Source organism: Pseudomonas sp. KK4 (genome assembly GCF_001984065.1).
In the GTDB taxonomy this organism is placed as follows: Bacteria; Pseudomonadota; Gammaproteobacteria; order Pseudomonadales; family Pseudomonadaceae; genus Aquipseudomonas.
Genome location: NZ_LYVP01000017.1, coordinates 1 through 56,679 on the forward strand (window position 1 = coordinate 1; position 56,679 = coordinate 56,679).

53 protein-coding genes (1 of these 53 only partly in view) are annotated in these 56,679 nt (G+C 62.7%); 23 read left to right on the forward strand and 30 right to left on the reverse strand.

Annotated features, from left to right (window positions below):
- Window positions 1-101 precede the first annotated feature (101 nt).
- Window positions 102-1,724 (reverse strand): MFS transporter, encoded by a 1,623-nt coding sequence (locus tag B0W55_RS08755; protein ID WP_077045608.1) that lies wholly within the window; start codon window positions 1,722-1,724, stop codon window positions 102-104.
- Window positions 1,725-1,815: 91 nt separating this feature from the next.
- A complete protein-coding gene (locus B0W55_RS08760) occupies window positions 1,816-3,462 on the reverse strand; it encodes a GMC family oxidoreductase (RefSeq protein WP_077045609.1) in 1,647 nt (548 codons plus the stop codon).
- Window positions 3,463-3,593: 131 nt separating this feature from the next.
- Here B0W55_RS08760 and B0W55_RS08765 point away from each other — a divergent pair, with 131 nt between their 5' ends.
- A complete protein-coding gene (locus B0W55_RS08765; protein WP_077045610.1) occupies window positions 3,594-4,490 on the forward strand; it encodes a LysR family transcriptional regulator in 897 nt (298 codons plus the stop codon).
- A 111-nt stretch (window positions 4,491-4,601) separates the two neighbouring features.
- Here B0W55_RS08765 and B0W55_RS08770 read toward each other — a convergent pair whose 3' ends face one another.
- From B0W55_RS08770 to B0W55_RS08800, 7 genes are read right to left on the reverse strand one after another with little or no spacing between them, the layout of a single operon-like run.
- Window positions 4,602-5,972, reverse strand: coding sequence for an ATP-binding protein (locus tag B0W55_RS08770; RefSeq protein WP_077045611.1), 1,371 nt, complete (start codon window positions 5,970-5,972; stop codon window positions 4,602-4,604).
- Window positions 5,969-6,631: a response regulator gene (locus B0W55_RS08775; protein ID WP_077045612.1), complete on the reverse strand. Its 663-nt coding sequence runs from the start codon at window positions 6,629-6,631 to the stop codon at window positions 5,969-5,971. The genes B0W55_RS08770 and B0W55_RS08775 overlap by 4 nt, the downstream gene beginning before the upstream one ends.
- 11 nt (window positions 6,632-6,642) lie before the next feature.
- Window positions 6,643-7,287, reverse strand: a complete 645-nt coding sequence (locus B0W55_RS08780) for a tetratricopeptide repeat protein (protein WP_077045613.1) — start codon at window positions 7,285-7,287, stop codon at window positions 6,643-6,645.
- On the reverse strand, window positions 7,284-8,093 hold the full coding sequence (locus B0W55_RS08785) for an SDR family oxidoreductase (RefSeq protein WP_077045614.1): 810 nt from the start codon (window positions 8,091-8,093) through the stop codon (window positions 7,284-7,286). The genes B0W55_RS08780 and B0W55_RS08785 overlap by 4 nt, the downstream gene beginning before the upstream one ends.
- Entirely contained in the window at window positions 8,080-8,754 is a 675-nt protein-coding gene (locus B0W55_RS08790; RefSeq protein ID WP_077045615.1) for a TenA family transcriptional regulator, read from the reverse strand. Before B0W55_RS08790 ends, B0W55_RS08785 begins: the two co-directional genes overlap by 14 nt.
- On the reverse strand, window positions 8,751-10,232 hold the full coding sequence (locus B0W55_RS08795; protein ID WP_077045616.1) for an AMP-binding protein: 1,482 nt from the start codon (window positions 10,230-10,232) through the stop codon (window positions 8,751-8,753). Before B0W55_RS08795 ends, B0W55_RS08790 begins: the two co-directional genes overlap by 4 nt.
- On the reverse strand, window positions 10,222-10,899 hold the full coding sequence (locus B0W55_RS08800) for a thermostable hemolysin (protein WP_077045617.1): 678 nt from the start codon (window positions 10,897-10,899) through the stop codon (window positions 10,222-10,224). The genes B0W55_RS08795 and B0W55_RS08800 overlap by 11 nt, the downstream gene beginning before the upstream one ends.
- Before the next feature lie 174 nt (window positions 10,900-11,073).
- Between B0W55_RS08800 and B0W55_RS08805 the strand changes: the two genes are divergently transcribed.
- Window positions 11,074-11,619, forward strand: a complete 546-nt coding sequence (locus B0W55_RS08805) for a cytochrome b (RefSeq protein ID WP_077045618.1) — start codon at window positions 11,074-11,076, stop codon at window positions 11,617-11,619.
- 124 nt (window positions 11,620-11,743) lie between these two features.
- On the opposite strand, the gene B0W55_RS08810 is transcribed toward B0W55_RS08805, so the two are convergent.
- Together B0W55_RS08810 and B0W55_RS08815 are read right to left on the reverse strand one after the other, a co-directional pair.
- Window positions 11,744-12,841, reverse strand: a complete 1,098-nt coding sequence (locus B0W55_RS08810) for a DNA alkylation repair protein (protein ID WP_077045619.1) — start codon at window positions 12,839-12,841, stop codon at window positions 11,744-11,746.
- Window positions 12,842-12,976: 135 nt separating this feature from the next.
- Window positions 12,977-14,785, reverse strand: coding sequence for a monovalent cation:proton antiporter-2 (CPA2) family protein (locus B0W55_RS08815; protein WP_077045620.1), 1,809 nt, complete (start codon window positions 14,783-14,785; stop codon window positions 12,977-12,979).
- 160 nt (window positions 14,786-14,945) lie between these two features.
- On the opposite strand from B0W55_RS08815, the gene B0W55_RS08820 reads away from it, so the two are divergent.
- Window positions 14,946-15,860: a LysR family transcriptional regulator gene (locus B0W55_RS08820; RefSeq protein ID WP_077045621.1), complete on the forward strand. Its 915-nt coding sequence runs from the start codon at window positions 14,946-14,948 to the stop codon at window positions 15,858-15,860.
- Here B0W55_RS08820 and B0W55_RS08825 read toward each other — a convergent pair.
- Together B0W55_RS08825 and B0W55_RS08830 are read right to left on the reverse strand one after the other, a co-directional pair.
- Window positions 15,850-16,626 (reverse strand): substrate-binding domain-containing protein, encoded by a 777-nt coding sequence (locus tag B0W55_RS08825; RefSeq protein ID WP_077045622.1) that lies wholly within the window; start codon window positions 16,624-16,626, stop codon window positions 15,850-15,852. The genes B0W55_RS08820 and B0W55_RS08825 overlap by 11 nt on opposite strands.
- 24 nt (window positions 16,627-16,650) lie before the next feature.
- Window positions 16,651-17,943 (reverse strand): MFS transporter, encoded by a 1,293-nt coding sequence (locus B0W55_RS08830; protein ID WP_077045623.1) that lies wholly within the window; start codon window positions 17,941-17,943, stop codon window positions 16,651-16,653.
- A 392-nt stretch (window positions 17,944-18,335) separates the two neighbouring features.
- Between B0W55_RS08830 and B0W55_RS08835 the strand changes: the two genes are divergently transcribed.
- Entirely contained in the window at window positions 18,336-18,674 is a 339-nt protein-coding gene (locus B0W55_RS08835; protein ID WP_077045624.1) for an FKBP-type peptidyl-prolyl cis-trans isomerase, read from the forward strand.
- A 120-nt stretch (window positions 18,675-18,794) separates the two neighbouring features.
- On the opposite strand, the gene B0W55_RS08840 is transcribed toward B0W55_RS08835, so the two are convergent.
- Window positions 18,795-19,538, reverse strand: coding sequence for an SDR family NAD(P)-dependent oxidoreductase (locus B0W55_RS08840; RefSeq protein ID WP_077045625.1), 744 nt, complete (start codon window positions 19,536-19,538; stop codon window positions 18,795-18,797).
- A gap of 338 nt (window positions 19,539-19,876) precedes the next feature.
- On the opposite strand from B0W55_RS08840, the gene B0W55_RS08845 reads away from it, so the two are divergent.
- Both B0W55_RS08845 and B0W55_RS08850 read left to right on the forward strand, forming a co-directional pair.
- A complete protein-coding gene (locus tag B0W55_RS08845) occupies window positions 19,877-21,097 on the forward strand; it encodes a putative DNA modification/repair radical SAM protein (RefSeq protein WP_077045626.1) in 1,221 nt (406 codons plus the stop codon).
- Window positions 21,094-21,936 carry a TIGR03915 family putative DNA repair protein gene (locus B0W55_RS08850; protein ID WP_077045627.1) on the forward strand — a complete coding sequence of 281 codons (843 nt, stop codon included), beginning with the start codon at window positions 21,094-21,096 and terminating at the stop codon, window positions 21,934-21,936. Before B0W55_RS08845 ends, B0W55_RS08850 begins: the two co-directional genes overlap by 4 nt.
- 54 nt (window positions 21,937-21,990) lie before the next feature.
- On the opposite strand, the gene B0W55_RS08855 is transcribed toward B0W55_RS08850, so the two are convergent.
- The 5 genes from B0W55_RS08855 to B0W55_RS08875 form a co-directional block, all read right to left on the reverse strand.
- Window positions 21,991-23,010 (reverse strand): branched-chain amino acid aminotransferase, encoded by a 1,020-nt coding sequence (locus B0W55_RS08855; protein ID WP_077045628.1) that lies wholly within the window; start codon window positions 23,008-23,010, stop codon window positions 21,991-21,993.
- A 244-nt stretch (window positions 23,011-23,254) separates the two neighbouring features.
- Window positions 23,255-24,637, reverse strand: coding sequence for a dihydrolipoyl dehydrogenase (gene lpdA / locus B0W55_RS08860; RefSeq protein ID WP_077045629.1), 1,383 nt, complete (start codon window positions 24,635-24,637; stop codon window positions 23,255-23,257).
- A gap of 7 nt (window positions 24,638-24,644) precedes the next feature.
- Entirely contained in the window at window positions 24,645-25,934 is a 1,290-nt protein-coding gene (locus B0W55_RS08865; RefSeq protein WP_077045630.1) for a dihydrolipoamide acetyltransferase family protein, read from the reverse strand.
- A complete protein-coding gene (locus B0W55_RS08870; protein WP_077045631.1) occupies window positions 25,935-26,993 on the reverse strand; it encodes an alpha-ketoacid dehydrogenase subunit beta in 1,059 nt (352 codons plus the stop codon).
- Between the two features lies 1 nt (window position 26,994).
- Window positions 26,995-28,230, reverse strand: coding sequence for a 3-methyl-2-oxobutanoate dehydrogenase (2-methylpropanoyl-transferring) subunit alpha (locus tag B0W55_RS08875; RefSeq protein ID WP_077045632.1), 1,236 nt, complete (start codon window positions 28,228-28,230; stop codon window positions 26,995-26,997).
- Window positions 28,231-28,415: 185 nt separating this feature from the next.
- Here B0W55_RS08875 and bkdR point away from each other — a divergent pair, with 185 nt between their 5' ends.
- A complete protein-coding gene (gene bkdR, locus B0W55_RS08880) occupies window positions 28,416-28,904 on the forward strand; it encodes a Bkd operon transcriptional regulator BkdR (protein ID WP_016985245.1) in 489 nt (162 codons plus the stop codon).
- Here the strand turns inward: bkdR and B0W55_RS08885 are convergent.
- Window positions 28,901-29,764: an MBL fold metallo-hydrolase gene (locus B0W55_RS08885; protein ID WP_077045633.1), complete on the reverse strand. Its 864-nt coding sequence runs from the start codon at window positions 29,762-29,764 to the stop codon at window positions 28,901-28,903. The two genes, bkdR and B0W55_RS08885, sit on opposite strands and share 4 nt — an antisense overlap.
- Before the next feature lie 163 nt (window positions 29,765-29,927).
- On the opposite strand from B0W55_RS08885, the gene B0W55_RS08890 reads away from it, so the two are divergent.
- From B0W55_RS08890 to nahK, 3 genes are all read left to right on the forward strand, one after another.
- On the forward strand, window positions 29,928-30,734 hold the full coding sequence (locus tag B0W55_RS08890; protein ID WP_077045634.1) for a sulfite exporter TauE/SafE family protein: 807 nt from the start codon (window positions 29,928-29,930) through the stop codon (window positions 30,732-30,734).
- 165 nt (window positions 30,735-30,899) lie between these two features.
- Window positions 30,900-32,063 carry a nitric oxide-sensing protein NosP gene (gene nosP, locus B0W55_RS08895; protein WP_077045635.1) on the forward strand — a complete coding sequence of 388 codons (1,164 nt, stop codon included), beginning with the start codon at window positions 30,900-30,902 and terminating at the stop codon, window positions 32,061-32,063.
- Entirely contained in the window at window positions 32,032-34,632 is a 2,601-nt protein-coding gene (gene nahK, locus B0W55_RS08900) for a hybrid sensor histidine kinase/response regulator NahK/ErcS' (RefSeq protein ID WP_077045636.1), read from the forward strand. The genes nosP and nahK overlap by 32 nt, the downstream gene beginning before the upstream one ends.
- Window positions 34,633-34,752: 120 nt before the next feature.
- On the opposite strand, the gene B0W55_RS08905 is transcribed toward nahK, so the two are convergent.
- The 6 genes from B0W55_RS08905 to B0W55_RS08930 all read right to left on the reverse strand — a co-directional run bounded on the left by B0W55_RS08905 (window position 34,753) and on the right by B0W55_RS08930 (window position 39,970).
- Window positions 34,753-35,418 carry a response regulator transcription factor gene (locus tag B0W55_RS08905; RefSeq protein WP_077045637.1) on the reverse strand — a complete coding sequence of 222 codons (666 nt, stop codon included), beginning with the start codon at window positions 35,416-35,418 and terminating at the stop codon, window positions 34,753-34,755.
- Window positions 35,419-35,474: 56 nt separating this feature from the next.
- Complete coding sequence (locus tag B0W55_RS08910) at window positions 35,475-36,032, reverse strand: PQQ-dependent catabolism-associated CXXCW motif protein (protein ID WP_077045638.1); 558 nt, start codon at window positions 36,030-36,032, stop codon at window positions 35,475-35,477.
- Between the two features lie 237 nt (window positions 36,033-36,269).
- A complete protein-coding gene (locus tag B0W55_RS08915; RefSeq protein ID WP_077045639.1) occupies window positions 36,270-37,061 on the reverse strand; it encodes an ABC transporter permease in 792 nt (263 codons plus the stop codon).
- Complete coding sequence (locus tag B0W55_RS08920) at window positions 37,058-37,789, reverse strand: ABC transporter ATP-binding protein (RefSeq protein WP_077045640.1); 732 nt, start codon at window positions 37,787-37,789, stop codon at window positions 37,058-37,060. The genes B0W55_RS08915 and B0W55_RS08920 overlap by 4 nt, the downstream gene beginning before the upstream one ends.
- A complete protein-coding gene (locus B0W55_RS08925; protein ID WP_077045641.1) occupies window positions 37,786-38,745 on the reverse strand; it encodes a YVTN family beta-propeller repeat protein in 960 nt (319 codons plus the stop codon). Before B0W55_RS08925 ends, B0W55_RS08920 begins: the two co-directional genes overlap by 4 nt.
- A gap of 40 nt (window positions 38,746-38,785) precedes the next feature.
- Complete coding sequence (locus B0W55_RS08930) at window positions 38,786-39,970, reverse strand: ABC transporter substrate-binding protein (protein WP_077045642.1); 1,185 nt, start codon at window positions 39,968-39,970, stop codon at window positions 38,786-38,788.
- A gap of 303 nt (window positions 39,971-40,273) precedes the next feature.
- Here B0W55_RS08930 and pedF point away from each other — a divergent pair, with 303 nt between their 5' ends.
- The 13 genes from pedF (at window position 40,274) to B0W55_RS08995 (ending at window position 53,748) form a co-directional block, all read left to right on the forward strand.
- Entirely contained in the window at window positions 40,274-40,735 is a 462-nt protein-coding gene (gene pedF, locus B0W55_RS08935; RefSeq protein ID WP_077045643.1) for a cytochrome c-550 PedF, read from the forward strand.
- A gap of 3 nt (window positions 40,736-40,738) precedes the next feature.
- On the forward strand, window positions 40,739-41,617 hold the full coding sequence (locus tag B0W55_RS08940; protein WP_077045644.1) for an ABC transporter substrate-binding protein: 879 nt from the start codon (window positions 40,739-40,741) through the stop codon (window positions 41,615-41,617).
- Window positions 41,614-42,372 (forward strand): quinoprotein dehydrogenase-associated SoxYZ-like carrier, encoded by a 759-nt coding sequence (locus tag B0W55_RS08945; protein WP_077045645.1) that lies wholly within the window; start codon window positions 41,614-41,616, stop codon window positions 42,370-42,372. Before B0W55_RS08940 ends, B0W55_RS08945 begins: the two co-directional genes overlap by 4 nt.
- 16 nt (window positions 42,373-42,388) lie before the next feature.
- On the forward strand, window positions 42,389-43,315 hold the full coding sequence (locus B0W55_RS08950; RefSeq protein ID WP_077045646.1) for a quinoprotein relay system zinc metallohydrolase 1: 927 nt from the start codon (window positions 42,389-42,391) through the stop codon (window positions 43,313-43,315).
- A gap of 181 nt (window positions 43,316-43,496) precedes the next feature.
- Window positions 43,497-45,272 carry a PQQ-dependent methanol/ethanol family dehydrogenase gene (locus B0W55_RS08955; RefSeq protein WP_077045647.1) on the forward strand — a complete coding sequence of 592 codons (1,776 nt, stop codon included), beginning with the start codon at window positions 43,497-43,499 and terminating at the stop codon, window positions 45,270-45,272.
- A 288-nt stretch (window positions 45,273-45,560) separates the two neighbouring features.
- Window positions 45,561-47,081 (forward strand): aldehyde dehydrogenase family protein, encoded by a 1,521-nt coding sequence (locus B0W55_RS08960; protein WP_077045648.1) that lies wholly within the window; start codon window positions 45,561-45,563, stop codon window positions 47,079-47,081.
- A 251-nt stretch (window positions 47,082-47,332) separates the two neighbouring features.
- A complete protein-coding gene (pqqA, locus tag B0W55_RS08965; RefSeq protein WP_003253598.1) occupies window positions 47,333-47,404 on the forward strand; it encodes a pyrroloquinoline quinone precursor peptide PqqA in 72 nt (23 codons plus the stop codon).
- Between the two features lie 55 nt (window positions 47,405-47,459).
- Window positions 47,460-48,374 carry a pyrroloquinoline quinone biosynthesis protein PqqB gene (gene pqqB / locus B0W55_RS08970; protein ID WP_077045649.1) on the forward strand — a complete coding sequence of 305 codons (915 nt, stop codon included), beginning with the start codon at window positions 47,460-47,462 and terminating at the stop codon, window positions 48,372-48,374.
- A 154-nt stretch (window positions 48,375-48,528) separates the two neighbouring features.
- Window positions 48,529-49,281, forward strand: coding sequence for a pyrroloquinoline-quinone synthase PqqC (gene pqqC, locus B0W55_RS08975; RefSeq protein ID WP_077045650.1), 753 nt, complete (start codon window positions 48,529-48,531; stop codon window positions 49,279-49,281).
- Window positions 49,278-49,550 (forward strand): pyrroloquinoline quinone biosynthesis peptide chaperone PqqD, encoded by a 273-nt coding sequence (gene pqqD / locus B0W55_RS08980; protein ID WP_077045651.1) that lies wholly within the window; start codon window positions 49,278-49,280, stop codon window positions 49,548-49,550. The genes pqqC and pqqD overlap by 4 nt, the downstream gene beginning before the upstream one ends.
- Complete coding sequence (pqqE, locus tag B0W55_RS08985; RefSeq protein ID WP_077045652.1) at window positions 49,528-50,670, forward strand: pyrroloquinoline quinone biosynthesis protein PqqE; 1,143 nt, start codon at window positions 49,528-49,530, stop codon at window positions 50,668-50,670. Before pqqD ends, pqqE begins: the two co-directional genes overlap by 23 nt.
- A gap of 203 nt (window positions 50,671-50,873) precedes the next feature.
- Window positions 50,874-52,037, forward strand: coding sequence for an alcohol dehydrogenase-like regulatory protein ErcA (gene ercA / locus B0W55_RS08990; RefSeq protein ID WP_077045653.1), 1,164 nt, complete (start codon window positions 50,874-50,876; stop codon window positions 52,035-52,037).
- Window positions 52,021-53,748, forward strand: coding sequence for a NahK/ErcS family hybrid sensor histidine kinase/response regulator (locus B0W55_RS08995; protein WP_077045654.1), 1,728 nt, complete (start codon window positions 52,021-52,023; stop codon window positions 53,746-53,748). Before ercA ends, B0W55_RS08995 begins: the two co-directional genes overlap by 17 nt.
- Here the strand turns inward: B0W55_RS08995 and B0W55_RS09000 are convergent.
- The 4 genes from B0W55_RS09000 to B0W55_RS09015 form a co-directional block, all read right to left on the reverse strand.
- On the reverse strand, window positions 53,745-54,617 hold the full coding sequence (locus tag B0W55_RS09000; protein WP_077045655.1) for an aldose 1-epimerase: 873 nt from the start codon (window positions 54,615-54,617) through the stop codon (window positions 53,745-53,747). The two genes, B0W55_RS08995 and B0W55_RS09000, sit on opposite strands and share 4 nt — an antisense overlap.
- A gap of 74 nt (window positions 54,618-54,691) precedes the next feature.
- Window positions 54,692-55,972 (reverse strand): TRAP transporter large permease, encoded by a 1,281-nt coding sequence (locus B0W55_RS09005; protein WP_077045656.1) that lies wholly within the window; start codon window positions 55,970-55,972, stop codon window positions 54,692-54,694.
- The gene (locus B0W55_RS09010; RefSeq protein ID WP_077045657.1) at window positions 55,973-56,500 is read right to left on the reverse strand and encodes a TRAP transporter small permease; all 528 of its coding nucleotides are present in this window, start codon (window positions 56,498-56,500) and stop codon (window positions 55,973-55,975) included.
- 78 nt (window positions 56,501-56,578) lie between these two features.
- A protein-coding gene (locus B0W55_RS09015; RefSeq protein WP_077045658.1) for a TRAP transporter substrate-binding protein crosses the window boundary here: on the reverse strand, window positions 56,579-56,679 show its 3' portion. It continues 871 nt past the right edge of the window; 101 of the gene's 972 nt are visible here — the last part of the coding sequence; its start codon lies beyond the right edge, outside the window; its stop codon occupies window positions 56,579-56,581.

Consider the following 56,679-nt stretch of genomic DNA (forward strand, 5'->3'; position numbering starts at 1 on the left):
GGGCTTGCTCGCGAAAGCGGTGTGTCAGTCGCCAATGATGCTGACTGACACGACGTCTTCGCGAGCAAGCCCGCTCCCACAGTGGTCTGCGTTACCTCGCCTCAGTTCTTGTCCAGGTCGACATTGCGCGTCTCACGCAGGCACAGCATCCCCACCACCAGGCTCACCCCAGTCACCAGCACCGGGTACCACAGCCCGTAGAAGATATCCCCGGTGTACACCACCAGCGCGAACGACACGGTAGGCAGGAAGCCGCCGAACCAGCCGTTGCCGATGTGGTAGGGCAGGGACATCGAGGTGTAGCGGATGCGCGTCGGGAACAGTTCGACCATCAGCGCCGCCAGCGGGCCGTAGCACATGGCGGAGATGGCGATCAGCGCAACGATCAGCGCCACGATCATCGGTTTGTTGATTTGCTGCATGTCAGCCTGCTGCGGGTAGCCAGCAAGCGTGACCGCGCCGCGCAGGGCGGCTTCGTCGAAACCGTCGATCTTCACATCGCCCACGCTGACCTGCACGCCGCTGCCGGCCGGTGCCGCTGCGCTGTGGTACGGCAGGCCTTGCTTGACCAGGAAGGTCTTGACCTTGTCGCACGGGCTGTCAAATTTCGCCTTGCCCACCGGGTCGAACTGGAAGGTGCAGGTGGCCGGGTCGGCCAGCACGGTGATCGGGGCCTGGCGGCTGGCCTGGTCGATGGCCGGATTGGCGTAGTGGGCCAGGCTCTTGAAGATCGGGAAGTACAGCGCGGTGGCCAGCAACAGGCCGATCATCAGCACCGGCTTGCGCCCGACCTTGTCCGACAGCCAGCCGAAGAAAATGAAGAACGGCGCACCCAGCGTCACGCTGACGATCAACAGGCCGTTGGCCACGGCCGGGTCCATTTTCAAGAACTGGGTGAGGAAGAACAGCACATAGAACTGCGCTGCGTAGAAGGTCACCGCTTGCCCGGCGTTGATGCTGAACAGGGCGATCAGCACGACTTTCAGGTTTTCCCATTTGCCGAAGGAGTCGCGGATCGGCGATTTGCAGAGCTTGCCTTCCTCTTTCATTTTCACGAAGGCCGGCGACTCGTGCAGGCTCATGCGGATCCAGGTCGAGATGCCCAGCAAAATGATCGAGAACAGGAACGGAATGCGCCAGCCCCAGACTTCGAACTGATCGCCGGTGAAGTAGCGGCAACCGAGCACCACCAGCAGCGACAGCAACAGGCCGAGGGTCGCGGTGGACTGGATCCAGCTGGTGTGGAAGCCGCGCTTGCCCATGGGGGCATGTTCGGCAACATAGGTGGCGGCGCCGCCGTATTCACCGCCCAAAGCCAGGCCCTGGAGCATGCGCAGCACCACGAGGATGATCGGCGCGGCGATGCCGATGCTGGCGTAGGTGGGCAGCAGGCCGACACAGAAGGTCGCCAGGCCCATGAGGACGATGGTGGCCAGGAAGGTGTACTTGCGTCCGATCATGTCCCCCAGGCGACCGAACACCAGCGCGCCGAATGGTCTGACGACAAATCCGGCGGCGAAGGCCATCAGGGCAAAGATGAATGCCGTGGTGTCGTTGACCCCGGCGAAGAACTGTTTGCTGATCACCGCCGCGAGGGCGCCATACAGGAAGAAGTCATACCACTCGAACACCGTGCCAAGTGACGAGGCGAAGATGACTTTCTGGGTGTCCCGGCTGGTGCCCGCGCTGCGCACGGCTTCCAGGGGCTGTACATGTTCTGACATATCGGTATCCCTCACAGTGATTGTTTTTGTTGTTCCACTGTCGGCGCCTGCCTTGTGGGCCGGTGCCGCGTTTGTCCATAAATCAGATGAATCAAGAACTGGTGACCAACTCCATTGCCAGGGTGATGTTCCTTGTGTCTGGGTTGAGGATCAGTTGCGCCGCTTTCTCGGCAATCATCAGCGTAGGCGAACAGGTGTTGCCCGAGGTGATGCGCGGCATGATCGAGGCGTCGGCGATGCGCAGGCCCGGGATGCCGTGCACGCGCAGTTGCGCATCGACCACCGCTTCGGTGTCGTTGCCCATGCGGCAGGTGCCCACTGGATGGAAAATCGTGGTGCCGATCCGCGCGGCGGCTTCGTGCAGTTGTTCTTCGCTTTGCAGGCTGTCGCCGGGCAGGTATTCGACCGGTTTGAACGCCCGCAGGGCCGGGGCGGCGACAATGCGCCGGGTCAGTCGGATGGCGTCGGCGGCGACCCGCAGATCCTCTGGATGGCTCAGGTAATTGGGTTGGATCAACGGCGCATCCCGAAGATCGGCGGAGCCAATTTCCACGCGGCCACGGCTTTGCGGACGCAGGTCGCAGACCGAGGCGGTGAACGCCGGGAAGGCGTGCAGCGGTTCGCCGAAACGCTCCAGGGACAAGGGTTGCACGTGGTACTCAAGATTGGCCGAGGTCTGTTCCGGCCCCGAACGGGCAAAGGCCCCCAGCTGACTCGGTGCCATGGACAGCGGCCCGCTGCGGTCATACAGATACCGCAGGCCCATGCCCATCTTGCCCCACAGGCTGCCGGCGATCTGGTTGAGGGTGCGGGCGTTCTGCAGTTTGTAGATCAGCCGCAGTTGCAGGTGATCCTGCAGGTTGCCACCGACCCCGGGCAGTTCATGGGCAACGCCGATGCCCAGGCGTTGCAGCAGCGGGCGAGGGCCTATCCCTGAGCGCTGCAGGATGCTCGGTGAACCGACGGCGCCGGCGCACAGAATGATTTCCTTGCGGGCCTTGAGGGTTTTCGCCTGATCCTGATGGCGCACGCTGACCGCGTCGGCGCGGCCGTTTTCCAGCAGCACCCGGTCCACCTCGACCCCGGTCAGCACCGTCAGATTGGTGCGATGGCGGATCGGCTTGAGAAACGCCTTGGCCGCGTTCCAGCGGATACCGGCCTTCTGATTGACCTGGAAGTAGCCGCAACCTTCGTTGTCGCCCTGGTTGAAGTCATCGATGCTGGCGATGCCGCTTTGCTCGGCGGCACTGCGAAACGCATCCAGAATCGGCCAGGACAGGCGCTGGCGTTCAACCCGCCAGTCGCCGCTGGCACCGTGAAACTCGGAATCGCCGGCAAAGTGGTTTTCGCTTTTCTTGAACAGCGGCAGCACATCCTGCCAGCGCCAGCCGGGGTTGCCCTCGGCGGCCCAGCGATCGTAATCGCCGGCCTGGCCGCGCATGTAGATCATGCCGTTGATCGAGGAGCAGCCGCCCAGCACCTTGCCCCGGGGATAGCTCAGGGTACGGCCCTGCAGGCCGGGCTGGGCTTGGGTCTTGAAGCACCAGTCGGTGCGCGGGTTGCCGATGCAGAACAGATAGCCGACGGGGATGTGAATCCAGGCATAGTTGTCGCGCCCACCGGCTTCGAGCAGCAGGACCCGGTGTTGCGGGTTGGCCGATAGCCGGTTGGCCAGCAGACAGCCGGCCGGCCCGGCCCCGACCACGATGTAGTCGAATTCATCAAGGGAAGTTGGCATCCCTGACCTCGTGTTGTTGTTCTTATGGTTTGCATCCTAGTTGTTAGCTTTCGTTAAAAGAATGTTAGTTTTTACGCAGCGGCTGTGCGTTTTTAAACAGTGCGTTCAATCGACCGACCCAAGGATGATTCATGTTCGACTGGAATGACCTGCGGTTTTTTCTCGAGCTTCAGCGTAGCGGGCGTTTGCTCACCGCGGCCCGCCGCTTGAACACCACCCACGCCACTGTTGCCCGGCACATCGAGGCCATTGAAAAGAGCCTGGGCACGGCGCTGTTCGTTCAGCATGCCCAGGGTTACGAGCTCACGCCGGCCGGGGAAGCGCTGCTCAAGCATGCCGAAGCCATGGAAAACGTTGCCCTGCTGGCCCAGGAGGAAATCACCCAGTCCACGGCGCCGCTGGGCAAGATCCGCGTCGGGGTCACCGAAGGGCTGGGCATCATGTTTCTGGCCAGTCGCATGAACGGCTTGTTCGAGCGTTATCCGGGGCTGGAGGTGGAACTGGTGGCGGTGCCGCGTTTCGTCAGCATTCTCAACCGCGAGGCGGAAATCAGCATTCACCTGGAGCGCCCGGCCGCCGACATGCTGGTCACCCGCAAGCTCACTGACTATCGCCTGGCGCTCTATGCCAGCCAGGATTATCTGAACAAGGCGCCGCCGCTGCGCACGCGCGAAGACTTGGCGCGGCATGCCTGGATCGGCTATGTCGACGACTTGCTGTTCAGTCAGGAACTGATGTTTCTCAATAGCTTCTGCCGCAACCCGCACGTGGTCTTCCACAGCACCAGCGTCATCGCCCAGCAACAGGCTGCCCGCGCCGGTCTCGGCATCGCCGTGCTGCCATGCTACATGGCCAGCGCCGACCCGATGCTGGTGCCGTTGTTCGCCGAGGAAAGCATCCTGCGCAGCTACTGGATCAGCACCCGCCGTGAGTTGCACAAATCCGTGCGGTTGCGGGTGATGTGGGATTACGTGGTGGAGCTCTGCGAGCGCGAACAGAACCTGCTGCTCGGCACCATCCCCCTGTAGGAGCGAGCTTGCTCGCGATGGTCGTCAACGATAACGCGGGGCGTCTGATAACCCACGGGGTTCTCGGGTGCGTCGCGAGTGAGCTCGCTCCTACAGGGGAGTGCGATGTGTTCACAGGCTTTGCGGAATCGACAGCACGGCGCGCAAGCCACCCTCCGGGCGGTTGACCAGCGTGATGCGGCCGCCCAGTCGAGTGGCAATGGTGTTGACGATGGTCAGGCCCAGCCCTGCGCCCTGGTGATTGCCACGGCTGTAGAAGCGTTCGAACAGGCGAGCGCGATCGGCTTCGTCGATGCCCGGCCCCTGATCCTCGACGCTCAGGTGATAAAACCCTTGGGCCTGGCTCAACTGCACGGTGATAACGCCGCCCTCGGGGGAAAAATTCGCTGCGTTGGTGATCAGGTTGTTCAGGGCGATGTCGATGGCGGCAGCGTCGGTGGTCACTCTGCAGGGCTGCTCGCTGACATCGAATGCCAGCTCCAGGCGCTTGCTCAGCAGCCAGGGTGTGAGCTGTATCAGGCTGTCGCGGACGGCCTGGGTCAGGTCAATGGTGCGCAGCGGTGCAGAGGTGGCCTTGGGTTCGAGGCGGGCCATGGTCAGCAACTGATTGACCAGTCGGCTGGTGCGATCGACGCCGGAAATCAGAAATTCCAGGGACTCGCGTCGCTGCGCCTCGGTCCCGGCCTCCAGCAGGTTTTGCGCATGCACCCGCAACACCGCCAGGGGCGTGCGCATTTCATGGGCCGCGTCGGCAATGAAGCGCCGTTCCCGGCCAAGCACTTCCTGAATCTGCGCGAGCATGCGGTTGAGCGCCGCTTGCATCGGTTCGAGCTCGCTGGGCAGGGGCTTGAGTTGCAAGGGTTCCAGCGAACCGCTGTGCCGTGCCCGCAGGGTTGCCGCCATGTCAGCCAGCGGTTTGAGCCCCCAGCCGATCGCCAGCCAGACCATCGCCGCCAGAATCAGGCTGCCCAGGACGTTGGGCCCCAGGGTGTGGCGTACGATCCGGTCCACCAGGTCCGCGCGGACGTCATCGCGCTCACCGACCCATATCCGCAGGTCGTTCTGCTTGTCCTCCAGCAGGAAGGCACGCCAGTGACGGTCGTTCATGTCCACGACATCGCTGAAACCGGGTGTCGACGGCGGCGCCGTGAAAGAGGGTGCGCTGGCGGTGTGTACCAGCACCTCGCCATGACGGTCCCACACCTGAAAAGCAATCTTGGTCTCGTAAGGGTGACCGTCCACCCGCGGTTCGGCTTCGCCCAAGGCCTTGTTGAACGCCTTGTACAGCTCGGTGTGTTCCTTGCTCGCCAGCGGCATGCGCAGCACGCCCTGCAGCAGCCGCGCGTTCTGCGCCAGTTGGGCGTCATAGACTTCGGCGATTTCGTGGTTGCTGTCATGCAGGTTCAAGGTGCTGATCACCGCAAGGCCAGCGAGCATCAGGCCGATGATCAGCGTCAGGGTGCGACGCCGGATCGAAGTCATCGACGCTCCTCCACCAGATAGCCGACACCGCGGATGGTGCGGATCAGATCGGTGGAAAATTTCTTGCGCAGGTGGTGGATGTGCACTTCCAGGGTGTTGCTTTCGGCTTCTTCGTTCCAGCCGTAGAGCAATTGCATCAGTTGATCGCGGGTCATGACCCGCCCCGGCGGCGAGAGCAGTTCGTGCAGCAGTTGATATTCCTTGGGTGTCAGCGCCACCGGCTGGCCTTGATAGCTGACTTGCTGGGTGCTTGGGTTGATGCTGATGCCACCGTGCTCGATGAGCGCCTGGGCGCGACCGGCGCTGCGTCGCAGCAAGGCTCGCAGGCGCGCCTTGAGTTCGGCCAGGTCGAAGGGTTTGATCAGGTAGTCGTCGGCGCCGGCGTCGAGCCCGGCGATGCGGTCTTCGGTGGCATCGCGGGCGGTCAGGATCAGTACCGGAAGATTCGAGCCGCTGTCGCGCAAGCGGCGCAAGACCTCCAGGCCGTCCATGCGCGGCAGGCCGAGGTCGAGCACCGCCAGATCAAAGGACTCGCTGAGCAGCGAATGCAAGGCACTGCTGCCGTCCTGCACCCAGTCGACGGTGTAGCCCTCGCGGCCCAGGGCCTGATGAATGCCTTCGCCCAGGGCCACGTCATCTTCAATCAGTAGTAAACGCACAGGGACTCCTGTCAGTCGAGTTTCTTGTTGACGTCCACCAGCAAGGTTTCGATCTCTTTGCGCCGTCCGGCGTCCGCCGTTTCCCGGCCGGGGCGGGGGGCGGCTTGCAGGGCTTTTTGCAATGCCGTCCTGGCCTCAGCGTAGCGCTTTTGACGGTAAAGGTGATCGCCCCAGAAGTACAGGGGATCGATGCCATTGGGGTTCAAGCGCAGGGCGACTTCGAGCAGTTGATCGGCCTTGTCCGAGTCGCCGAAGCCGATGGGCCAGCCCGGCACGCGGTCATACAGGGCACCGAGGCTTGTATAGGCCGAGCCTTGCAACGCCTTGGGGTCCAGGGCCAGGGCTTTTTCCAGGTCGGCCTTGGCGTCCTTGACCTTGCTCAGTGCGCCAAGCCCGCCCTGGGCACCGGCCCAACTGCTGGTGACGATGCCGGACCAGATCCAGGCCTCGGCCACCGATTGGCGTTGATGGGTAAAGTTTGTGGCTTCAGTGGCCAGTTTTTCGAAGGCGGCCTCGCGTTGTCCTTCCGGCAGCTCGTACTGGATATGGGCCCAACTCTGCTGGATGCCGTTCAGGCGTTGCTGATCGGCGGCATCCAGCGCCCAGGCGCTCTGGCTCAAGGCGCCCAACAGCAGGCAAGCGACGAGTGTTTTCATGGTTTTGGATTCTCCTGGTCGGGTTTCTGGCTCAGGCGGCGGATCAATGGCAATTGCTTGCGCAAGCCGCGATCCACGACGTTGGGCAGCAGGCTGTTGAGGCGTACGAAAAAGCGTTCCGGCCAGCCCAGGTACAGGTCGCGGCGGTCGCCGGCGATGGCGTGGATCACCGCGGCGGCTACGGTTTGCGGGTCATCGACGTTGGCCTTGAGCGCATCGTTGAGCGCCTGGGCTGCCGGGCTGTTCATGCTGGTGCGGGTGGCGCGCGGGGCAACATAGAGAACGCTGACCCGGGTGTCCGCCAGTTCCCGACGCAGCGCCTCGGAAAAACCGCGCAGGGCAAATTTGGTGGCGCAGTAACTGGCATAGCCCGGATAGCCGATGGAGCCGTAGGTCGAACCGACGTTGACCACCATGGCGCTGGAGGCCTGTTTGAGCAGGGGCAGCAGGATTCTAGTCAGGCAGATTGGTGCGCCGACGTTGACCGCCAGCATGGTGTTGATATCGCTGTCGTCCAGTTGTTCGAGCATCGCGAACTGGTTGACCCCGGCGGCGTTGATCAACAGGTTGATGCCACCGATGCTCTGGGCTTCGGCCAACACTTCGGCGCGCTCGGCGCCCAGCGTCAGGTCTGCGCCGATCCAGCACAGGTTGTTCGGGTATTGCGCCAGCAACGGTTCCAGCGGTTGCCGATGGCGAGCGACCGCCAGTACCCGGGCGCCACTGGCACACAAGGCCGTGGCGATGGCCAGGCCGATGCCGCCGCTGGCACCGGTCAGCACGACGCGAGCTTCAGACAGGCGCATGCAGTTTCTCCCCGTTGCGCGGCAAACCGCGGAACATGTCGGCGTACAGCCGGTACACCACTTTCGAGGCATGGATGACAGACGCCTGGTCGGCGGGGTCTTCGAGCCTGTTCATCAGGCCGCGGAAGGTCTGCATGTGCTCGATGTCCAACGAACCGTGGGAGCTGAGGTAGCTGAAAGCGGTTTCCGGCAGTTGCAGGTGCTCGCGGAGGCTGCCGGCCGCGTGCGTGGCCAGGGCGATGCTGGTGCCTTCGAGCACGTTGACCATGCCGAACAGCCCCACCGGATTGCCCCGCGCGATCAAGTCGTAGAGATAGCTCACCATCAATTCGATGGGAAACGAAGGTTGGCCCTGACGCACGGCGGCTTTGTCGCCACCGCAAGCCTCGATGTCGTTGAGCACCCACTGTTCGTGGCCGTATTCATCCTCGATGTATTCGCACACGGCCTGGCGCAACCACTCCAGACTCGAGGGCAGGCGCGCACCGCAGGCCATCATCAACGGTACGGTATGGCGAACGTGGTAATAGGCCTGGGTCAGAAAGGCGCGGTAGCTTTCCAGGCTGACCTTGCCTGCGAGGGCGTCGGCAATGATCGGCAGATTGAACAGTTCGATCCGTTCCTGCTGGGTGGCTTCTTGCAGTTGGTCAAAAAAACTCATGATGCGGATTCCTCGCGGATGACAGGTTCAGTCAATGACGTGCGGTAGCGCTCGACAATGGCGTCGCGGCGCGGGCGCCCATTGGCGGTCAGCAGGCCGTTGGCGTGTGTGAAGGGTTGCTCCAGCCGGGTCCAGTGATGAACCTTGGCGTAATCGGGCAGGGCGTGGTTGGCCTCGGCCACGGCGGCGGCCAGTTGGGCGTCCGTGCAATCGGCGCGCTGCGGCCAGAGCAGTGCGTGGTTGGTGGGCATGGCTTCGCCGTAGACGAACGCCTGGGCGATAGACCCCCGTTGAGTCAGTTCCGCCTCCACCCATTCGGGGTTCACGTTGCGACCGAAACTGGTGACGAATTGATGCTTCTTGCGCCCCTTGAGGTAGAGGAAACCGTCGGCGTCGAATTCGCCGAGATCGCCGCTGGGCCACCACTGATCGTTGTGGGGCGCGTCTCCCAGATAGCCGAGCAGGGTCGAACCCTTGATCAGCACTTCGCCATCGTCCGCCAGGCGAATCTGCACATGGGGCAGGGGTTGGCCGACACTGCCGGGGCGCGTTGCCTCGGGGCGGTTGAGGCAGACCACAGAGGCGCATTCCGACAGGCCATAACCCTCGTACACCGGGATGCCTGCCTGCTGCGCGCGCTGCAGCAGCGATTGGGCCACCCGCGCGCCACCCACCGCGGCAAAGCGCAGAGACCGCGCATCGAAGGCGCTCTGTTCAGCCGCCGTGACCAGCATCAACAGCAACTGCGGCACCAGGATCAGACTCTGGGGTGCACGGCTGGCCAGGCAGGCCAGCAACTGCGGTACATCCACGCCGCTGGCGCCGTGGATGCCCAGCGCCTTGTGGCCGGGCAGGCTCAGCGTCGCGCCGGCGTACAGCGCGGCATAGCAACCGATGTTCTCCAGCAGAATGGCCAGCGGCAGCAGGGCCAGGTGGTGCCGGGGATCGGTCGGTTTGCTGGCCTGATACAGTTCGCGGGCCACCTGCACAATGCTGTCGGCACTCAGGCAGACGCCTTTGGGGGTGCCCGTGGTGCCGGAGGTGAAGGTCAGTTTGGCGGTGCCTGCGGGCATCCGCTGTGGCCCGCTGAAGCGGCGGCGCCAGAACTCTCCACGCTTCTCGTAGCCGGCCGCTTGCAGTTCCTCTTGCAGTGCGGGCTCGGCAATCACCAGGGCGGCCTGGCTTTGTTCCAGGCAATGCTGGCGCTGCGCCGGGCTGAAAAACGGCGGCAATGCCACGCAGGTCAGCCCTTCGAACAACAGCGCCAGATCCCACAGCATGGCGTCGATGCCATTGTCCAGGGCGATTGCAACGACCTGGGTGTGCTCATCGCGCAGGCGCTGCTGGCGGTACACCACTTCGGCATAGAGGGTGGCGTAGTCCAGCCTCGAGTGGTCACCCCACAGGGCGAGGGTGTTGGTTTGGTGTTCGGCGTGCTGACGCAGGGTCTGTTTGAAGCGTTCGGTTTCAGGCGACATGGCTGGACGCCTCCAGTGAGGTGGGCAGGCCGAGACGGCTGAACATGCCGATATTGCGCAAATGAATGAAGCCTGCGCGGATGTTGCCGACGTGCACCCAGGGCTTGCTCTCGTAGTAGCTGCCCCAACTGTTGCGATCCTCGCCCAGGCGCGCCGGGTCGGCGGCACACAGGGTGACAGGTTTCAGACCCAGGCGATGGAAGCTGTTGACCAGACCGACATTGCCGGTGAACGCCACCCATTCCAGGCCGCCCATGGCCAGCAGGTAGGTGATGGCAATGATGCTCAACCGCGCGCTGCCGGTGTCGCTGGCTGCCAGGTTGCCCACTTCGACGATGCCTGCGCGGTCCACCGGGCAGTCTGCCGCGGCGCTGATCAGCGGATCGATCGAATTGTCCAGATAACGCTCCAGGAACAGTTGGCCACTGCTGGCCAGCCGCACCCCGGCGACGGCGCACAGCGCGCCGGCCTCGTTGCTCATGCCGAACAGCTCCGGCATGAAGTGCCGGATGTCGGCTCCGTGCACCTTGCGAAATCCTTCCTGGATAAAGGCTTCAAACGCCGGGCGTTGAGGTTGGTCGGGCAGTGCTCGGTCCAGGCGCAGCTGCGGTGTTTCGGCATGGCCGAAATGCAGCGGCAAGGGGATGTTCCAGTCGAAATGGGGCATTGGCAAGCGCCTCCCGGTGAAGTATGGGAGGAGTATCGGCGGCATTTCTTAACGGAATCTGAAGGTGGGTGCGCCGATTGTCTTCAGATTGCCTTAAGGCTGGACGGGCACAGTTGCACTCGATGGACGGCGCGATTGAGTGCGCTGTCTGCATTGACGCTCATGAGGCTCACCATGATTGGCGATTCAACACCACAGCGGTACGCAAAACTGTCGATGACCTTGCACTGGCTGATGCTTGCGCTGTTTGTCGGGGTGTATGCCTGTATCGAGATCAAAGGCTTGATGCCCCGAGGCGGCCATTTGCGGGGTCTGTTCCTGGGCCTGCACGGGGTGTTCGGTTTGAGTATTTTTGCCCTGGTCTGGGTTCGGCTGCTTGCCCGACTCTCGCCTCGGCCGCCCATTACACCCAAGCCACCGGCCTGGCAGACCGGCGTTTCGCACCTGATGCACCTGGCGTTGTATGGCTTGATGATTGCCACGCCGGTACTGGCCTGGCTGATGCTGTCGGCCGCTGGCAAACCGATGCCTTATTACGAGTTCTACCTGCCATCGCCGGTGGCCGTGGACCCGGACCTGGCCAAGCAGTTCAAATACTGGCATGAGCTGATTGGCAGCGCCGGCTACTGGTTGATCGGCTTGCACGCGGCGGCAGGGTTGTTCCATCACTATTGGGTGCGGGACAACACCCTGCGGCGCATGCTGCCGGGCCGGCCTTGATGGTGCACCTGTAGGAGCGAGCTCGCTCGCGATGCACCCGAGAACCCCGCGGGGGATCAGGCGCCCCGCGTTATCGTTGACGACCATCGCGAGCGAGCTCGCTCCTACAGGGGAGGGTGGTGGTTTATTGAAGGATCTCGAAGGCCGTGCTCGCCAGGCGCTCGCCGTTGACCAGTACATGGACCGCATGCCGGCCGGCATAGTGCCGGCGCGTGGTGAGTTCCTTGATGTGCTGGCCACGGGTGATGGACTCGCTGGCGTGGCCGGGCAGGGTCAGGGCCTTGAGCTTGAACACCTTCGCCGAGGTGCTGCCGTTGGCTTTCACATAATCGATGGCGTAGTCGATCACCAGTCGCTGGCTCTCTGCGACCTTGGACTGGACGTCAAAGGACAGGGTGATTTTCTCCCCCAGGCCAATCACCGGCGGGTAAACCCGCACATCGACGATCTCCACGTGCGGTTTGCCACCGGCCCCGATGATGGCCAGCGCCCGTTGATTGCCCTGTTTGATCAGGCTGCGCAGCGCATGTCTGGCGATCCAGGCGGTGTGCTTGTTGTCCAGTGACCAGCCCTCGATCAAGTCCAGCACCCACTCGGGGTGGTCCTTGGTGATGTCGTTGAGGTGATTGGCCACCGACTTGCGTACGTACAGGCTGGGATCGGCCTTGAGGTTCTCGAGGATGGCGGCGGCCAGGCTCGGGTCGGCCTGTATCTGTTCCAGGCGGAATGACCACGGCAGGCGCGGGCGACAGCCTTCACTGGCCAGACGCCGGACATGTTCGTTGTCGTCCAGCGACCAGTCGTGCATCCGTTGCAACGTGTTTGGCAGATCCCGGCGCAGGAAGGGGCGGATCGCGAACTCCGAGGAGCCGAATGCGGTGAAGTACTTGAGTGCGTCCATGGACAGCTCAAAGTGCTCAGCACCATAGATCGCCACGTAGTGCGGCAGGCACATGCTGACAAAGCCGCTGTTGAGGCGCGGGGCGAGGGCGCGCAGGAGGTCCAGCGAGGCCGCGTAATCCAGCGGCAACACTGCGTGCAGGCACTCGCTGACCCGGGCCATGCGTTGCATCACTGACAATTGGGCCAGATCTTTTTTCGCCAGTTTCAGGAATGTCTTGGCATCGAACTCGGGATAGACCGCAGTCATCTCGCTGGCGATGTGCTGCAGGCGCTCGGCGTTGAAGATTTCCTTGAGGGCGGGGGAGGAGGAGTCTGCCATTGGTCAATTCCTTGGGGATTCGGGGGAGCCTGCTGTACCGCGTTATCGTTCTTCGCGAGCAAGCCCGCTCCCACCTTTGGAATGCGCACACCCTGTGGGAGCGGGCTTGCTCGCGAAGAGGCCGGTCAATTCACCTCATTTCCTGGCGGCTTGCTCTTCCAGCTGATCCGCCTCGAACAACCGCGCCAGTTCCGCCCGGGCTTCCTGGGCGGTCTGCAGGACCTTCACCGCATCGTCGTATACCGCATGCTGGGCTTCGAGCACCTGTTCGTCGTGATGCTTGAAGCGCTTGATCCGCGCATCCGCCTGAGCCTGGGACAAGCCCAGGCCGATCAGTGTCTGCCGGCTCATTTCCAGGCTCGAATAATAGGTTTCCCGCACGGCCTGGGCGCCGACGTCCATCAACCGGTGCACGTGCTGGCGGTTTCGGGCGCGGGCGATGATCTTCATATGCGGGTACAGCTTGTGCACCAGTTCGGCAGTCTTGATGTTGGTGTCCGGGTCGTCGGTGGCGATCACGAAGAACTCGGCCTGTTCGACCTTGGCCGCGCTAAGGATTTCCGGGCGCATCGGGTCGCCGTAGAACACCGGAACGCCACCGAAACTGCGGGACAGTTCGATGGTTTCCACCGAGGTATCGAGGGCGACGAACTTGATGTTCTGCGCCCGCAGGATACGCGCCACGATCTGGCCCATGCGGCCCATGCCGGCGATCACCACGCGAGGCGTTTCAGTGTCGATTTCGCGGAATTTCTCCGGCACCACCACCGGTTGCACCTTGGGGCTGACCAGGCGCGCACAGCCGAGCAGCAACAACGGCGTCAGCGCCATGGACAGGGTGATGGTCAGTACCAGCAAGTCGTACAGGCGCGGCTCGAACAGGCCCTGGTCGCGGCCGATCTTGAACACCACAAAAGCAAACTCACCGCCCGCCGCCAGCACGATGCCCAGGCGTATGGCGCTGACCTTGCTCAAACCGCCGGCCAGCCTTCCCACCAGAAACAGCAGCGGCAGTTTGATGGCGATCAGCAGCAAGGTCAGGCCCAGCACCGTGATCGGCGCACTCAGCAACAGGGAAAGGTTGGCGCCCATGCCGACACTGATGAAAAACAGCCCCAGCAACAGGCCCTTGAACGGCTCGATCTGCGCTTCCAGTTCATGCCGGTATTCAGAATCGGCCAGCAGCAGGCCGGCGAGGAACGCGCCCAGGGCCATGGATACGCCGACCAGGTCCATCAGCCACGCGGTGCCGATCACCACCAGCAGCGCCGTGGCGGTCGACACCTCCGGCAGACCGGTTTTTGCCACCACGCGGAACACCGGGCGCAACAGGTAGCGACCACCGACCACCACCACGGCGATGCTGCCGAGCACCCGCAAACCGTGATTCACATCCTCGGCGGTGCTGGTGTTGTGATCGACGCCCGCCAACAGCGGCACCATGGCAATCAACGGGATCGCGGCGATGTCCTGGAACAGGAGGATCGCGAACGCCAGACGCCCATGCGGGCTGGTCAGTTCCTTGCGCTCGGCCAGGCTTTGCAGGCCGAACGCGGTGGACGACAGGGCCAGCCCCAGGCCCAGCACGATGGCGCTGTTGAGCGGTTGCCCGAACATGAACAGCGCCACCACGCCGATCACCGAACCGGTCAGCAGCACCTGCGCCAGGCCGACGCCAAACACCGATTTGCGCATCACCCACAAGCGTCGCGGCGACAATTCCAGGCCGATGATGAACAGCAGCAACACCACCCCCAGTTCCGAAATGTGGCTGACGCTGCTCGGGTTGCCGATCAGGCCCAGTACCGACGGGCCGATGATGACGCCGGCAAACAGATAACCGAGCACGGCGCCCAGTTGCAGGCGTTTGGCCAGGGGCACGGTGAGGACTGCCGCGAGCAGGAACACGACAGCGGCTTGCAACAGATTGCCTTCATGGGGCATGGGTAAAACTCCATCGACTCGGTACGGCAGGGGGTGACAAGGATAAGGGCTTGATCCGATGACGTCAGTAATACGTCTGGTTTAAGTTGTTACATTTTGCATTAATTGGTTACATTCATAGGGTAACCGGATCAATCTGTCTCCTGCCCGAGTGCCCGTCATGGCCATCAACTTCGACCTCAACGACCTGCAAGCCTTTCGCGCGGTGGTCGAGCAAGGGAGCTTTCGCAAGGCCGCCGATACGGTGCGCATCTCCCAGCCTGCCCTGAGTCGGCGCATTGAAAAACTCGAAGATGCGCTGGGGGTGCGGTTGTTCGAACGCACCACGCGCAAGGTCAGCCTGACCCAGGCCGGGCGCGGTTTCATGCCCAGCGTCGAACGCTTGCTGGATGACCTGGACGTGGCCTTGCTGGGCATCAGCGAAGTGGCATCGACCCGTCTCGGCCACGTCACGGTCGCCTGTGTGCCGTCGGCGGCCTACTACTTCATGCCACGGGTGATCGCCCACTATCACCGGCAATTTCCTCGCATCAAGGTCAAGGTGCTGGACTCCAGCGCCCACGAAGTGCTGAGCGCCGTGGTCAACGGCGAGGCGGATTTCGGCCTGAGTTTCATGGGCACCCTGGAAGCCGAAGTGGATTTCGAGCCGCTGGTGCAAGAAGGGTACGTGGTGGCGTGTCGGCGCGATCATCCGCTGGCCGGACGCAGCAGCGTGACCTGGGACGAGTTCTATCAGCAGGACTACATCTCGCTGGACAAGACTTCGGGTAACCGTTTTTTGCTGGACCAGGCCTTGACCGGCGTGGTGCCGAAGCGGCAGAGCATCTGCGAGACTCGCCATGTGACGACCATGATCGGCCTGGTGGAAGCCGGGCTGGGGGTGGCGGCGGTGCCGTTGATGGCGATGCCGGCGGCGGATCATCCGATACTGACCCGGGTGCCGCTGACCGACCCGCAGGTGATGCGCAGCGTCGGCCTGATCAAGCGCCGGGGTCGAACGCTGACCCCGGCGGCACTGGAGCTGGAACGTCTGGTGGTGGAAATGAAAGTCCGGCAGCCCTCGCTCAGCGACTGACCGAATCCAGCCCCGTTGCTTGCACGTCGGCCTGGGCTTGCTGTGAAGCCATGTAGTGCAGCAGCGCCCTGGCTTCGGCCGGGTGCTGGGCGCCCACCGGAATGCCCGCGGCGAAACGGGTCACCGATTGCACCGATTCGGGAATCTTCGCCACAAAACTCACCCCCGGCACCGGCAGCAGCTCGCTGACCTGCTGGAATCCCAGTTGGTAGTCGCCGGTGGCGACCACCGACGCCACGGGGATCTTCGGCACCATGGTCGCCTTGGGCTTGAGCTGGTCTTCGATGCCCAGGCGCTTGAACAATTGCTGTTCGATGTACACACCGCTGGCGCTGTCGGAATAGGCTACCGATTTGGCCTCGAGCAAGGTTTTTTTCAGGCTGTCGACAGAGCTGATGTCCGGCTTGGGCGTGCCTTCGCGTACCACCAGGCCAATCCTCGAGTCCGCCAGTTCGACCCGGGAGGCCGGGTCGACTTTGCCCTGTTTGATCAGGTCGTCCAGCGCGTAGCCGACCATGATCACCACGTCGGCCTGTTCACCCCGCGCCAGACGATTGGGGATCGCTTCCGGGGCCTTGCCCATCGACGGGCCGAGGGCGGTGTCGAGGGTGTTGCCGGTGGACGCGGCGAATTTCGGGCCGAGGATTTTATAGGCCGCCGTGAAGCCGCCGGAGGTCATCACGCGAATCTCCTGAGCCTGAGCGACAGCGCTCAGGCTGAAGCTGAACAGCAAGGCCAGGGCAGCAACGTTGAATGGTTTTTTCATGCTTATTTCTCGCTCAGGGCAGGTTCACGAAAGGGCCGGGTGCAAGCGACCGCTGGCGCGGCGATAGAGGTACAGCGTTGCGCACAGGGCCACGAGGGCGGCGAAGCTCATCCAGTAGCCGGGTGCTGCCTTGTCGCCGCTGTATTGAATCAGCAGGGTCGACATCGCCGGGGTGAAACCGCCGAACACTGCGGTGGCCAGGCTATAGGCCAGGGAGAAGCCCGCTACCCGCACTTCCACCGGCATGATTTCCGTCAGCGCCGGGATCATCGCGCCGTTGTACAAGCCATAAATCAACGACAGCCACAGCAGCACCAGTAGCATGTTGAGGAAGCTGGGCGCCTGCACCAGGTACGACAGCGCCGGATAAGTCGTCGCCAGCGCCAGCAAGGCCATGGCGATCAACACCGGACGCCGGCCGATGCGGTCGGACAGGGCACCACCGATGGGCAGCCAGAAGAAGTTCGACACCCCCACCAGCAAGGTCACCAGCAACGCATCGGAGGTGCTCAGGTGCAGCACGGTTTTGCCAAAGGTCGGCGCATACACGGTGATCAGGTAGAACGCAGTGGTGGTCAGGGCGACCATCAACATGCTGGCGATTACGGTCACCCAGTTCTGCGCCAGGGTGCGGAACACTTCAGCCATGCTCGGGCGGTGTTTGCGTGCGGCGAACTCCTCAGACTCCTCGAGGTTGCGACGCAGGAAGAAAATGAACGGCACGATCATGCAGCCGACGAAAAACGGAATCCGCCAGCCCCAGGCGGCAATCGCATCCGGCGCCATCCATTGGTTCAGGCCATAGCCCAGCGCCGCGGCAACCACGATTGCCACCTGTTGGCTACCGGACTGCCAACTGGTGAAAAAGCCTTTATTGCCTGGCGTGGCGATCTCCGAGAGATACACCGAGACACCGCCCAGCTCCGCACCGGCCGAGAAGCCCTGCAGCAAGCGACCAATGAGCACCAGCGCGGGGGCGAACAGGCCGATGGTTTCGTAGCCGGGCACCAGCACAATCAGGATCGTGCCGCTGGCCATGATCGACAGCGTGACGATCAAGCCTTTGCGCCGGCCCACATCATCGATGTACGCACCCAGCACCACGGCACCGAGCGGGCGCATCAAAAAGCCTGCGCCGAACACCGCGAAGGTCATCATCAGGGAGGCGAATTCACTGCTGGCCGGGAAAAACACGGCGGCAATCTGCGTGGCATAGAAGCCGAAAAGAAAGAAGTCGAACTGTTCGAGGAAATTGCCCGAGGTCACTCGGAAGATCGCGCCGGCCCGGGAGCGGCCGCGTGGGATTGAGGCTGTCATCGATAAATACTCCACCGCTTTTATGACGTACACCGCCTGGACGCGGCGTACGGTTCTTATTGGGGCGGATAGTGGAGCAGGGGGGTCGATATGTTAATTGCATAGTTGGCATGCATTGATGCGTGGGGTGGATCAATGGGTTTTCGTTGTTTCAGGTCAAGGTCCGTCACTGAGGCGGCCTCTTCGCGAGCAAGCCCGCTCCCACAGAGGGCATATGCGCCGCAGCTCCAGTGTGGGAGCGGGCTTGCTCGCGAAAGCGGACTCTGCCATCGCGCGGCTCTAAAGCCAGGTGACATTAGCAAGGCGACTCGGCAGACGGTTGCCAATCTTCGGCAAATCTGGGAAAACGGCGCCCTTCAAGCCTTTCAGGCAACAGGACGCGAGTGAATGCAATGAATGACCCACTTCAGGTAATCGATCTACAGACAGGTGACGGAAAAGCCGCCGTCAAAGGCGCACTGATCACCACCCAGTACCGTGGCTGGCTGGAGGATGGCAGCGAATTCGATTCGTCCTACAGTCGCGGCAAGCCGTTCCAGTGTGTGATCGGCACCGGTCGTGTGATCAAGGGATGGGATCAGGGCATCATGGGGATGCAGGTCGGTGGCAGGCGCAAGCTGCTGGTGCCGGCGCACCTGGGGTATGGCGAACGCACGATGGGCAAGATCCCGCCGAATTCGAATCTGGTGTTCGAGATTGAATTGCTGGAAGTGCTGACGCGGGATGATTGATACCCTTTTGGAGGCGCGGCGGTTGGCAGATTTTTATCGCGAGCAGGCTCGCTCCCACAATGAAATGCGCTCCATTGTGGGAGCGAGCCTGCTCGCGATGAGCGATAACGCGGTCCTCTTCTAGCGCAGGGTGTAGCCGCTATCCACCACCCAATCCTGGCCGATCACATTACGCGCGCCGTTGCTGAGCTGGAACAGGATCACGTCGGCGACAGCGCCCGGCTCCAGGAACTGGCCGTCGAGCAGGCGTTGGTTGACGGTACTGGCGACCGCGTTCAATTCCTCGTTTTTCAAACCCAGGGTCGACCAGATGGGGGTGGCGGTCGGGCCCGGGGAGACGGTGTTGATGCGGATGCCGTGAGGCGCCAGTTCTACCGCCAGGGTGCGGGCATGATGGATCAGCGCCGCTTTGGAGGCGATGTAGGCCGCCAGGCCCGGGAAAGTGACTTGCGCCAGGAAGGTGCCCGTGAACACCACCGAGGCGGACGCGGTCATTTGTTCGCGAAGGCAAGCCAGGGTGTTCAATGCGCCGGCGCCGTTGACTGCCCATTGCCGATCGAATGCCGTCACGTCGAGGCCGTCGGCCAGTTGCGCGATGCCGGCATTCGGTACCAGGAAACTGACCGGGCCCAGGGTCGCGGCCTGTTTAGCCAGTCGTTCCAGGTCTGCTGCCTGCGTGACATCACCGGCGACCCAAGACAGGCGGGTTGGAAAGCGTTCGGCCAACTCGGCCAGACCGCCGATCTTGCGGGACATCGCCAGTACGCGGGCGCCCTGGGCCAGCAGGCGCTCGGTGACGGCCAGGCCAATGCCGGAGCTGGCGCCGGTGACGACGGCCAGACGATCCTGGAAGGTGCTGTTCATGCAAAGGTTTCCTTTTTGGTCAGTGAGTCGTTGCGCAGGACGTTCCAAAAAGCGGGCCAACGGGAGGGGGCTTGAAACGCGGGCCTCGTGGGCGGGTTGTTGTTATTTTGACCCTGCACTGACGTTGTCTTTATGACCATTCGGAGTCTTTTTGACTTCATGCATTGAAGTATGCTCGCGATGAACCCACAGACGCCGCAATACATCCGGGTTCCCTCGTTATCGTTCACGTCCATCGCGAGCGAGCTCGCTCCTACAGTCCGACCGGGGGTAGCCTGTCGGGTTGTTTCGCGGCGGCAGACGCATTACTGTATATGCAAACAGTATAGGCGTAGCCCATGGAACTCATCGACAAGCTCAGCATTCTCGCCGACGCCGCCAAGTACGACGCGTCCTGTGCCAGCAGCGGTGCGCCCAAGCGCAGTTCCGAAGGCAAGAGCGGCCTGGGCTCGACCGACGGCATGGGCATCTGTCACAGCTACACGCCGGACGGCCGTTGCGTCTCGCTGCTCAAAGTCCTGCTGACCAATTTTTGTCTCTACGACTGCCAGTACTGCGTCAACCGCCGCTCCAGCGATGTGCCTCGCGCGCGCTTCACCCCGGAGGAGGTGGTGACGCTGACCCTGGACTTCTATCGGCGCAACTGCGTGAGCGGGCTGTTTCTCAGCTCGGGGATCATCCGCAGCGCCGACTACACCATGGAGCAGTTGGTGCGCGTCGCCCGGTTGCTGCGCGAAGAGCATGAGTTTCGCGGCTACATCCACCTCAAGACCATCCCCGAAGCCGATCCCGCGCTGATCGAGGAGGCCGGGCGCTACGCCGATCGCCTGAGCGTCAACATTGAATTGCCCACCGATGCCAGCCTGCAGACCCTGGCGCCGGAAAAGCAGCTGGGCTCGATCAAGCAAGCGATGCAGACCATTTTCACCGGCGAACAGACCGTGCTCAACGAGCCGCGGGCACCCAGATTCGCGCCTGCCGGGCAAAGCACGCAGATGATTGTCGGCGCTGACGACACCGACGACAGCACCATCCTTCATGGTGCGCAGGCGCTGTACGGCAACTTCAAACTGCGCCGGGTGTATTACTCGGCCTTCAGTCCAATCCCCAACAGTCCGAAAAGCGTGCCGCTGGCCGCACCACCGCTGATGCGCGAGCACCGCTTGTATCAGGCCGACTTTCTGTTGCGCAGCTACGGCTATACCGCCGGCGAATTGTTCAAGGGGCCGGGGCACCTGGCGCTGGACATCGATCCGAAACTGGCGTGGGCGCTGGCCAATCGCGAAGTCTTTCCCCTGGATCTCAATCGCGCCGCCGCGTCATTGATCGCCCGCATCCCCGGCATCGGCCTGCGAACCACCGAGCGCCTGGTGGCGTTGCGACGGGAGCGTCGGATTCGCTATGAGGACCTGGCACGGATGCGCTGTGTGCTGGCCAAGGCCAAGCCCTTTGTCATCACCAGTGACTATCACCCGCAGCAGGCCGAGGTCACCAGTCAGATGCTCTACCAGCAACTGCGCGACAGACCGCAGCCGCAACAAATGGGGTTATGGGGATGATTCATCTCGATTGCGACGACCTGTTCGACAATTGGCGTCAGCAGGCCCGATGGCTGCTCAGCCATGAGGTGGACCCCAGCCGGGTGAGTTGGGCCAGTGATCATGTAGCGGATCTGTTCGCCAGCGACGACGCGCCCCCGGCAAACCCTGGCCCGTTCCAGGCGCGCATTCCACGAACCTTGCTCGACACCCTGGAGCGCGCCGCCCGATACCGTGGCGATCAACGTTGGAGCTTGTTGTATGAGGTGTTGTGGCGAGTGAGCCATGGCGACCGCACCGCCATGCTCGCCGGTGACAGGCTTGGCAGTGAATTAACCAGAAGAATCAAGCAGGTACAGCGTGAAGCTCATCATTTACATGCATTTGTGCGCTTTGTTGCGGTGCAGCAGGAAGAGGGGCCGGAGTATGTCGCGTGGCATGAGCCGGCCCACGACATCCTGCACAGTGCCAGTGAGCACTTCGTCGGGCGGATGGGTCGCCATCGCTGGTTGATCGCGACACCCCGCGATGGCGTCTATTACGACGGGGAGCAATTGATTTATCAGCGTCAGTGCCCGACCGAATGGCAACAACTGGCAAAAAACGCCGAAGATCCCCACGGCGCCATGTGGCTGACCTACTACAGCCACATCTTCAACCCGGCGCGGTTGAACCCCAAAGTCATGCAGGGGCATTTGCCGGCGCGGTTCTGGAAAAACTTGCCGGAAGGCGTGTTGATTCCTGGGTTGATCAGTCAGGCGCGCACCGGCAAGCAACAGGACGGCCAGGCCAGCTCAATCAAGGGCAGGGCGGGCAAGCGCATTGCATTGACAGAAAACGAGCGTGATTCGCCGCCATGAAAAAGCCCCCAGTGCCAAGGCAATGGGGGCTTATGGTTTGCTGCTGGCGTCAGGTCAAACCTTGACGATCCAGCCGGCTGGCGCTTCGATGTCGCCGGTCTGCACGCCGGTCAGCTCTTTGTAGAGCTTCTGGGTGATCGGGCCGACTTCGGTTTCGCTGTGGAACACGTGCAGGTGGTCTTTGTAGCTGATGCCGCCGATCGGCGTAATCACAGCAGCAGTACCGCAGGCACCGGCTTCCTTGAAGTCCGAGAGCTTGTCGATCAGCACGTCGCCTTCGATGACTTCCAGGCCCAGGCGGGTCTTGGCCAGTTCGATCAGCGACAGGCGGGTGATGCCTGGCAATACCGACGGCGAGTTCGGGGTCACGAACTTGTTGTCGTGGGTGATCCCGAAGAAGTTGGCCGAGCCGACTTCCTCGATTTTCGAGTGGGTCATCGGGTCCAGGTAGATGGCGTCGGCGAAGTGCGCCTTCTTGGCTTGGGAGCCCGGCATCAGGCTGGCGGCGTAGTTGCCACCGACCTTGGCGGCACCGGTGCCCTGAGGTGCGGCGCGGTCGTAGCTGGAGATGATGAAGTTGTGCGGGGTCAGGCCGCCCTTGAAGTAGGCGCCAACCGGGATCGCGAACACCGAGAAGATGAACTCCGGCGCGGTACGCACGCCGATGTTGTCACCCACGCCGATCACGAACGGACGCAGGTACAACGCGCCGCCGGTGCCGTAAGGCGGGATGAAACGCTCGTTGGCGCGCACCACTTCCTTGCACGCTTCGATGAACTGCTCGGTGGACACGTGCGGCATCAGCAGGCGCGAGCAGCTGCGCTGCATGCGCGCGGCGTTCTGGTCCGGGCGGAACAGGTTGATCGAGCCGTCCTTGCAACGATAGGCCTTCAGGCCTTCGAAGCATTGCTGGCCATAGTGAAGGGCCGTGGAGCCTTCGCTGATGTGCAGCACGTTGTCTTCGGTCAGGGTGCCTTTGTCCCACTCGCCATTGCGGAAATACGACAGATAGCGCTTGTCGGTCTTGATGTAGTCAAAACCCAGCTTGTCCCAATTGATGCTTTCGTTACCCATGACACCCTCTATCACTTAACAACCGCCGAAACGGTTCAAGGCTTCTGACGTTTTTTGGATGGGCACAACAATACTTCATTCCGGGCCTGTTTCGCAGCCCGGACGATCGGATGACAGGCAGATAAATGGCATTGTCCTTGAGGATTCGCGAGCAAGCCCGCTCCCACATGTGGAACGCATTTCAAAATGTGGGAGCGGGCTTGCTCGCGAAAGGGCCCTCACAGGCGCTGTTTGCCTCCCTGTATTACACGTGCAACGCATGCCCCAGCGCCCGCAACGCGGCTTCCTGAACCGCCTCGCCCAGCGTCGGATGGGCGTGGATGGTGCCGCCGATGTCTTCCAATCGCGCGCCCATTTCCAGGCTTTGCGCGAAGGCCGTGGACAATTCCGAGACCCCGACACCCACTGCCTGCCAACCGACGATCACATGGTTATCCCGACGGGCGACCACACGCACGAAACCGCTTTTCGACTCCAGCGTCATCGCCCGGCCATTGGCGGCGAACGGGAAGCTGGAAACGATACAGTCCAGGCCGGCAGCCTTGGCCTCGTCCGGGGTCTTGCCCACTACCACCAGTTCCGGGTCGGTGAAGCACACGGCAGCAATGGCTGCCGGGTTGAACTCACGGGTTTTACCGCTGATCAGCTCGGCCACCATTTCGCCCTGGGCCATGGCCCGATGGGCGAGCATCGGTTCGCCGCTCAGGTCACCGATGGCATAGACGTTGCGCATGCTGGTCTGGCACCGGTGATCGATCTTGATCGACGCACCGTTCATGTCCAGGTTCAACGATTCCAGGTTCCAGCCCTGGGTGTTCGGCTTACGGCCCACGGCCACCAGCACCTGATCGGTTTCCAGATGCAGGGTGCCGCCATTCGGGTCGATAACTTGCAGAATATTTGCAGTTGAATCAAAGACTTGCACGCTATGCTTCAAGTAAAGCTTTACACCGAGCTTCTTCAGTTCTTCGTGCACCGGCTGGGTCAGTTCGGCGTCGTAGGCCGGCAGGATGCGCTCCTGGGCTTCGACCACGCTGACTTCGGCACCCAGCTTGCGGTAGGCAATCCCCAGCTCCAGACCGATATAACCACCACCAACCACGATCAGCCGCTTCGGTACCGATGTCGGTGCCAGGGCCTCGGTGGAGGAGATGATCGGGCCGCCGATCGGCAGCATGGGCAGGTTGACGCTCTTGGACCCGGTGGCCAGCACCAAGTGCTCGCACTGGATACGGGTGTCGCCGACATCGACGGTTTTCCCGTCAACCACCTTGGCCCAGCCCTGAATGACCTGAACCTTGTGTTTTTTCAGCAGCGCCGCGACACCGGTGGTCAGGCGATCGACGATGCCGTCCTTCCATTCGACGCTTTTGCCGATGTCCAGGGTCGGGGCCGACACGCTGATACCCAGCGGCGAATGCTGGCTGTGATGACGGGTCTGGTGGAACTGCTCGGCCACATGAATCAGCGCCTTGGACGGAATGCAGCCGATGTTCAGGCAGGTGCCGCCCAAGGACTGGCCTTCTACCAGGATGGTCGGGATGCCCAGTTGACCGGCACGGATCGCCGTCACATAACCGCCGGGGCCGCCGCCGATGATCAGCAGCGAGGTGTTCAGAGTCTGCATGGCTTACTCACTCCACAAACAGGGTGGCGGGTTGTTCGAGCAGGCCACGAACGGCCTGGATGAATTGCGCCGCGTCCATGCCATCGACCACCCGGTGGTCGAAGGAGCTGGAGAGGTTCATCATCTTGCGGATCACGATCTGGCCTTTGATCACCATCGGCCGCTCGACGATCTTGTTCACGCCGACGATCGCCACTTCCGGCAGGTTCAGCACCGGGGTGCTGACGATACCGCCCAGGGCGCCGAGGCTGGTCAGGGTGATGGAGGAGCCCGACAGCTCATCGCGGCTGGCCTTGCCATTGCGTGCAGCCGTGGCCAGGCGCGAAATTTCCGAGGCACTGTCCCACAGGCTGCGGGCTTCGGCGTGACGCACCACCGGTACCATCAAGCCGATGTCGGCCTGGGTGGCAATGCCCACATGCACCGCGCCGAGGCGGGTGATGACCTGGGCTTCGTCGTCGTAGCGTGCGTTGATCTGCGGGAAGTCGCGCAGGGCGACGACCAGGGCACGGACCAGGAACGGCAGCAAGGTCAGCTTGCCGCGGCTCGCGCCGTGTTTTTCGTTCAGATGGGCGCGCAACTCTTCCACGGCGGTCACGTCGATTTCTTCGACGTAGCTGAAATGCGCGGCTCGCTGGGTGGCGTCCTGCATGCGTTGGGCGATCTTGCGGCGCATGCCGATCACCGGGATCTGCTCCTCGTCGGTGCGCTGGGTGTAGGCATTGCGGGCAGACGAAACGTTCGACTGACCCATGCTCAGATAGGCGTCGAGGTCTTCGTGCAGGATGCGCCCGGCCGGGCCGGAGCCCTGGACCAGACGTAGCTGGATACCCAGATCCAGCGCATGCTTGCGCACGGCCGGGGAGGCGAGCGGGCGTTCGTCGACTTCACGAGCGACCATCGGGCCCTGGCATGTTGCAGCGCGCGGTGCGGCGGCAGGCACCGGCTTGGCCTGCGCTGCAGGTTCCGCTTTCGGTGCAGCAGCAGGTGCTTCTACAACGGCAGATTCAACGGCAGCCGGAGCAGCCTGCGCCGACTCCTTCACGTTGCCCGCACCTTCGACTTCAATGCTGATCAGCACACTGCCCACCGCCATCACTTCACCCGGCTGGCCGCCGAGGGCGATGACCTTGCCATGCACCGGCGACGGGATATCCACCATCGCCTTGTCGGTCATGACGTCGGCCAGCACTTGATCCTCGACCACCAGGTCGCCGACTTTCACGTGCCACTGAGACAATTCAACTTCTGCGATGCCTTCGCCAATGTCCGGCATCTTGATAACGTGCGTGCCCATTCAGACCTCCATGACCCGATGCAAAGCCGCGCCCACACGGGACGGACCAGGGAAATACGCCCATTCCTGCGCATGCGGGTAGGGGGTGTCCCAACCGGTGACACGTTCGATCGGCGCTTCCAGATAGTGGAAGCAATGCTCCTGCACCAGGGCTGCCAGTTCGGCGCCGAAACCGCAGGTGCGGGTCGCTTCGTGAACGATCACGCAGCGGCCGGTTTTCTTCACGGATTTGGTGATGGTTTCCAGGTCCAGCGGCCACAGGCTGCGCAGGTCAATGACTTCTGCGTCGATACCGCTTTCTTCAGCGGCGACTTGCGACACATAGACCGTGGTGCCGTAGGTCAGGATGGTCACGTCCTTGCCCGGGCGGGTAATCGCGGCCACATCCAGTGGCACGGTGTAGTAACCGTCCGGCACTTGCGCGGCGGGGTGTTTCGACCACGGGGTTACCGGGCGGTCGTGGTGGCCGTCGAACGGGCCGTTGTACAGACGTTTTGGCTCGAGGAAGATCACCGGGTCATCGTTTTCGATGGAGGCGATCAACAGGCCCTTGGCGTCGTAAGGGTTGGACGGCATGACCGTGCGCAGGCCGCACACCTGAGTGAACATCGCCTCGATGCTCTGGCTGTGAGTCTGGCCGCCGTAGATGCCGCCGCCGCACGGCATGCGCAGGGTCATCGGCGCGGTGAATTCACCGGCCGAGCGATAACGCAGGCGCGCCGCTTCGGAAATGATCTGGTCGGACGCCGGGTACACGTAGTCGGCGAACTGGATCTCGGCCACCGGGCGCAGGCCGTAGGCACCCATGCCTACGGCGACACCGACGATGCCGCTTTCGGAGATCGGCGCATCGAACACCCGCGAGGTGCCGTACTTGGTCTGCAGGCCTTCGGTGCAACGGAACACACCGCCGAAATAGCCGACGTCCTGGCCAAACACCACGACGTTGTCGTCGCGCTCAAGCATCACATCCATGGCCGAGCGCAGGGCCTGGATCATGGTCATGGTGGTCGTGGTCATCGCGGTTTCCAGCTGAATATTGTTGTTGTGATCGTTCATGTCAGACCCCCAACTGCTGACGCTGGCGCTTCAAGTGCTCCGGCATCTCTTTGTAGACGTCTTCGAACATGGTCGCGGCGCTTGGAATCTGGCCGCCGGCGAGGGTGCCGTACTGTTCGGCCTGCTTCTGCGCGGCGATCACTTCGGCTTCCAGCTCGGCACTGACGGCGGCGTGTTCCTCTTCGGACCACTGGCCGACCTTGATCAGGTGCTGCTTGAGGCGCGCGATCGGATCGCCCAGCGGGAAGTGGCTCCAGTCGTCGGCGGGGCGGTATTTGGATGGATCATCGGACGTCGAGTGCGGGCCGGCGCGGTAGGTGACCCATTCGATCATGGTCGGCCCGAGGTTGCGGCGGGCGCGCTCGGCGGCCCAGGCGGAAGCGGCGTACACCGCATAGAAATCGTTGCCGTCGACCCGCAGCGAAGCGATGCCGCAGCCCACGCCACGACCGGCGAAGGTAGTGGCTTCACCACCGGCGATGGCCTGGAAGGTGGAGATCGCCCACTGGTTGTTGACCACGTTGAGGATCACCGGCGCGCGGTACACGTGGGCGAAGGTCAGGGCGGTGTGGAAGTCGGACTCGGCGGTGGCGCCGTCGCCGATCCAGGCCGAGGCGATTTTGGTGTCGCCCTTGATCGCCGAGGCCATGCCCCAGCCCACGGCCTGGATGAATTGGGTGGCCAGGTTGCCGGAGATGGTGAAGAAGCCGGCTTCTTTTACCGAATACATGATCGGCAACTGGCGGCCCTTGAGCGGATCGCGCTCGTTGGACAGCAGCTGGCAGATCAGGTCCACCAGCGGCACTTCACGGGCCATCAGGATGCTTTGCTGGCGATAGGTGGGGAAGCACATGTCGTCGATGTTCAGTGCCAGGGCCTGGGCGCTGCCGATGGCTTCTTCACCGAGGCTCTGCATGTAGAACGACATTTTCTTCTGACGCTGGGCGACCACCATGCGGTTGTCGTAAATCCGCGTCTTGAGCATGGCGCGCATGCCTTTGCGCAGGATCTCGACCGGAACGCCTTCAGCCCACGGGCCCAGGGCATTGCCCTGATCGTCGAGCACGCGAATCAGGCCACGGGCCAGGTCGGCCGTGTCGGCGGGTTCTACGTCGATTGGAGGTTTGCGCACCGTACCGGCATCGGTCAGATGCAGGTAGGAAAAGTCAGTTTTACAGCCGGGACGGCCCGAGGGCTCTGGAACGTGCAGACGCAGCGGTTCATACGCTTGGTTCATGGCTTCTACGCTCGATCTTGTGAATTTCTTGTAGTGAGCTGACAGATTTCCTTCGATAAAAGAAATCTTGTCCTACAACAATCATAGGCCCGGCCAAGAAGAATATTTCTCTCTGTTTCGTTGCGCTGGAGGTCATTTGCAGATAAAAAATCTGCATACGAATAAAAAACAGGTGGTTTTGTCTCATGCGCAAACTGGACCGTACCGATATCGGCATTCTCAACAGCCTTCAGGAGAACGCGCGCATCACCAACGCCGACCTGGCGCGCTCGGTGAATCTGTCGCCGACGCCGTGCTTCAACCGGGTCAAGGCGATGGAGGAATTGGGGCTGATTCGTGAGCAGGTGACGCTGCTCGATGCCGACCTGTTGGGCCTGCATGTGAACGTGTTCATTCACGTCAGCCTGGAGAAGCAGGTGGAAGAGGCGTTGCAGCATTTCGAGGAAGCGATTTCCGATCGCCCGGAGGTGATGGAGTGCTACCTGATGGCCGGCGATCCGGACTATCTGATCCGGGTGCTGGTACCGACCATCCAGTCCCTGGAGCGCTTCATGATGGACTTTTTGACCAAGGTGCCGGGGGTGGCGAACATCCGCTCGAGCTTTGCGCTCAAGCAGGTGCGCTACAAGACCGCGCTGCCGTTGCCGGCCAATGGGTTGACCTTGGGCAGTTAAAACTGGTTGAGGGGAATCTTGAGGTACGTCACGCCATTCTCTTCCGCCGGCGGCAAATTCCCGGCCCGCACGTTGACCTGAATCGCCGGCAACAACAACGTCGGCATCCCCAAGCCGGCATCGCGCCGGGTGCGCATGTCCACGAAGGCGGCTTCGTCGATACCGTCACGCACATGGATGTTGTGTTTGCGTTGCTCGCCCACAGTGGTCATGCAGCGGGGTTCACGACCTTCGGGCGGGTAGTCGTGGCAAACATAGAGTCGCACGCTGGCGGGGAAGGCCAGCAGTTTCTGGATCGAGGCGAACATCTGGTTGGCATTGCCGCCGGGGAAGTCGCAGCGCGCGGTGCCGACGTCCGGCATGAACAGGGTGTCGCCCACCAGGATCACGTCACCGTCGATCAGGTAGGCCATGTCCGCCGGGGTATGGCCGGGCACATGCAGGGCCGTGGCCTTGAGGTTGCCGATGCGGAATGACTCATCCGCAGCGAACAGGTGATCGAACTGCGAGCCGTCGATGCAGAACTGCGGCTCGAGATTGAACAGCGCCTTGAACACGTGCTGCACCTTGCAGATCGACTGGCCGATGGCGATCCGGCCGCCCAGTTCCCGGCGCAGGTACGGCGCGGCGGACAGGTGATCGGCGTGGGCGTGGGTTTCCAGCAGCCATTGCACCTGCAAGTGGTGTTCGCGCACGAATGCGATGATCCGGTCCGCCTGCTCGGTGGTGGTGCGCCCGGCGGCAGGGTTGTAGTCGAGCACCGGATCGACGATCGCACATTGCCCGCCATCGGCTTCGTAGATCACGTAGCTGTAGGTGGATGAGGCGGGGTCGAAAAAAGCTTCAATCAGGGCAGGCATGGGGGTGGATTCTGTCGTGGGCAAGCCATGAGGTTAGATTCATTTTCCCTGCGCTTACCAGCCCCCCATTGAAATCTGTTGATGAAAAAAAGCACGTGGGCTCTATCCTGTCACCTATCGATACCGGGCGTTCCCGGCCTATGTCATGGATTACGAGCGTTTTATGTTACTGGCGAGTTTTTTCGGTGTAGTGATGGGATTGGTGCTCGGCTTGACCGGTGCCGGCGGCGGCATTCTTGCGGTACCGGCGCTGGTGCTGGGCCTGGGCTGGAGCATGACCCACGCGGCGCCCGTGGCATTGTTCGCGGTCGGCAGTTCGGCGGCGGTCGGTGCCATCGATGGCCTGCGCCATGGCCTGGTGCGTTATCGCGCGGCCTTGTTGATCGCCGCGCTGGGCGCTGTGTTTTCGCCGCTGGGTATCTACTTCGCCCATCAGTTGCCGGAAAAAGTCCTGATGATTCTGTTCAGCCTGCTGATGGTCATGGTGGCCGCGCGGATGCTGCGTCGCGAACGCAAGGATGAAGGGCCCAGCGATCACGGCCACGCCAACTGGGGCCAGAAAAACTGCATGCTCGATCAGCACACCGGGCGCTTTTCCTGGACCGCCAAATGCACCGCGACGCTGGCGGCCCTGGGTGCAGTGACGGGCGTGGTTTCAGGCTTGCTCGGCGTCGGCGGCGGCTTTCTGATCGTGCCGGCGTTCAGGCAACTGACCGACGTGCAAATGCGCGGGATCATTGCCACCTCGCTGATGGTGATCAGCCTGATTTCGGCCATCGGTGTGATCGGTGCCTTGCACGCCGGGGTGCGCATCGATGGCCTGGGCGCTGCGTTTATCGTCTCCAGCATCGTCGGCATGGTCATCGGCCGCAAACTCTGCGCGCGGGTGCCCGCCCGGGCTTTGCAGGTCGGCTTCGCCACGGTGTGCGTGGTCGTCGCTGCCTCTATGCTGCTCCGTTCGCAGGGATAGACAGTCTTACATCTGAGTTCCGGCCTGCGTGGCGGGCCGGTCCTACGCCCATCTGTGGGCAAGCCTACTCCCATCGAACCGCCAGACCGCTACCCAAGTAGCATACGGCGCCATCCCCGGCCTTCGTACACTCGTGCCTCATACAGGCGCCTGCGGGAGGCGACGATGCAAGGGCTCAATAACGAAGGTATCGTCAGTGCCATGTCCCAGGCGACCGATGCCCGGCAAGCGGCACAGGAGCTGGCGCGCCAGTTGCTGCACCCGCACCTGGGCTTCGTGCTGTTCTTCTGTTCCGCCGAATACGACTTGCAGGCGTTGGGGCCGGCCCTGCAGCAAAGCTTTGGCGGGATCCGCCTGGTCGGTTGCACCAGCGCCGGGGAAATCACGCCGTTGGGCTATGGGCGCAACTGCGTGACGGCGGTGGGGTTCGATCACCGGCATTTCTCCATCGACGCCGAACTGATCGACGAGATGGAGCGCTTCAGCCTGATCGACGCCCAGCAGGTGGTGGAGCGCCTGGTGAGCGGCTGTCGCAGCAACACCCTGGCACCGATCAAGGGCAACAGCTTTGCCCTGACCTTGCTCGATGGTCTGTCCAGCCGTGAGGAGATGGTCCTGGCAGCATTGAGCGCGGCCTTGGGCGACATCCCGCATTTTGGCGGCTCGGCCGGTGACGACAATTATCTGACCCACACCCACGTTTATTTCGGCGGCGAGTTCCACAGCGGCGCTGCGGTGGTACTGCTGGTCAACACCTGGCTGGATTTCGAAGTGTTCACCACCCACCACATCCTGCCGCGCGCGGAAAAACTGGTGGTCACCGGGGCCGACAGTACTTCGCGCCGGGTCTTCGAGCTCAATGCCGAGCCTGCCGCCGAGGAATACGCCAGGCACATCGGCATCCCGGTGGCTGACCTCGAACACCGGACCTTCGCCGCCCATCCGCTGGCGGTGCGCATCAACGATCAATACTACGTGCGGGCAATCCAGCAGGTTCATACCGACCTGAGCCTGAGTTTCTACTGCGCCGTGGAAAACGGCATCGTCCTCACCGTCATGACCCCGGGCCCGATGCTGCCCAACCTGCAAAGCCTGTTCGACGGTTTGCAGGCGCGGCTTGGCGAGTTGTTGCTGACCATCGGCTGCGACTGTTTCCTGCGGCGCATGGAGCTGGAAGACGACGGCAGCCTCGAACAGATCGGCCACTTTTTGCGCAAGCGGCGGGTGATGGGGTTCAACACCTACGGAGAACAGTTCAATGGCATGCACATCAACCAGACCTTCACCGGGGTCGCCATTGCCAAAGGCCGTTCCCCTGGACGCCACTGAGCCGGACCTGCAAGCCCAGGTGGCCAGCCTGCAGCACGAGAACCGCAAACTGCAGCGCATCAATGCGGCTTTGATCGAGCGCATCGAATCCGGTGTCACCCGTGGCAATGATCCCTACCGGGCTTTCCAGCACTCGGTGGTGCTGGCCGAACAGGTGCGCGAGCGCACCGATGCCCTGAACCAGGCCATGGCCGAGCTGAAGTCGGGCAATCGCTTGCTCAGCGAAGCACGCCTGCGGGCGGAAACCGCTCACCAGCACCTGATCGATGCCATCGAGAGCATTTCCGACGCCTTTGTGCTGTTCGACGCCGAGCAGCGCATCGTGCTGTTCAACAGCCGCTTCAAGGCCTTCTGGAGCAGCAGTCGGGTGCGCATCAACGCCGGCATGCGCCTGGCCGAAGTGAAGCGCCTGATGTTCTCCACCGGCCTGTTCACCGAGGAGCCGCGCGGGCAGGCTGACGAAAACCTGCTGTATCGCCTGCACAACGGGCGCTGGCTGCAAGTCAGCGAGCGGCCGACCCAGGAAGGCGGGCGGGTGATCCTGTTTACCGACATCACCGACGTCAAGCACAGCGAGACCCTGCGCCGCGAGCAGGCCGTGGCGCAGAAATCGCACCTGTTGCAACGGGCCGTGGACAACCTGTCCCAGGGCGTGGCCATGGTCAACGCCGAGGGTGTGCTGGAATTGTGGAACCGGCGTTTCCTCGAGCTCAGCGGCCTCGCACCGGTGGCGGCCCATCGCCCGTTCGCCGACGTGATCGCCGACAGCGAATTGAGCCTGCTGACCCCGGCCACTCGCGACGGTAATGGGCGCCCGGTGCAGGAGCTGGAGCAGCGGCTGTACGATGGCCGGGTCCTGGAGATCCGCACGCACCCGCTGCCCACTGGCGGTTTCGTCAACACGTTCACCGACATCACCGAACGTTATCAGCACGCCGAGGCGCTGAGCGAAAGCGAGCGCTGGATCCGCCTGATCACCGACCACGTTCCCGCGCTGATTGCCTACCTCAACGCCGACCTGGTCTACGAATTCACCAACAAGGTCTACGAAGAGTGGTACTGCTGGCCGCGCGGGGTGATGCTTGGGCAGAGCCTGCGCGAAGTGCACAGCGAGCAGCATTACCAGCGCCTGGAAGTCTATGTCGCCCGCGCCCTGTCGGGGGAAAGCGTGACGTTCGAGTTTGCCGAGACCAACATCAACCATCAGGAGCGCTACATGCTGCGCTCCTACGTGCCGAACCGGCTGGCCAGTGGGGAAGTGGTGGGGATTTTCGTGCTGATCCGCGACATCACCGAGCGTCGGCGTACTGCCGAGGCGTTGCATCAGGCCTACCAGAACCTGGAGGTACGGGTACGCGAGCGCACGGCGGAACTGACCACCCTCAACGATCAGCTGTTAAGGGAGATCGATGAGCGCCGGCGTGTCGAATCCCGACTGCGCGAGGCCAAGCTTGAAGCCGAGCAGGCGAACCTGTCGAAGACCAAGTTCCTCGCTGCCGTCAGTCACGATTTGCTGCAGCCGTTGAACGCGGCGCGGCTGTTCACCAGCGCTTTGCTGGAGCGCGGGGAACCGCTGGCCAACGAAAATCTGGTGCGCAACGTCAGCAATTCCCTGGACGACGTGGAAAACCTGCTGGGCACCCTGGTCGACATTTCCAAGCTCGATGCCGGCGTGATCAAGGCCGACATCGCCCCGTTCGCCCTGAGTGAGTTGCTGGAAAACCTCGCCGCCGAGTACACCCAGGTGGCGCGCAGCGAAGGTCTGGCGCTGCATTTCATCCCCTGTTCGGCCCTGGTGCGCAGTGACATTCAATTGCTCGCGCGGATTCTGAGAAACCTGCTGAGCAATGCGATTCGCTACACCTACAGCGGGCGCGTGGTGCTCGGCTGCCGGCGTCGGCACCAGAAGCTGTCGGTCGAGGTGTGGGACAGCGGCATGGGCATTGCGCAAAACCGCCTGGAAGAAATTTTCCAGGAGTTCAAGCGCGGTGACGTGCAGCGCCCTGACCAGGACCGTGGCCTGGGCCTGGGGCTGGCCATCGTCGAGAAGATCGCCGGGATTCTCGGGCACCGCATTCACGTGCGCTCGTGGCCGGGCAGGGGCTCGGTGTTCAGCGTCGAGGTGCCGCTGAGCGCCACGGCGCCCAGGGCGCTGCCCTCGTTGCTGATGAGCGAGCCGATGCTCGAGCGTCTGCGCGGGGCGCGGGTCTGGGTGCTGGACAACGACGCCGCCATTTGCGCCGGCATGCGCACATTGCTCGAGGGCTGGGGATGTCAGGTGGTCACGGCGTTGTCGGAGCAGGACCTGGCGCGGCAGGTGGACAATTACCATGCCGAAGCCGATCTGCTGATTGCCGATTATCACCTGGACGATGATCACAATGGCGTCGACGCGGTGGCGCGGATCAACGCCCGGCGCGCTACAGCGATTCCAGCGATGATGATCACCGCCAATTACAGCAACGAGCTCAAACTGCAGATCCGCGAGCTGGGACACACCCTGATGCACAAGCCGGTCACGCCGATGAAGCTGAAGACGGCGATGAGTCATTTGCTCGGCCGGCCTTGAAAGTCTGCGGTGCTGGCCAGGGCACTTTCGTCGCAATGTCGCCCAGAGCCGGCTCGCTCCTGCAAAGGTGATCACAAACCCTGTGGGAGCGAGCCTGCTCGCGATAGCGGCGCCTCGGTCCTAGCGCCGCAGATAGGACCCGAAATCAATATCCCCGGCACTCAAGATCGCCTGCACCCGGTTGTGCACATTGAGTTTGCGCAGGATCGCCGACACGTGGGCCTTGACCGTGGTTTCGGCGATTTCCAGGGTGTAGGCGATCTGCTTGTTCGACTCGCCCTTGGTCATGCGCTCCAGCACCAGCAGTTGCTTGCGAGTGAGCGCCTGGAGCAGTTCGGGCGGGAAGCTCGGGGTGTCGTTCATGCGCCGGTGGGTGCTGCTTTTTTGCGTGCGGATGATGTCCGGCGGCAAGTACACGTTGCCATTGAGAATCTGCTGGATGGCATCGGTCATTTGCTGGCGCGGCGAGGACTTGGTGATGAAACCCACGGCACCGTAGGTGATGGCTTGCAGCACGATCTGCTTGTCCTGTTCGGCGGACACGATCACCACGGGAATCGTCGGCGCCTCGTTGCGCAGGTTGATCAGGCCGTTGAGACCGTGCATGCCGGGCATGTTCAGGTCGAGCAGGATCAGGTCCAGGTCGTCGTGCTCTTGGGTCAGCGCCAGGGCGCTGTCGAGGTCGGCGGTTTCCATGACCTCACTGCCGGGGAAACCATCGCTGATGACGTTGTGAATGGCTTCGCGAAACAGCGGGTGATCGTCGGCAATCAGAATTTTGTACATAGCCTTTCACCTCATTATTTTCGTTATGGTGTGGCAACAACACGCAGGCGTAAAGCTCAGGGAAAGGGCTCCGGCTGAGCGGGCGTCACGGGCAGGTTCGCTGCTTGCCACGCATCCAGGCCATCGCGATACCAATACAATGTCTTGTAGCCCAGGGCGGCGGCGCGCTTGACCGCGTTCCAGCTCAACCAGCAATCGGAGCGGCAGTAGAAGACCAGCGGCTGCCGCCGATTGCCGGCGGTGAGTTTATCCAGGTAGCGGATGAAATAGGCCTGCCAGTCGGGCGCCAGGTCACCGTCGCCGGTGTTGGCCAGCCAGTGGCTGCCGGGCAGGTTCTCATGGGGCTGGTCCTCGATGAATCGGCCCTGCAACCATTGGCGACGGTAGACGTCGATCAGCACCGGCCGTGGCGTCTGGCTCAACAGGGCCTGCAGGGCCGGGGTGTCGATCAGGGTGGCGCCCTCGGCTTGCGCGGGCGTCGGGCTGCGGTACAGGCCGACGCGATAACCTTCGGGGGAGAACAGTGCTGTTTCGGCTTGCGCGGCACCCGACACCAGGGCCAGGGAGACCAGGGCCAGGGCAGGGCACAGCAGGCGACGTCGGGCACGCGGCATGGCTTCGATCCTTGGAGTTATGAGCCCATTACATGCCAGTCCCGGTACGTTGGGAATGCGACGATAGACAGGTAAAACCAGTACTAAAGTCGTAATTTGGCCGGATTGAGGTGCGCCTGAACGACGCGGTTTTCTGTGGGAGCGAGCCTGCTCGCGATAGCGGACTGTCAGTCGACTTGTACTGACTGTTGAGACGCCATCGCGAGCAGGCTCGCTCCCACAAGGGGCACGGGGATGTCAGCCGGCCTTACGCAACGCCGCGTGCTGCGGATTGAAGGTCAGCACCGCGAGCAGGGCAAACAACAGCGTCAGGCCAATGCACACCGCCAACGCCAGCGGGTTGAACCGTTCATACAGGGCAAAGCGCACCAGTTCCACGGCGTGAGTGAACGGGTTCAACGCGCACAACCCATACAACCACTCGCTCGCCTCGCGCATCTTCCACAGCGGATACAAGGCCGAGGAGAGGAAAAACAGCGGGAAGATCACGAAATTCATCACGCCGGCAAAGTTCTCCAGCTGGCGGATCGCGTTCGACAGCAGCAGCCCCAGGGCACTGAGCATCAACGCCACCAGCAACAGCGCCGGCAAGGCGATCAACAGCCCCAGTGCCGGTGGTTGCACACCGTAGGCCCAGGCAATCGCCAGGAATGCATACACCTGCAACAGCGAAATCAGCGAAGTGGCCAGCAGCTTGCTGCACAGCAGAAAGGTGCGGGGCAGGGGGCTGGTGAGCAACACGCGCATGCTGCCCATTTCCCGGTCGTACACCATCGACAGCGAGCCCTGCATGCCGTTGAACAGCAGGATCATGCAGGCCAGGCCCGGGATGATGTAGACCTCATAGGGAATGTAGGTGTCGTACGGCTCGATGATCGCGATGCCAAGCGCCGCACGAAAACCGGCGGCGAACACCAGCAACCACAGCAGGGGCCGCACCAGTGCACTGAGGAACCGTGTGCGTTGCAACACGAAACGCAACCATTCGCGCAGCACGATGCCGCTGAAACATTGCCAGTAAGCGTTCATGGTCGGACTCCCGCAGTGGTCAGGCGGCTGAATGCCGAGCCCAGGTCGCCGCCGTGTTCCTGGCTCAGGGCATCGGCTTGTCCGCTGGCCACCAATCGTCCCTGGTGCAGAATCAGCAAATCGTCGCTGGGCTGCACTTCATCCAGCAGGTGGGTGGTCCAGAGCACGCTGATGCGTTGCTCCCGGCACAGGCTGCGCAGGTGCTGGTTGAGGGCCAGGCGGCTCGCCGGGTCGAGGCCGACGCTGGCCTCGTCCAGCAGCAACAGGCGCGGCTCATGCAGCAGTGCGCGGGCGATCTCCACACGACGGCGATGCCCGCCATTGAGTTCACGCACGCGTTCGCGACGGCGTTCGGTCAGTGCCTGGCGATTCAGTTCGGCGTCGATCCGAATCGTGCTCTGCCTCCGGGACAGGCCATGCAACGCCGCGTGGTAGCGCAGGTTCTGCTCGACGCTCAGGTCCAGGTCCAGCGTGCTTTGCTGAAACACCACGCCCAATTGCCGCAACGCCGAGCGTGGAGCGCTGCGCAGGGAGTGGCCGCCGACCCGGATATCGCCGCGCTGCAGATCGTACAGGCGGGTCAACAGCGCGATCAGCGTCGACTTGCCGGCGCCGTTCGGTCCCAGCAGTGCAGCAAAACGCCCCGGTCCCAGATTGAAGCTCACCTGGCTCAAGGCCTGACGCGCACCGTAGGCAAAGCTCAGCTCGCTGACCTCCAGGGTGTTCATGGCGTCACCACTACGCCCCAAGGGTAGCGCCCGACCTTGACCGATTTGATCACCTTGAGGCTTTCGACATCGATCACGGAAACGTCACCACTGACCCCGTTGGTCGCCAGCAACTGCTCCTGATCCGGGGTGAACGCCATCTGCCACACCCGGCGTCCCACCAGCAGATAATCAAGAACCTCATAGGTTTTCGCATCGATCACCGCCACATGGTTGGCCGGACCGAGCGCGACGAACGCATACTTGCCGTCGGCGCTGAGTTTGACGCCCACCGGTTGCACCTTGTCCGGGTGCACACCTTTGATCTGGAAGGTCAGCGTCTTGAGGATCTGCCGGCTGGCCACGTCGAGGATGGTCACCGTGCCGCCGATTTCCGCCGAGGCCCAGAGCCGGGTGCCGTCGGGCGAAAATTCGACGAAGCGCGGACGTTGATCCACCAGGGTGCTGTCGGCCAGGGTCTGGGTGCTGGTGTCGATCCAGTGCAGCATGTTGGTGGTTTCGCTGGTGTTCACCGCCCATTTGCCGTCGGGGCTGACGGCCATGCCTTCGGGCTCGACGCCGACGTTGATCTGGCCCAGCACTTTCGAGGTTTCGGTGTCGATCACCGTCACCAGCGCATCGTCCTCGTTGGAAACGTAGAGCCAGCGATTGTTCGGGTGCAGGGCAAATTGCTCGGGGTCCTTGCCCGAGGGCAGTTCCTTGATGATCTTGCGGGTGGCCACGTCCATCACCTGCACCCGATCCGAATCGCTGGCGCAGATGTACAGCAGCGTGTTGTCGTGGGACAGCAGCAGGCCCCGAGGGCGCTGGCCGACGGGCAGGGTGTCGATGACCTGCAGGGTCTGCATGTCGATCAGGCTGAGGTTGTTGTCCTTCTCGTTGGAGACCCAGGCGGTGCTGGCCGCGGCGTGCCCGGCAGCGAGGAGCAGGGCGCAGGAAAGCAGGGTGCGGCGCATGACGTGTTCCTTTTTGTTGTGGTTGTCGTGTAGGGCCAGATCAGGGAAACCGGCAACTGACCTCGGGCTTGTCGTAGCCCAGGCTGTCCATTTCGTTGAAGGGGTGCAGGAAGCCGTCCTGCGGCGAAGTGCTGACCAGCGCCCGCGGTTGCACGATCGGAATCGGCTGGCGCAACTCGCCGTTCCACGGGCGATAGCTGAGCTTGCGACCCTTGAAACCGTCGAGGGGCAACTGATCGCTGATTTGCAGGTCGCGGATCGCCATCGGATCGGTCTGGCGCAGCTTGCTCACGGCGCTGGCGATGCTGCGCACGGCCATCCATGCGGCGAAATCGCGATCATTCATCCACCGCCCGGTCAGGGCTTCGAAGCGCTTCTGCAATTGCGCGGCACCGAAGGTCTCGACGCTCTTGTGCCAGCCGACCGGGGTAAGGCCCTGGGTGCCGGCGACCGGCCGCGGGTACCAGGTCTGGTAGGGCACGTATTCGCCAAAATCGCCGCGTTCATCGGCCACCAGTACCACGTCGTATTCGGCGGTCTGGGTGAACAGCGGCATGTCGGCCTGGGCGCTGCGGCGCTGGTCGTTGTCGAAACGCCAGGCCTTCTCTGCCACCAGTTGCAGGCCAAAGCGTTTCGCCGCCCGGCGCAGGGCCGCGGCGTAGGCTTGATCATCCGTGGTCGGGCCGACGATCAACAGCGCCTTGTGCCATTTGCGCACCACCAGGAACTGCGCCAGCGCATCGGCCAGCATCGCCCGGCTTGGCAGCGTGTGCAGCACGTTCGGCAGGCAGTCGCGGGTGCGCACGGCGTCGTCCGGGCTGCCGGCATTGAACAGCAGGCTGTCGGACAGCGCAGCGCTGAGTTGGCGCAGGCTGTCTACCGGCGCATTCACCACGAACAGGCGCAGGCCCTCGGCATGCTGCGCCTTCGCGGCGTCGAGCAAGGCCTGCGGGCTGTCGACGCTGGCGGCGACCAGGCTGTAGCTGTGATTGAGGAATCGTCCGGTGCTGTTGCTGTCGGTGATCGCCAGTTCGGCACCGCGCAGCCCGGCGTCTGTCGGTTCGGGAATGATGTTCGACAGCAGCGGGCCTGGATCAGGGCGATAACCCAGGTAGCCGATCTGCACCTGTAGCGGCGCGTCGGCGGCCTGGCTGCGGGTCGCCAGCCCGGCGGCGCAGGCAATCGCCAGCAGGTAGATCAGGGCGTAAGGGGCGAGCTGGCGCATAAGGCACTCCGTTACAGGTAGCGCCAGCATAGGAAGCCCAGGACATAGAGGAAATATGCAGAAAGTACCAACGGGGCAGTACCAAGGTAGTAACTCATCTCGGGTGGCGCCTGCGGAAAAAGTCCCGCCGTGGCCGGGAAGAATTCCCAGGCGGCACCTGATTTGGGTGTGCACCACAAGCCCTACTACCAAGGTACTAAGCCGCGGCCACCAAAGCAGCATGGGGATGCGCCCGCGTGCTTTCTAAGATGGTTGCCATAGCCTCTGCAGAGAGGTTTTGTGTGCAATCCTGAGGGCATGACAATGACAACTAAACGCAACGCCTTGCTCGTCGCCGGACTGCTGGCCGGCTTTATCAGTGCAGGTTCGGCCTGGGCCCATGGCAACGTTGTGCCGCAAGCCGTCGAGACCAAAGGGCTGACCCCCATCAAGGAGGCTGGCGTACAGCTTGATGGTGACGGTTGGGCGGCGGTCAATCCTTACCGCAAATCACCCGAGCACGATAAAGCCGTGGAAATCGGTTCTTCGGCCTACAACCAGAACTGCGCAGCCTGCCATGGCCTGGAAGCCAAGTCCGGCGGCATCGCGCCCGACCTGCGCATGCTCGATGCCGATGAGGCCGGTGACGAATGGTTTGTCGAACGCGTGCGCCACGGTGCGGTGCGCGACGGTCGGGTGTACATGCCGAAGATGGCCGACTACCTGAGCCAGGAAGCCTTGTGGGCCGTTCGCACCTACCTCGACAGCGTCCGTGTCGAGAATTGATGCATGCGCCTGCTCGCGATGGTGATCAGCGCTGTGTTGCTGTGCTGCCCGGCGGTGCAGGCACAGGTCCGCACCTACGACGAAATGATTGCCGCCGGTGAATTGAAAGTGGCGGTCTACAAGGACTTCGCGCCTTACAGCTTCGAAGACGCCGGGCAGCCCAGGGGCGTGGACGTCGAGCTGGCCGGCGCCCTGGCCAAGGCGCTGGGTGTTCGCCTCACACTGATCTGGGCGCCGCCCGGCGAAAAACTCGATGACGATCTGCGCGATTACATCTGGAGGGCCAGCCAGTTGCACAACCAGCAACTGGCCGACCTGATGATGCGCGTGCCCTACGACCAGGACTACGCGCGCAAGCGCAATGACGTGGGCGAACTGGAAAATGGTCATGTGGTGATGTTCGGTCCTTACCAGAATGAGCAATGGCAGGTCGCCTATGACCGCCGGCGCCTGGAATCGGTGGCCAGTGTCGCGGTGTTCCAGCAACACCCCATTGGCGTCGAGGTCGACAGCGTGCCGTCGTTCTACCTGACGTCAGTGTTCAACGGCATGCTCGCCGGCACCACCCGTCATTATCCCGGCGTGCCCCAGGCGTTTGCCGCAATGAAGGCCGGGGAGGTCGACGCGGTCATGGCCATGCGCGGCGAGATTGACTGGCAGGTGCACGAAGCCGCCGACTCGCAGGTGGCGCTGGCGCAGAACGCCTACCCGAACATGGGCAAGCAGCGCTGGGAAATCGGCATGGCGGTCCACGAAAGCAACCGCCAGCTGGCCTACGCCGTGGAAGAGGCGCTGGAGGGGCTGATCCGCGATGGTTCGGTCAACGCCCTCTATGCCCGTTACGGTCTGCGCTACGACGTGCCGGACATGTATCAGCCATGACCCGGTGCGCAAGTTGGCTGCTGGCCTGCTGCTTGCCCCTGGTCGCATATGGGGCAGTGGAGCCGGGGCCGGACCCGGTGCCGTCGGTCATGTGGGCCTTCTACCACAAGCAGATGCTTGGCGATGCGCCGTTCGTGTTCGATGACCGGGTCAGGCTGCTGGCGCCGCCGTTTGCCGAGGACGCCCGTCAGGTTCCGCTGGAGATCGATGCCCGGGCGTTCAAGGGCGAGGTGGTGAAGATCCTCGCCTGGGCCGAACTCAATCCTTTGCCGAAAATCGTCGATTTCCAGCCACTGGACGGTGTGCTGCCCTGGCTATCGATCCGCATCCGTATCGAGCAGGCGACCCCATTGCGCGCCGCCGTACAGACCCGCGATGGGCTGTGGCATGTGGGGTCGACCTTGATCGATGCGGCGGGTGGCGGTTGCACGGCGCCCAGTGTGGTGCGCACCGAGCCGGGTTGGGAGGAGCGCCTGGGCCAGGTGCTGGGCGGGCGTTACCCGCGTGGCGAATTCAGCCGCCTGCGTTTGCAGGTGGCGCATCCGATGGACAACGGCATGGTCAGCGGCATTCCGGAATTTTTCATCAACCACGCCGAGCTGCGCGATCAAAACGATCGCCTGCTGGCGCGGCTCGAGCTGTTTCCCGCTGTCAGCGAGAACCCCAGCCTGGCCTTCGACGTAGTGGGCGCAGGGCAGACGCGCCTGACATTGCGTGACAACAGCGGCAATGAATTCGATGCGGCCATACCCTGACCCCAAGGAGTGCGCTATGCGCTGGATGCTGCTGTTGTTCATGAGCCTGAGCCTGCCGGTACTCGCCGAACTCGACTACAGGCTCACGCCCCGGCAGATCGCCGAAGACACCTGGTTGCTCGAAGGCAGCACCGATAATTTCGCCCGCAGCAACGGCGGCAACATCGTCAACACGGCGTTCATCGTCACCGAGCGCGGCGTGGTGGTGATCGACAGCGGGCCCTCGCGGCGCTACGGCGAAGCCCTGCGCAAGGCGATTGCCGCGACCACTGACAAGCCGGTCATCCAGGTGTTGTTGACCCATCACCACCCGGACCACGTGCTGGGCAATCAGGCTTTCAGCGACGTGCCGATCGGCGCGTTGGCCGGCACCACCGAGCGGCTCAAACAGCAGGGCGACGCCATGGCCGAAAATATGTACCGGCTGGTGGGCGACTGGATGCGCGGTACCGAAGTGGTGTTGCCGACCGAGACGCTGGCGCCAGGGGTACGAACTTTTGGGAATCATGATCTGCGCCTGCTGAGCCTGGGTGGGCATACGGGCGCGGATCTGGCTATTCTCGACCAGAAGACCGGCGTGCTGTTCGCCGGCGATCTGGTGTTTTATCAGCGGGCGTTGACCACGCCGAACAGCCCCGGGCTGTCGGTGTGGCTGGCAGACATCGACACCCTCCAGGCGCTGCCGTGGACGCTGATCGTGCCCGGCCACGGCCCGCTGGCCAGCGATGCCGGGCCGTTCGCGCAGATGCGCGACTACCTCGGCTGGCTCGATCAACTGATGCGCGACGGCGCCGCCAACGGCAGCGACATGGCGGAAATGATCCGCAGCCCCATCCCGGAACGCTTCGCCACGATCAGCCTGAGCCGCTACGAGCTGATCCGCAGTGTCAGCCATCTGTACCCGCGTTATGAGCGTGAGCAGATGAAGCGCGTTGATCAATAACCCCCCAACATCCCCATCCCCTGTGGGAGCGCCAGCGTCGGTCGAGACCGAGACGACCCGCTACCAAGGAACTAGAAATCTCAACACTGCGGGCAATTGTCGCAAGGCCTGTGGCGACCAAGAATCTGCACCAGACCGGGAAAATTTCCCGGTATAACAAAAAACCGCAGAGGTAGCCGCCATGACCCAACCCGCACGTCGCCAACCCTTCGTCCTGAGCGTTTTGCTCAGTGCCATGCTGCTGTCCGGCATGGCATTGGCCGCCGTCAGTGACCAGGACATTCTCCAGGACCCCAAGAACCCGGAGCAGATCGTCACCAACGGTCTGGGCGTCCAGGGTCAGCGCTACAGCCCCCTCGACACCCTCAACGTCAACAACGTGAAAGACCTGCGCCCGGTCTGGGCGTTTTCCTTCGGCGGTGAAAAACAGCGCGGTCAACAGGCACAGCCGATGATCAAGGACGGCGTGATGTACATGACCGGTTCCTACTCGCGGGTATTCGCGGTGGATGCGCGCACCGGCAAGAAACTCTGGCAATACGATGCACGCCTGCCCGACGACATCCGCCCGTGCTGCGACGTGATCAACCGTGGTGTGGCGCTGTATGGCGACCTGGTGTTCTTCGGCACCCTCGACGCCAAGCTCGTGGCGCTGAACAAGGACACCGGCAAGGTGGTGTGGAGCAAGAAAGTCGCCGACCACAAGGAAGGCTACTCGATCAGTGCCGCGCCGCTGGTGATCAACGGCAAGCTGATCACCGGCGTGGCCGGTGGCGAGTTCGGGGTGGTGGGGAAAATCGAAGCCTACGACCCGAAAAACGGTGATTTGCTGTGGTCCCGCCCGACGGTCGAAGGCCACATGGGTTATGTCTACAAGGACGGCAAAGCGATAGAAAACGGTATCTCCGGCGGCGAGGCCGGCAAGACCTGGCCGGGCGATCTGTGGAAAACCGGCGGTGCAGCGCCATGGCTGGGCGGTTACTACGATCCGGAAACCAACCTGCTGCTGTTCGGCACCGGCAACCCGGCACCGTGGAACTCGCACCTGCGTCCTGGCGACAACCTGTACTCGTCGTCGCGCCTGGCACTCAATCCGGACGACGGCACCATCAAATGGCACTTTCAGAGTACGCCCCACGATGGCTGGGACTACGACGGCGTCAACGAGCTGGTGTCGTTCAACTACACCGAGGGCGGCAAGGAAATCAAGGCGGCGGCGACCGCGGACCGCAACGGCTTCTTCTACGTGCTGGACCGCACCAACGGCAAGTTCATCCGTGGCTTCCCGTTCGTGGACAAGATCACCTGGGCCACCGGCCTGGATAAAGACGGTCGGCCGATCTACAACGAAGCCAGCCGTCCGGGTGCGCCGGGTAGCGAAGCCAAGGGCAGCTCGGTGTTCGTCGCCCCGGCGTTCCTCGGCGCGAAAAACTGGATGCCGATGGCCTACAACAAGGACACCGGGCTGTTCTACGTGCCGTCCAACGAATGGGGCATGGACATCTGGAACGAAGGCATCGCCTACAAGAAAGGCGCGGCGTTCCTCGGTGCCGGTTTCACCATCAAACCGTTGAACGAAGACTACATCGGCGTGTTGCGTGCCATCGACCCGAAAACCAGCAAGGAAGTGTGGCGCCACAAGAACTTCGCGCCGCTGTGGGGCGGGGTGCTGACCACCAAGGGCAACCTGGTGTTCACCGGTACGCCGGAAGGGTTCCTTCAGGCCTTCAATGCCAAGACCGGCGAAAAAGTCTGGGAGTTCCAGACCGGCTCGGGCGTACTCGGCTCGCCCGTGACCTGGGAAATGGACGGCGAACAGTACGTCTCGGTGCTCTCGGGCTGGGGCGGCGCGGTGCCGCTGTGGGGCGGTGAAGTGGCCAAGCGCATCAAGGACTTCAACCAGGGCGGCATGCTCTGGACCTTCAAGTTGCCGAAGGACCTGGTGGCGAAGCACTGACCTGAAATCTTGCCCATCACCCCTGTGGGAGCGAGCCGGCTCCGGGCGGCGTTCCGACGATGGTCGTCAACGGTGACGCGGGCTACCTGAATGCGCGCGGTGCCCGGACCTCCATCGTCGGAACGCCGCCCGGAACCGGCTCGCTCCCACATTCGATTTGCGCCCAACCTACTACCAAATAACGAGAGCCCCTCCTGCCAACGGCGCATTCGTCTGGCCGGCGGGGCTCTCTAGTATCGGTGCATCGCCTGTCGGTCCGACAGGCCTCGACCCAGACAGAGGCTCACCATGATTTACGCACAACCCGGAACCCCCGGTGCCGTCGTTTCCTTCAAGGCGCGCTACGGCAACTTCATTGGCGGCGAGTTCGTTGCGCCGGTCGATGGCCAGTATTTCACCAACACTTCACCGGTCAACGGCGAAGTGATCGCCGAATTCCCGCGCTCGAGCGCCGCCGACATCGACAAGGCCCTCGACGCCGCCCATGCCGCCGCTGACGCCTGGGGTAAAACCTCGGCTCAGGACCGTTCGCTAACGCTGCTGAAAATCGCTGACCGCATCGAGCAGAACCTGGAAATCCTCGCCGTCACCGAAACCTGGGACAACGGCAAGGCCGTGCGCGAAACCCTGAACGCCGACGTGCCGCTGGCCGCCGACCATTTCCGTTACTTTGCCGGCTGCATCCGTGCCCAGGAAGGCGGCGCCGCCGAAATCAACGAACTGACCACTGCCTACCATTTCCATGAGCCACTGGGTGTGGTCGGGCAGATCATCCCGTGGAACTTTCCTCTGTTGATGGCGGCGTGGAAACTCGCCCCGGCCCTGGCCGCCGGCAACTGCATCGTGCTCAAGCCTGCCGAACAGACGCCCCTGTCAATCATGGTCTTCGCCGAACTGATCGCCGACCTGCTGCCGGCCGGTGTGCTCAACATCGTCCAGGGTTTCGGTCGCGAAGCCGGTGAGGCGCTGGCCACCAGTAAGCGCATCGCCAAGATAGCCTTCACCGGTTCCACTCCGGTTGGCGCACACATCATGCATTGCGCCGCCGAGAACATCATTCCGAGTACCGTAGAGCTGGGCGGCAAATCGCCGAACATTTTCTTCGAAGACATCATGAACGCCGAGCCACAGTTCATCGAGAAAGCCGCCGAAGGCCTGGTGCTGGCCTTTTTCAACCAGGGGGAGGTGTGCACCTGTCCGTCCCGCGCACTGGTGCAGGAGTCGATCTACGAGCCGTTCATGGCTGAAGTGATGAAGAAGATCGTCAAGATCAAGCGCGGCAACCCGCTGGACACCGAAACCATGGTCGGCGCCCAAGCGTCGGAGCAGCAATACGACAAGATCCTCTCGTACCTGAACATCGCCCGGGAGGAGGGCGCCGAGCTGCTCACCGGCGGCGCGGCCGAGCGTCTGGAGGGTGACCTGTCCAGCGGCTACTACATCCAGCCAACCCTGCTCAAGGGCACCAACAAAATGCGTGTGTTCCAGGAGGAAATCTTCGGGCCGGTGGTGGGCGTCACCACCTTCAAGGACGAAGCCGAAGCCCTGGCCATCGCCAACGACACCGAGTTCGGCCTCGGCGCCGGCCTGTGGACCCGCGACATCAACCGCGCCTACCGCATGGGCCGGGCGATCAAGGCCGGGCGCGTGTGGACCAACTGCTACCACCTGTACCCGGCCCATGCCGCGTTCGGTGGCTACAAGAAGTCCGGTGTCGGCCGCGAGAACCACAAAATGATGCTCGATCACTATCAGCAGACCAAGAACCTGCTGGTGAGCTACGACATTAATCCGTTGGGGTTCTTCTAACTCACTGAACCCATTGCCCCTCTGTGGGAGCGAGCCTGCTCGCGATTGCGGTCCGACATTCAATGCTGAATGTGCTGACCTCATCGCGAGCAGGCTCGCTCCCACATTGGTTTTTCACATTGCTTGAACGCTGAGGCACACCCCCTACCAACGCACCCCACAACCTCGTTCGAAAGTAGCATTCGGACCTTTCGCGCCCCGTGCATTAATGGCTTTACCGGAATGGCCCGGCATAAGAAGAGGATTGACCCATGTGGACTAAACCCGCGTTTACCGACCTGCGCATTGGCTTCGAAGTGACGATGTATTTCGCCAACCGCTGATCGTTCACCCGGCCAGCCGTGGTGTTGGCCGGGCCTGCCTCCTGGAGCATTGCCCATGCACATCCGCGTTCTCGGCTCCGCCGCCGGCGGCGGTTTTCCGCAGTGGAACTGCAACTGCCGGCAGTGCGCCGGTGTGCGCAACGGCAGTCTGCGGGCGCAGCGGCGCACGCAGTCGTCCATCGTCCTGAGCGACAACGGTGTGGGCTGGTTGCTGTGCAACGCCTCTCCGGACATCCGCGCGCAACTCGAAAGTTTTCCGCTGCTGCAACCGGCACGTCGTTTGCGCGATACGGCGGTTGCCGGCGTGGTCCTGATGGACAGCCAGATCGACCATTGCACCGGCCTGTTGAGCTTGCGCGAAGGTTGCCCGCATGCGGTGTGGTGCACCGAGCGGGTCCATCAGGACCTGAGCAGCGGCTTCCCTTTGTTCAGCATGCTCACACACTGGAATGGCGGTCTGCAGTGGCAGCCGATCGGACTGGACCGCGAACCGTTCCGCATCGCGGCCTGCCCGCAGTTGCAGTTTCGCGCGATCCCGCTGGTCAGCAACGCGCCACCGTACTCGCCCAACCGCGGCAATACGCAGCCGGGCGACACCATCGGCCTGTTCATCGAAGACCTGCGCACCGGCGCTTCGCTGTTCTACGCACCGGGCCTGGGGCAAATCGACGACGAAGTATTGAGCTGGATGCAGCGCGCCGATTGCCTGTTGCTTGACGGCACCTTGTGGCGCGACGACGAGATGCGCGTGTGCGAAGTCGGCCAGAGCCTCGGCAGCGAAATGGGGCATCTGCCGCAGAGCGGGGCGGGTGGCATGCTGGAGGTGCTGGAGGGATTTACCCGGCAGCGCAAGGTGCTGATCCATATCAACAACACCAACCCGATACTCGACGAGGACTCGGCGGAACGGGCGTTGCTGGAGCGACGGGGGATCGAGGTGGCCTATGACGGCATGGACATTGTGTTGTAGCCCCTGGCCCCATCGCGAGCAGGCTCGCTCCCACACGTGGTGGGGGTGTCAGCAACTGATCCCGCACATCCTGATCAACCAGAGTCCCCTGTGGGAGCGAGCCTGCTCGCGATAGCGCCAGACCCAGACACCCAGAATCTTCCGGAGACCCGCAATGAACGAAACCCCCTTGACCCCCGCCGAGTTCGAACAGGCCCTGCGCGCCAAGGGGGCCTATTACCACATCCATCATCCCTTCCATCAGGCCATGTACGCCGGTCGCGCCACGCGCGAACAGATCCAGGGCTGGGTCGCCAATCGTTTCTATTACCAGGTGAACATCCCCCTGAAAGACGCCGCTATCCTCGCCAACTGCCCCGACCGCGACGTGCGCCGCGAATGGCTGCAACGGATTCTCGACCACGATGGCGTGCCCGGCAGCGCGGGCGGCATCGAGGCCTGGTTGCGCCTGGGCGAAGCCGTGGGGCTGGACCGTGAGCGGATCCTGTCCCAGGAACTGGTACTGCCGGGGGTGCGGTTTGCCGTGGATGCCTACGTCAACTTCGCCCGGCGTGCTTGCTGGCAGGAGGCGGCCAGCAGCTCGCTGACTGAATTGTTCGCGCCGCAGATCCACCAGTCGCGACTCGACGCCTGGCCGACGCATTACCCGTGGATCGACGTCGGCGGCTACGACTACTTCCGTACGCGACTGGGCCAGGCGCGGCGTGATGTCGCGCATGGCTTGCGCATCACCCTGGCACACTACGTCACCGTCGAAGCCCAGCAACGCATGCTGGAAATCCTGCAATTCAAGCTCGATGTGCTGTGGAGCATGCTCGATGCCATGAGCATGGCCTATGAACTGGAGCGTCCGCCTTATCACACTGTCACCCGGGACAACGTCTGGCATCGGGGGGGCACGCTGTGAGCCTGATCAAACGTGCACACGCGCCGATGCTGCGCCGGGGTTTTCGTCTTCAGTGGGAGCCGCGCCAGAACGGTCACGTGCTGCTGTACCCCGAGGGCATGATCAAGCTCAATGCCAGCGCCGGGCAGATTCTCGGCCTGGTGAATGGGCAACGCAGCGTGGCGGACATCATCGATTCACTGTCGGCGAGTTTCCCCGGTGTGCCGGGGATCGACGAGGATGTGCTGGCGTTTCTGGAGGTGGCCCATGCGCAGTTCTGGATCGAGTGAAGCACCGCCCGGCCCCCCGTTGTGGCTGTTGGCCGAGCTGACTTACCGCTGCCCGTTGCAATGCCCATATTGCTCCAACCCGCTGGACTTCGCTCAACAGGGCGCGGAGTTGAGCACCGATGAATGGATTCGCGTGTTCGCCGAGTCGCGGGCCATGGGCGCCGCGCAATTGGGCTTTTCCGGGGGCGAGCCGCTGGTGCGCCAGGACCTGGCCGAGCTGATCAAGGCTGCACGGGACATGGGTTACTACACCAACCTGATCACCTCGGGGATCGGTCTGACCGAAGGCAAGATCGCCGAATTCAAGGTGGCCGGGCTCGATCACATCCAGATCAGCTTTCAGGCCGCCGACGAAACGGTCAACAACCTGCTTGCCGGCTCACGCAAGGCCTTCGCACAAAAACTGTCGATGGCCAGGGCGGTGAAAGCCCAGGGTTATCCGATGGTGCTGAACTTCGTCACCCACCGGCACAACATCGATCGCATCGACCGGATCATCGACCTGTGCCTGGAATTGGAGGCGGATTTTGTCGAATTGGCCACGTGCCAGTTCTATGGCTGGGCCGAACTCAATCGCGCCGGCCTGCTGCCCACCCGTGAGCAACTGCAGCGTGCCGAACGCATCACCCAGCAATACCGCCAGCGCCTGGAAGCCCAGGGGCACCCGTGCAAGCTGATCTTCGTCACCCCGGATTACTACGAAGAACGCCCGAAAACCTGCATGAATGGCTGGGCCAACCTGTTTCTCGACATCACCCCGGATGGCACCGCGCTGCCGTGTCACAGCGCCCGGCAATTGCCGGTGCAGTTTCCCAACGTACGTGAGCACAGCATCGAGCACATCTGGAAGGATTCCTTCGGCTTCAACCGCTTTCGCGGCGATGACTGGATGAAGGAACCGTGCCGCTCCTGCGATGAAAAACACAAGGATCTCGGCGGCTGTCGCTGCCAGGCGTTCATGCTCACCGGCGATGCCGAAAATGCCGATCCGGTGTGCAGCAAGTCGCCGCACCACGCCGTCATCCTTAAGGCCCGCGAAGAAGCCGACGCGCCGGGGCAGGGCATGGAGCGCCTGACGTTGCGCAACGAAAAAGCGTCGCGCCTGATCTATCGCGGATAATCAAACACCACAAATGCCATTGTTTGGGGCTTGCTCGCAAAAGCGGCGCACCTTTGAGCAAATCATTGACTGACACGCCGCTTTCGCGAGCAAGCCCGCTCCCACAGAGGCGCTCTGTGAATCCATCAATTGGTCTGATTGCATTCGCAGCCGGATGGGTTAGTGTGGCTTTACCTTTCAAAACAATAAAAACAGGCTTTCCAATGAGCCAGAGTCTCAGCCAGCTGCGTAAATTCGTTTCGCCTGAAATCATCTTCGGTGCCGGATGCCGGCACAATGTCGGCAATTACGCCAAGACCTTCGGGGCACGCAAGGTGCTGATCGTCAGCGACCCCGGGGTGATCGCCGCCGGGTGGGTGGCCGATGTCGAGGCCAGCCTGCAGGCGCTGGGCATCGATTACTGTTTGTACAAGGATGTGTCGCCCAACCCGCGGGTCGAGGAAGTCATGCTCGGCGCCGAGTTGTACCGCGAAAACCATTGCGACGTGATCGTCGCCGTCGGTGGTGGCAGCCCGATGGATTGCGGCAAGGGCATCGGCATCGTCGTTGCCCACGGTCGCAGCATCCTCGAGTTCGAGGGCGTGGACACCATCCGAGTGCCGAGCCCGCCACTGATCCTGATCCCGACCACCGCCGGCACGTCGGCGGACGTGTCGCAGTTCGTGATCATTTCCAACCAGCAGGAACGCATGAAGTTTTCCATCGTCAGCAAAGCGGTGGTGCCGGACGTGTCGCTGATCGACCCGGAGACCACCCTGAGCATGGACCCGTTCCTGTCCGCCTGTACCGGCATCGATGCACTGGTGCACGCCATCGAGGCCTTCGTTTCCACGGGCCACGGACCCTTGACCGACCCCCATGCGCTGGAGGCGATGCGCCTGATCAACGGCAACCTGGTGCAGATGATCGCCAACCCGACGGACATTGCCCTGCGCGAGAAAATCATGCTCGGCAGCATGCAGGCCGGGCTGGCGTTCTCCAACGCGATCCTCGGCGCGGTACACGCCATGTCCCACAGCCTCGGCGGCTTCCTGGACCTGCCCCATGGCTTGTGCAACGCGGTGCTGGTGGAGCACGTCGTGGCGTTCAACTACAGCTCGGCGCCGGAGCGGTTCAAGGTGATCGCCGAGACGTTCGGCATCGATTGCCGTGGGCTCAATCACCGGCAGATCTGCGGGCGTCTGGTCGAACACCTGATCGCCCTCAAGCATGCGATCGGCTTCCACGAAACCTTGGGCTTGCACGGTGTCAGTACGGCGGACATTCCGTTCCTGTCGCAACACGCCATGCATGATCCGTGCATCCTGACCAATCCGCGCGAGTCCAGTCAGCGTGATGTCGAGGTCGTCTATGGCGAAGCCCTCTGACGACCAGCAACGGGCACTGGCCGGGTTACTCGGTTTAAGCAGCCACTCGGCGCGCAAAAGCCATTACCCCGAACTCAACGCGCGCCTGGACGAACTTGAAGCCGAGCGCAATCGCTACAAATGGCTGTTCGAAAATGCTGTCCACGGGATTTTCCAGGCCAGCCTGCTGGAAGGGATGCGCGCGGCCAACCCCGCCTTGGCGCGCATGCTGGGTTATCAAAACCCGCAGGAAGTGCTGTTTTCACTGGCGGACCTGGCGAGCAACCTGTTTGTCGGCGGTGCGCAGGAACTGGAAAACATCGGCGAAATCCTCCGCCACCAAGGCAGCCTGCATGGGTACGAAACCCAGTTGCGGCGCAAGGACGGCAGCAGCCTCGACGTGTTGATGAACCTGTTGCTCAAGCCCGATCAGGAGGGGCTGGTGGAAGGCTTCGTCGCCGACATCACCGAGCGCAAGCTGGCGCAGCAGCGCCTGCAACAACTCAATGACGAACTGGAGCAGCGGGTGACCGCGCGTACCGACGAGTTGCTCGAGGCCAATCGCAACCTGCAGCAGCAGATCACCCAGCGCAAGCAGATCGCCGAAGCCTTGCGCGATGCCCGTGATGCCGCCGAAGCCGCCAACCGCAGCAAGGACAAATACCTCGCGGCGGCCAGTCACGACCTGCTGCAACCGCTCAACGCCGCGCGCTTGCTGATTTCCACTTTGCGTGAGCGCAAGTTGCCGAAAGTCGAGCAGGTGCTGGTCGAACGCACCCATCAGGCCCTGGAGGGTGCCGAAGACCTGCTCACCGACTTGCTGGACATTTCCCGGCTCGATCAGGCAGCGGTCAAGCCGGATGTGGCCTTGTACCGCCTCGACGAGTTGCTCGGGCCGCTGGTGTCGGAGTTTCAGTCGGTCGCCGCGGCCGCCGGGTTGGGTTTGCGTGTTCACATGGGCAACTACGCCATTCGTACCGACCTGCGCCTGGTGACCCGGATCCTGCGCAACTTCCTCAGCAACGCCTGCCGCTACACCGATCAGGGCAGCATCCTGCTCGGGGCCAGGCGTCGCGGTGACTATTTGCGGCTAGAGGTCTGGGACACCGGACGTGGCATCCCGGCCGATCGCCTTGACTCCATCTTCCTCGAGTTCAATCAGCTGGATGTCGGCCGCGCCGCCGACCGCAAGGGCGTCGGCCTGGGGCTGGCGATCGTCGAGCGGATCGCCAAGATCCTCGACTACCGGATCCAGGTGCGGTCGCGGCCGGGGCGCGGCTCCCTGTTCAGCATCGAGGTGCCGATTTCCACGCAGGTGCCATTGCCCATCAGCCTCGCGCCGCCGCAACCGGGGACGGGCAATCCGCTACCGGGCCGGCGTTTGCTGGTGCTGGACAATGAAGTGAGCATTCTGCAAAGCATGAGCGCGTTGCTCGGGCAGTGGGGTTGCGAAGTGGTCACTGCCACCGATGAAGCCGCCGCGCTGGCGGCGTTGAACGGGCAGGCGCCGGAACTGATCCTGGCGGACTACCACCTCGACCACGGCGTGGTGGGCTGTGAAGTGGTGCGACATCTGCGCGAACATTTCCGTCGCACGATTCCGGCGGTGATCATCACGGCGGATCGCACCGATCAATGCCGGCGCTCGCTGCAAAGGCTCGATGCACCGATGCTGAACAAGCCGGTCAAACCCGGCAAGCTGCGGGCGGTGCTGAGCCAGATGCTGGGTTAGACGAGCGCGCGATAGTGCAGGCTCAAACCCAGCTTCGTGCTTTGGTCCTGCTCCAGCAACACCAGACCGGGGCGCCCCGGCAGATGATGGGCGTTGACCGGGTGGCTGACCGGTTCGATGCAGAAAAACCCCAGGCCCACCGGGCAGTAGAGCAGGTAATAGTCGCTGCCGGTGGCCTGGCATTGCAGTTCGTAGCCCAGGTCCGGTTGCTGGATCAGGCAGTGACCGTCCCATTGGCAAAAACCATTGTCGACCAGGGTGTCGGGTAGCGCCTTGGCCTGCTGGAAGTTCCAATCTGCGGGCAAACTGGCCAGGTGTGTCGGCAGTTTGCTCGCGTCACACTGCCAGACTTGTTCGGCCGGGGCCTTGAGACGGGTGTTCGCCGTGCGTGGGAAGTACGGATGCAAGCCGAGCCCATGCCAGGCAGCGCTTGGGGCCAGATGAGTGACCTGCAGTTCGATGCTCAGGCGGCCTGCGTTCAGGTGAAAACGCTGACGGGCGCGATAGGCGAACGGCGTGCTGCTGTCCAGTTGCAGGATCGTTTCGTTGGCGGTTTGAGACACCACCTGCCATGGCTGCTGCCAGGCGCTGCCATGGATCGGCAGGGGATCGGTGAGGCTGTTGGGGAGCAGCGCCAGCCAGCCGTCCGGGCAATCGAAACCGCCCTGAGCGATGCGGTTGGACCAGGGCACCAGCGGGAAACAGCCGAGTTTGCCCGGCAGGCCGGTGTCCAGGGCGTGCGCATCGGCGTGACGCAACAGTGGCTGGCCGGTGTCGCGCACCGTCCAGTTGACGATGCTCGCGCCCAGTTCCGGGGCGAGGGTGAGGTAAGTGAGTTCGTCTTCGAGTTCGAGCAAAGTGATTGTCATAGTAGGTTCATGGGTTCAAAAGGCCTTTGTGGCGAGCGAGCATGCTCCGTCGCCACACGGAGCATGCCGGCCGGTTACAACACCAGATGCGGCAACCACAGCGACAGTGCGGGAATGTAGGTCACGGCCATCAGCACCAGGAACAGCACGCCGTAGAACGGCAGCAGCGCCTTGACAGTGGATTCGATGCTGACCTTGCCCACCGCCGACCCGACAAACAGCACCGCACCTACCGGCGGCGTGATCAAGCCGATCCCCAGGTTCACCAGCATGATCATGCCGAACTGCACAGGGTCCACGCCGATACCGAGAATCACCGGCATCAGGATCGGTGTCAGGATCAGGATCAGCGGCGCCATGTCCATCACCGTGCCGAGCAACAGCAGCATGACGTTGATGCACATCAGGATCACGTAACGGTTGTCCGACAGGGTCAGGAACATCGTGGTGATCTTCGCCGGGATCTGCATCAGGGTCATGATGTAGCCGAAGCTGGCGGCGAAGCCGATCAGGATCATCACGATCGAAATGGTCCGCACCGTGCGGTGCATCAGCTTCGGCAACTCGCTCCACTTATAGTCGCGATAGATGAACATGGTCACGAAGAACGACCACAGCACCGCAATGGCCGCCGACTCCGTCGCAGTGAAAATCCCCGACAGGATGCCGCCGAGGATGATCACCATGGCCATCAGGCCCCACATGGCTTCGCCGCAGATCTTCAGCGCTTCGCGCATCGGAATGACTTCGCCCTTGGGGTAGTCACGCTTCTTGGCGAAGATCAGGCACAACACCATCAGGCACGCGCTCATCAACAGGCCCGGGACCACGCCGGCCATGAACAGCGAGGCGATCGACACGGTGCCGCCCGCTGCCAGCGAGTAGAGCACCGAGTTGTGGCTCGGCGGCGTCAGCAGCGCTTGTACCGAACCGCTGACGGTCACCGCCGTGGCGAACTCCCGTGGATAGCCGCGGCGCTCCATTTCCGGAATCAGCACCGAACCGACGGAGGCGGTATCGGCCACCGAAGAACCGGAGATCGCGCCGAAGAAGGTCGAGGCCATGATGTTGACCAGCGACAGCCCGCCACGCACGAACCCCACCAGCACCCCGGCAAACGCCACCAGCCGCCGGGACATGCCGCCCTCGGCCATGATCGCGCCAGCCAGGACGAAGAACGGAATGGCCAGCAGCGAGAATTTGTTCACGCCCCCGGCCACCTGGATCATCAAGGCCTGGAACGGAATATCGATCCACCACGCGCCGATCAGCGCTGAAAGCCCCAGGGCGTAGGCGACCGGCATGCCGATCAGGATCAACGCAATAAAGCTGCCCAACAGAATCAAAGCGTCCATTCAGGCAGCCCCTTCGTTTTCTTCAACCAGGTCGAAACGCACGACCCGCCGGTTGCTCTGGTCACCGAGCAGCAGTTTTTCCACAACAAAGACCAATGTCAGCAGACCGCCCACCGGGATCGGCATGTAGGTGATGCCGACGCGCAGGGTGGGCAGGGCGCTCATGAACTGGTTCCAGGTCGACAGGCACAACTTGGTGCCCCAAAGGGTCATGAACAGGCAGATGGTTGCCATCAGCAATTGCGAGAAGATGCTCATGCCCCGGCGCAGGCCGGGGGACATGCGATCGGTAAGCATCGCCACCGCCATGTGCGCACCGGCGCGATAACTGGCGGCGGCGCCGATGAAGGTGAACACCATCATCAGCAGAATCGCCGTGGGCTCGGGCCAGCTGGAGCCCGTGCCGAGGACGTAACGGGCGAACACGCCCCAGGGGATGATCAGGGAAATGGCCAGGACCGACAGGCCAGCGACCCAGATACAGGTCATGTACAGCCGGTCGTTGATGCGCAGCACTAGATTCTTCATCGGGTTTCACCGTAACCGGGCGCCCACGGACGTCTACCCACGTCCATGGCGCCGGGCCTTTCAGGGAGGCTGGGGGCGTTACTGAACCGCTTCGATACGCTTGATCAGGTCGGCGTAAGGCGCGCCGTATTTCTCGCGGATCGAGGCGGTCGCTTCGTAGAAAGGTTTCTTGTCGACGG

Coding starts and splice junctions, on each gene's coding strand:
- B0W55_RS08755 (WP_077045608.1), bottom strand. CDS start 1,724: ATGTCAGAACATGTACAGCCCCTGGAAGCCGTGCGCAGCGCGGGCACC.
- B0W55_RS08760 (WP_077045609.1), bottom strand. CDS start 3,462: ATGCCAACTTCCCTTGATGAATTCGACTACATCGTGGTCGGGGCCGGG.
- B0W55_RS08765 (WP_077045610.1), top strand. CDS start 3,594: ATGTTCGACTGGAATGACCTGCGGTTTTTTCTCGAGCTTCAGCGTAGC.
- B0W55_RS08770 (WP_077045611.1), bottom strand. CDS start 5,972: ATGACTTCGATCCGGCGTCGCACCCTGACGCTGATCATCGGCCTGATG.
- B0W55_RS08780 (WP_077045613.1), bottom strand. CDS start 7,287: ATGAAAACACTCGTCGCTTGCCTGCTGTTGGGCGCCTTGAGCCAGAGC.
- B0W55_RS08785 (WP_077045614.1), bottom strand. CDS start 8,093: ATGCGCCTGTCTGAAGCTCGCGTCGTGCTGACCGGTGCCAGCGGCGGC.
- B0W55_RS08790 (WP_077045615.1), bottom strand. CDS start 8,754: ATGAGTTTTTTTGACCAACTGCAAGAAGCCACCCAGCAGGAACGGATC.
- B0W55_RS08795 (WP_077045616.1), bottom strand. CDS start 10,232: ATGTCGCCTGAAACCGAACGCTTCAAACAGACCCTGCGTCAGCACGCC.
- B0W55_RS08800 (WP_077045617.1), bottom strand. CDS start 10,899: ATGCCCCATTTCGACTGGAACATCCCCTTGCCGCTGCATTTCGGCCAT.
- B0W55_RS08805 (WP_077045618.1), top strand. CDS start 11,074: ATGATTGGCGATTCAACACCACAGCGGTACGCAAAACTGTCGATGACC.
- B0W55_RS08810 (WP_077045619.1), bottom strand. CDS start 12,841: ATGGCAGACTCCTCCTCCCCCGCCCTCAAGGAAATCTTCAACGCCGAG.
- B0W55_RS08815 (WP_077045620.1), bottom strand. CDS start 14,785: ATGCCCCATGAAGGCAATCTGTTGCAAGCCGCTGTCGTGTTCCTGCTC.
- B0W55_RS08820 (WP_077045621.1), top strand. CDS start 14,946: ATGGCCATCAACTTCGACCTCAACGACCTGCAAGCCTTTCGCGCGGTG.
- B0W55_RS08825 (WP_077045622.1), bottom strand. CDS start 16,626: ATGAAAAAACCATTCAACGTTGCTGCCCTGGCCTTGCTGTTCAGCTTC.
- B0W55_RS08830 (WP_077045623.1), bottom strand. CDS start 17,943: ATGACAGCCTCAATCCCACGCGGCCGCTCCCGGGCCGGCGCGATCTTC.
- B0W55_RS08835 (WP_077045624.1), top strand. CDS start 18,336: ATGAATGACCCACTTCAGGTAATCGATCTACAGACAGGTGACGGAAAA.
- B0W55_RS08840 (WP_077045625.1), bottom strand. CDS start 19,538: ATGAACAGCACCTTCCAGGATCGTCTGGCCGTCGTCACCGGCGCCAGC.
- B0W55_RS08845 (WP_077045626.1), top strand. CDS start 19,877: ATGGAACTCATCGACAAGCTCAGCATTCTCGCCGACGCCGCCAAGTAC.
- B0W55_RS08850 (WP_077045627.1), top strand. CDS start 21,094: ATGATTCATCTCGATTGCGACGACCTGTTCGACAATTGGCGTCAGCAG.
- B0W55_RS08855 (WP_077045628.1), bottom strand. CDS start 23,010: ATGGGTAACGAAAGCATCAATTGGGACAAGCTGGGTTTTGACTACATC.
- lpdA (WP_077045629.1), bottom strand. CDS start 24,637: ATGCAGACTCTGAACACCTCGCTGCTGATCATCGGCGGCGGCCCCGGC.
- B0W55_RS08865 (WP_077045630.1), bottom strand. CDS start 25,934: ATGGGCACGCACGTTATCAAGATGCCGGACATTGGCGAAGGCATCGCA.
- B0W55_RS08870 (WP_077045631.1), bottom strand. CDS start 26,993: ATGAACGATCACAACAACAATATTCAGCTGGAAACCGCGATGACCACG.
- B0W55_RS08875 (WP_077045632.1), bottom strand. CDS start 28,230: ATGAACCAAGCGTATGAACCGCTGCGTCTGCACGTTCCAGAGCCCTCG.
- bkdR (WP_016985245.1), top strand. CDS start 28,416: ATGCGCAAACTGGACCGTACCGATATCGGCATTCTCAACAGCCTTCAG.
- B0W55_RS08885 (WP_077045633.1), bottom strand. CDS start 29,764: ATGCCTGCCCTGATTGAAGCTTTTTTCGACCCCGCCTCATCCACCTAC.
- B0W55_RS08890 (WP_077045634.1), top strand. CDS start 29,928: ATGTTACTGGCGAGTTTTTTCGGTGTAGTGATGGGATTGGTGCTCGGC.
- nosP (WP_077045635.1), top strand. CDS start 30,900: ATGCAAGGGCTCAATAACGAAGGTATCGTCAGTGCCATGTCCCAGGCG.
- B0W55_RS08905 (WP_077045637.1), bottom strand. CDS start 35,418: ATGTACAAAATTCTGATTGCCGACGATCACCCGCTGTTTCGCGAAGCC.
- B0W55_RS08910 (WP_077045638.1), bottom strand. CDS start 36,032: ATGCCGCGTGCCCGACGTCGCCTGCTGTGCCCTGCCCTGGCCCTGGTC.
- B0W55_RS08915 (WP_077045639.1), bottom strand. CDS start 37,061: ATGAACGCTTACTGGCAATGTTTCAGCGGCATCGTGCTGCGCGAATGG.
- B0W55_RS08920 (WP_077045640.1), bottom strand. CDS start 37,789: ATGAACACCCTGGAGGTCAGCGAGCTGAGCTTTGCCTACGGTGCGCGT.
- B0W55_RS08925 (WP_077045641.1), bottom strand. CDS start 38,745: ATGCGCCGCACCCTGCTTTCCTGCGCCCTGCTCCTCGCTGCCGGGCAC.
- B0W55_RS08930 (WP_077045642.1), bottom strand. CDS start 39,970: ATGCGCCAGCTCGCCCCTTACGCCCTGATCTACCTGCTGGCGATTGCC.
- pedF (WP_077045643.1), top strand. CDS start 40,274: ATGACAACTAAACGCAACGCCTTGCTCGTCGCCGGACTGCTGGCCGGC.
- B0W55_RS08940 (WP_077045644.1), top strand. CDS start 40,739: ATGCGCCTGCTCGCGATGGTGATCAGCGCTGTGTTGCTGTGCTGCCCG.
- B0W55_RS08945 (WP_077045645.1), top strand. CDS start 41,614: ATGACCCGGTGCGCAAGTTGGCTGCTGGCCTGCTGCTTGCCCCTGGTC.
- B0W55_RS08950 (WP_077045646.1), top strand. CDS start 42,389: ATGCGCTGGATGCTGCTGTTGTTCATGAGCCTGAGCCTGCCGGTACTC.
- B0W55_RS08955 (WP_077045647.1), top strand. CDS start 43,497: ATGACCCAACCCGCACGTCGCCAACCCTTCGTCCTGAGCGTTTTGCTC.
- B0W55_RS08960 (WP_077045648.1), top strand. CDS start 45,561: ATGATTTACGCACAACCCGGAACCCCCGGTGCCGTCGTTTCCTTCAAG.
- pqqB (WP_077045649.1), top strand. CDS start 47,460: ATGCACATCCGCGTTCTCGGCTCCGCCGCCGGCGGCGGTTTTCCGCAG.
- pqqC (WP_077045650.1), top strand. CDS start 48,529: ATGAACGAAACCCCCTTGACCCCCGCCGAGTTCGAACAGGCCCTGCGC.
- pqqE (WP_077045652.1), top strand. CDS start 49,528: ATGCGCAGTTCTGGATCGAGTGAAGCACCGCCCGGCCCCCCGTTGTGG.
- ercA (WP_077045653.1), top strand. CDS start 50,874: ATGAGCCAGAGTCTCAGCCAGCTGCGTAAATTCGTTTCGCCTGAAATC.
- B0W55_RS08995 (WP_077045654.1), top strand. CDS start 52,021: ATGGCGAAGCCCTCTGACGACCAGCAACGGGCACTGGCCGGGTTACTC.
- B0W55_RS09000 (WP_077045655.1), bottom strand. CDS start 54,617: ATGACAATCACTTTGCTCGAACTCGAAGACGAACTCACTTACCTCACC.
- B0W55_RS09005 (WP_077045656.1), bottom strand. CDS start 55,972: ATGGACGCTTTGATTCTGTTGGGCAGCTTTATTGCGTTGATCCTGATC.
- B0W55_RS09010 (WP_077045657.1), bottom strand. CDS start 56,500: ATGAAGAATCTAGTGCTGCGCATCAACGACCGGCTGTACATGACCTGT.